The following is a 57,671-nucleotide window of genomic DNA, read 5'->3' on the forward strand; positions in this document are numbered from 1 at the left end:
CAGGGATCCTGTCGCTGATCAGATCGATGCCCGCAAAACGGCGCATGGTGGGCACCTCAATCAGGGCCTCTTCCATGGCTGGATCACTGAGGGAGTACCACTGCTGCAGCAGGTGGATCCGCAGCATGGTCGCCAGCGGGTAGGGAGGACGCCCTCCCTTCTTGCTGGTCTTTGGGTAGATGGGCTCGATCAGGGCGATCAGCGCATCCCAGGGAACAACCGCCTCCATCTCAGCCAGAAACTTCTCGCGCTTGGTCTGCTTCTTGGCGGTCGTCTGCTCGTAATCAGAGAAGCCGAGCTGCTTACCGCCCATCCGTTCAGTCCTGGCCTGCGTTCACACGGGCATTCTCGCGTAGATCGGCCTAGTTTCCCAGAGTCTCCCTAGCGCAAGAATTCCAGCTTGAAAGCTGTCAATGGAGGAGTATGCCTTGAGCAGCTGAGCGCTAGAAGGAAGAGATGCCTCCATGCGATACATAATGTGGGCTTGCATTGGGTATACGCCATCTCTCCCGCTAGCGCCAAGTGTAGACGCAACTTCTAGAATTATCTCCTCCTCTGCGAACAGCAGCTCTTCGAGGTGGTTCGGCTCCCTCCTCACATTACCAAGGAAGCGAGTCAGGCTTTGCATTCGGGCCCTATGGTCTGCAGCTTGTCGAGAATAGTTTCTAGATCCTCCTGATTTAAAGAGATCGCACTGCAAGGCCGCAGCAGCTGTGTGATGGCAGAAGTGTGCCTGAACAACAAAGCTGTGATTCTTGCTCATGCGCTCATGTAGTCTCTTGAGGAAAACAGGCTGCCTACACTCCGGGCATATCCAGCCATCTCTAACCTGAACTGAGCCCCAGTCCTCAAGCCTGTATACCTTTGAATAAGCCTCGTCGGCAGTGATTCTTATTTGTCCTGGCGCTCGTGAGCAGATGGCTTCAAACATGGCTAGGTGTGCTTTTCCACCAGGTTGTTCCTACCTGCAGCTGAGCGAGCCACTGCCGGGGGGTGTGACCGCCCAGGCCCATGTGGCACATGCTCCCGTTCTAGATCAGCAAGTAGGCCGGCAGCAGCTCTTCGCGAGCCACAGAGTTGCCATAGGGCATCACGTAGGCCCATTCCTCCAACAACGTCTTGATGAACCGCTCAGTCTTGCCGTTGGTCGGTGGGGAGTAAGGCCTGGTCTTTTTCACATTCAATCCCAGCGCCTGGATGGCTTTTCGCCAGCCATGGGACTTGTAGGCCGAGCCGTTGTCGCTGAGCACCCGTCGGCGTTCGATGCCATGGGAGGTGAACCAGGCAACCGCACGGCTCAGGAAGCTCACCGTTGTCGGCCCCTTCTCGTCGGCCAACACCTCGTCGTAGGACAGACGGGTGGCGTCATCCACGGCCAAATGAACCTTCTCGTAGCCAGCGCCGGGGGAGCTTCCTTTGCTTGGATCACCGATGATCCTGTGACCACGACGGTCGAACCGGGCCAGCAGCTTGATGTCGACATGGATCATGTCGCCATGGCGTTCCCGCTGGTACCGCTGCACCGGCGGTTTGGGGTCAAGGTTGCGCAGCCGGCTCAGCCCCAGGCGCCGCATCGCCCGGCCAAGGGTGCTGATCAGCACCAGCAGCAGCCTGGCGATCCTCCGGAGGGTGCAGCGCTGGTGCCTGAGGTCCACGGCCTGCTGCAGTTGCTGCGGATCTAGCGTCCGCCGCTGGCTGCGGCGCACGCTGCGTCGATCCGCCAGTGCCGCTGGCCCGCTTGAACGAAAGCGCGCCAGCCACTTTCGGGCGGTTTGCTCACTGATGCCGTGTTTAGCGGCCAGCTGAGCGAGGCTCATGCCTTCATCGAGAAGCTGGCGGATTAGCCGTTCCCGACCGATGGGTGTCAGGCGTGCATGGGGTGGGTATGCATGTGTTGTGAGGTCTTGGGCTGTTGGGTCGCACCACAAACCTGTCGACCTCACACCCACTAGTCAGCCGGAACAACCTGGTGGCACTACACACCTAAGGAGCCTATCCGTCGGCGGCAGAGCCTGTTCTCAGTGCTGCTTCAAACCAGCCGGGGCTTGCAGCTTCAGCATGTGGCTGACGCCACCGCTCAGACCGACCTGCGTAACCCACTACACGACGGACCCACCAAAAGGTTGGGGACTTGGATGCGGGCGATGGGAATCGATGCGATCGAGACCCTGAGCGCCCGCAATAGTGAGCCGCTGCTCCAGGTGGGGGTGTTCACGCCAGGGCACTGGTCTCCACGCCGTGTGATCAGGGGGAGATCACCGCTGAGGTCAACGGCGATCACGCGGCCTTCCTGGCAATGGCGACGGGAAGTTGCATCGATTCCCCAGGGCGCTGCTCCTGCTGTATGCAGAGCTGCCGCAGGCCGCAGCCTGAAGGGAGCAATTGTTTCCACCACTGATTGGATGTGCTGGGGCTTGAGCACCACAGCCACTTGAGCTTCCCCCCAGCTGTTCAGCCGCGAGGAGCCAGGCGCTGGCGGTGCAATCATCCTGTGCACCTGAACCAGCTACTGGACGGTGCCGGTCAGCTTTGGCGGGGATCACGCCTGCTAACAACCTGACATCGATCGGATCCAGCTGCACATTCGCGCCAGCTTCCAGACGGCTGCAGTGCTCTACGGCACGTGGGCGCATGAACAGATCCAGTCCAAAGGCCTTCAATCGCTGCTCAAGAGAGAGTTGGGCGGTGTCTTCGGAAAGCCGTGCTGTGTCCGCGAACAGATGGTCGCCGAGCAGGGGACGGTGCTGCATAGCGGTTAGCCGGAGATTGGCATCGAGATCGAGGGCCATGCCGCCTATTTGGCGCAGAGGGTCGAGCAGCTCAAGAAATCGCCAAGGGTGCTTTTTCAGCCGCTCGGCAAGGAGCTAGCATGTGTGGGATCTGCTCTGTCTAAAGGCACATAGTTAGGAGAAACACCAAAGGCAGGAATTTGAGGAAAGCGAACGAAGGCCTCCTTACCCCTAACCCATGGCTGGGAGCATACGAATTAACAAATCACAGAGCCATGACCAATCTATAGCTTGCCGGAAAGACTTTTATGCGACCGGAATTGATCATTGATTGAACTTTGCCTCCTGACAATTCTCCAACGGATCCATCCACCTCAGGAAGAAGAAGGGAATGGGTTCCTGGAAGTTTATCAAGCATTCCGAATGCAATTGAATCCAACTCTAGTGGAGAGGCTGCAATCGGCAATGTCCTGACCAGAAACCGTTTAATCTCATCCCCATGGAGTGAGATCAAGGCCCAGGGGAATACTTCTGACCTTTGCCTAACGAGCTTCACCCCAGTTTTGCTTTGGAACAGGCCCTCTTGCAACTCCTCCATGTCCATGGTCTTTGCGAAAGCCTTGACTACTGAATATTGAGATGAGCTTGTAGAATCATCAACTGCAGCGGATTTCAGGGTATCGCTTCGAGGCTCTGTCTGGTCTGCATTAGGGTCACTGCCATGACTTTGCTGAGCATTTTTGGCATCTGGAATGATGCCAGAGGCGTCCAGAGAAAAATCATCAGATGTCAACTCAGTCTGAGCTTCACCTGCCAGGATATCTCTACCTCCTTTGATAGACAGATCGGCGTCCTTAATCCATAAGACACTTGAAAGAGCGGAGTCTTTAGAATGGGGTTGTTCGGTCAATTCCGAATCCTTGAGTGAATTGATTCCAGCCGCCATATCATCTGCTGATCCTTGATTGCCTATCTCTACTTCTGCATTAGCAGGAGGAAGCATCTCGAAGTTTGATTGAAAGTAATCAACGATTAGGTGCTCAGATCTTTCATAGCAGTACGACGCTGCAGCTTGTAGCGTGGGGCTAGAAAGATGCTCGCCGATAAGTACGGGTATGAGATTGGCAAGTCTCGATGCGGGAAGTCTATTGACGAAAATAGTGGTATCAACAATTGTGCCAGGCTTCTGAAGCGGGCGGCCCACTGGCTTGCCATCAACCATTGGAATAAGCCTTAGTTCGTCCATGAAAGATATAGTTGTTGTTGCCAAGCGCTTGCCTAGTTCAGAGTAATCAGCTTGTTTGTTCTCTATCTGTCCGCACAGCCGGCTGAGGCAAGTGCCAAAAACTTCAAGCCACCTTGGGGTAGGATGAAGAAGCTGCCTCGATGAGCTGACAGAGTCGAGCTGATAGCATATCGCTGATTCCAGGTCGATAAGACCAGCAAGAGATAGAACGACATCTACGCCAAGATTTTCAAAAAATCTGAGGTCTGCAGTCGAGTTTCGAACAGAATCGAAAAGAATGTTTTCTCCTATCCGTTCTGATCGTAATCCATAAGTGAAATCTTTAAGTGGCTGCAGTTGCCCGTTCAATGTAAGCCAAGCCCCGCAGTCGCTGATCACCTTCTCTGCGAACCTTTTAAGGAAGATTTTAGCGAGAAGCAACGTTGAGTTATCAAGCTCAACACCCATTTCCAGTGATTCGATAAACTCGACTGCGTTCTCCGAGCTGGGACGTTCTTTGATGCCTATGTGTCTCCATAATGTGAGTGACTGCAATGAAGCGATAACAGTCTTAATCCCAGCAGCTTCTAGACCATCACTCGATACAAAGACCTCAGAAGGAAGACTCCACTCACCCTGCTCTGTGAGAATGAGCTTGCTTTCCTGAAACTCATTCACTATAACTGTCTGATCGTGGCTTGAGCTAACTTGATAAAGCTTGTCCAGTTGCTCAAATACCTTTTCGACCTCGCTATGGGGAGTTCTATCTAAAGTAGAAAAAGTTCTTAGAAGAGACAGTAACAGGTGAGGTCCTGGCAATGCTGCGGACACACCAAGAAGCTCAAGGATTTTCTCATTGGATGATTGATCTAGTCTCTTCTTGATGAACCGTTCAATGCCGATTAAAGGTTCTGTTTCCTCGCTTCTGCGGAGTAGTTCAGTTGGTTTGCACAGCGTATCCCGTGTATCAGGAATACAATTACATTCCTGAAATCGTCTCAACCAAGATGCTGAAATGCTGTGACCTGCGACGAGGATCTCTTTCGAGCCACCTGTATTTGTCTGGAAGATTCGAATAAATGGCTCAGAAAACCAATCAATAATTGATGACTCCAAAAACTCCAATGCCAACGCTCGAAGAGCAGCGTCATAGCTCTGCAGTTCGTTCCAAAAATCGATAATGTCATCATGAAAGTCATAGTCGATAAGCCTGTAGCGCTGATATGGATACAAGCGTTCCCATCGATGGGGAAAGAGGTTAGGGTCAAACTCCATTCCATACGTGTCATGAATATAAGTGAGTAGAGCCTGTCCGTGGCGAGTGGTAAATTCCTTCTTTTCTAGAGGAGGGAGGCGTTTCAATCCTGACTTATATGATGATAACCATTCAGCCCACTCTTCTGGAGAACAGGAGTGATTAGTGTTTCCGTATTGGGATGAAAGAACTAAGGTGCTGTAACGATGTTCTGGCAGCAATGACTTTAGCAGGCCATTCGCGTCATGACAAACCCCATTTGCTGAATTCTTCAGATTTCCGTCTTGGGTAATGTAGGAGAAGTTCTTTGGTATTTTACAGTCGAGTCGAGCACAGATATGAGCCAAGCGTATAACTACATCAGATTTCAATGGCGCACCGCCATGAACACTTGACATCACTTTCTCTATAATTTTACTCGTGTCTGAGCCGTCTGCTAATCCCATTTTCTGCAACAGTCCTGATGCAGCACTTTTTGCACTAGTTGAGCCAAAGCGGCCTAGATAGATTGAGTAGTCTCCGTCTTCGGATTCCAGATAATCGGTCCATTCTTTGTCAAGAACATGAATATGATTTGATATCAGGCGATTATCTTCGTCGCTAAGTGTTGCTTTTGTCGACCCAAGCCTTATGCTGAGACGTGGGGAAGAGAGTGTCCCCTTCCCAGCGATGGGCACTATGGAAATGTCTTCAAGATTGGCGGTGGAGTGAATACTTGCAAACTCCCCTGAGATATACGCCCAAAGCGCCAAGAGTTTTTCCGGGCTTGGACGCGGCGGATTAGTGCTACGCAGAATTGAACAGAATTGGGGCCTATTGATTCTGTCAATCTCACCCAGTCTGTATAAAGTGTCAACTGTTTCGCTGGATATGTGTTCGGATAGCAGCTTTCTTTGGTTGGGATCGATGTCGCGGCTAAAGACATCATGGGGCCAGATATCGCGAATCTGTTTGTCAATGGAAATACATTGCCCTTTCTTCTCGATGGTTCCTGTCCGCGCAAGAACTATAGGAAGGCCTGCCAATGAAGAGAAGAATGATTCTTCAACATCGTTGACGCATGAACCCTCTATACCTTGCTGTACGGATGCCCTGGAAAGAAGGAGTTGATAGGCTTCGGCACGATGAGCGAGATCAAGGTCCTGATTAGTGAGCCAGCCACGCATTACAGACGCTGCAAGCTGGCCCACTCTTGATAGCAGCCATCGATTCGTGGGGGAGGTCTCGGGATCTTTTATCTTGACTCGTGCAGGATCCTGCATAAATGGGCCATTGCATGCAAACGGCAGACTTGGCCTTACCGAGGTGGGTAGTACGACATAGATTCCAGAACTGGCGCCCAATACCAGTTCAACCCTGGATGGAGGCAAAGTAAAATCTACATCTGCGCCAAGAATTCTTTCTTGTTTGATCTCAGCGATGCAATCTTCGGGAAAATCTTCTGGCTCTGATCGAGCAAGTAGGTATCTGTATTTGTCTGATCCGTTTAAGCTGTACCATTGACTCTCTGGAACGGGACCGTCTTCCAATGGCAACCAAGCAAGCCGCTCGTCGTTTAAGGTCAGCTCCCTTAAAGTTCTGAAGAACAATAGCGAGACTGGGCTTTGCCTCCATTCCGAGAGATTTTTCCCGAGCTCGGCCTCTCGATGAGTATCTTGAATCTGGACAGAGATATGTGTTCCGTATCCGAGATTGCTGTTTAAGTCTGCCCAGCAGGGCAGGGTAAATCTGGCTTTGTTGAAGTGGACGCTAAGTGAAGGCGTCTGAATAGTTACGACTGGGCCAAGGCTGAACGTGCTTTTGAATCCAATGCCTCGAAATCCGATAGTATGCAGAGATCGTTTGTTGGAGTAGCCAAATCTGCAGAGTGATGCAAAATGCTCGGCATTGAAGTCTTCGCCATTGTGAGTGAACTCGAAGACGCCCTTGTTAACTCTTGCACTTGCTTTAGCTGCGCCTGCGTCATCGGCATTCTGCAGTAGCTCAGAGAGCACATGCCGAGGACTTTGAACCTGTTTGAATAGCTGGTGCCATGGCCCAGCCAAATCTTCATCACCTTCAAGTTGAATCCATCGACGTTCTGCCGCCTGTCTGATCGTCTCAAAGTAATCAGGTGGGTTGATGCTCATGATTGTAAAAAGTGCCCTAGTAAAGGCTCGGCTTCTCCACCTTTAGGGTTACCGAGTTCTCCAGAACGACACGGCTGGTTTTCTCATCGATACCCCCAGGAGCCCGCACCTGGACCTCCAGGGACATCTCGATCTCCACTCCAGGCAACGCCTGCAAGTGTGACATCACCTCATCGAGAAACTTGCCAACCTGCGGCCCGGCTGTGACGGAGTTCAGCTTTACCGATGCGGTGTAGGTGGTGGGCAACGTGGGTGCGACGGGCAACGGCGGCGCCGGTGAGGGCGGATGAACAGGCCCTGGCCCGACCGGAGCGCCCGGCTTGACGATTCCAGGGCCTGTTCCACCGGGCCCAGCCCCATCGGGCTTCTCCGATTGCCGCTTCCGCTCCTCCTCAGCCAACCGATCCGCCTCGATCTGGACGGAGGCCACTTCGTCCTTCACCACCAGGCTCGTCAATGACGCCGGACTGGTGCCGGAGACTTGCTGAGGCCTCAAGCCGCTGTAGCGGCCCGTCGCCTCATCGAAGCCATCAGCCAGGTGGAACGTAGCTTCACCGGTGAGGGCGGCCTGGAGGTTCACCAAGGCGTTGAGGATCACCTGGTCGTTGGCCACGCGGGGCAGGTAGAGGTACTTCCGGCTCCAGTCGACGAGGTCGCGGACCGCCACATGGGGCTTATCGGTCCAAAGGAAGCGATTGAGGTCGTCGCGGATGCGGCGGGCACCGAGTTGCAGGAAGAGCACGTCTTCCTGAACGCAGCGTTCGCTGGCCCGCTCGGCCAGGCTGCCCTTACCGCTGGTGAGTTTCTTCTCCTCCCAGAGCGCCCCACCGGGGCCGGGCTGGCTCTGGTAGGGGATCAGCAGGTGGCACCAGGTTTCGGGGATGCGGCTGGCCACGGCCTGGGTGGCCTCGGCGATCCTGCCGATGGCCAGGTTCTTCTGGGCCACCGTGAGGTTGAGCTCCAGTTCGTTGTCGACGATGTGCTGCCAGGCGCGGCGATCGGCCAAGGCTTGAAACAGGTTCTCGATGCTGGCTTCATCGGGGGCCAGGAAGATCAGGGTGTTGGCGAACTGGCGGGGGCTGTTGCCCCGGCTCTGGAGGCAGGCCGAGGCCCACTGCCGTGCAGCGCTGAACTCCACCCCCCGGCGATGGGTGAACTGAGCGGCCAGCAACACCAGCCGAGTGGCGGCCTCATCGGGAACGGCACTGTTCTCCATGGGTGCGGCGTGGAGGCCGGCGAAGTCGCCGCGTTTGTTGGCCTCCTGGGTCAGACGGGTGTTGAGTTCGGCCAGCAGCTCCTCGCGCTGACGGAGGTAGCTCTCGCGGTGCTCCTCGGCGGTGCGGTTGAGGTTGGGGCGGGTGTCGATCCAGTAGCGGTCGCCGTCCTGCTGGATGAAGCGGCCTCGATCGCCAAGGCGGCGCAGGGCATCGCCGAACACGCCGATCGGCTCCCCGGGCATCACGCAGGCCAGCTTCACCCGCTGATCGCCGATCCCCTTGCGCAGGGCATCGGCATCCGGAGCTGTGCCGATGTAGAGGGAGCGGGCCACCCGCTTGCAGGCACTGACGCGGCCGAAGTTGGGGTTCTCCGCATCCAGCCGGGTGGGGGTGGACTGGGGGCCATCCACGTCCTGGGAAATGATCGGCTCCCACTGGTTGTCGAGGAAACGCACCAGCTCGTTCTTGACGTCGTTGTCATCGATCGGCATCGAGCTGGGCATGATCAGCAGGTCCTTGCTGTTGCCGTTCCAGAGGCCCTCGATCGTGAGGGCCAGCAGGCGCAACACGCCCCGAGTCCGCTGAAAGCGATCGAGGGTGCTCCAGTCGTCGTAGAGGCGCTTGAACAGCTCCGGGTGGATCGGATAGGCGCTGATCAAAAGATCGCGGTATCCGGCTTCTCGTGTTTCAGCCGGGAACTCCGAAGGGTTCTGGGAGTAGAGATCGGTGAAGCTCCGCACCACCGCATCGCGGGCCGCGCCGGCCTCCCGGGTGGTGATTGGCTCGAAAAGCCTCCGACGCACGATCTCGAAGCCCTCGTTGCCGGTGGCGGGCCGCCACTGATAAGCGATGCGGGTGACTACGTTCTTGAGGGCCGAGACGGCCTTCTCGCCATCGCTGCCGCCGATCTCGTTGACGCTCTGAGGCACGGAGATCAGCAGCAGGGCATTGGGAACCTGCTTGACGGCCTCGGTGAGCGCCTGCGCGAAGGACACCTGGGAATCGAAGGTGCCGGCCGGTAGGGTGGCGTTGCTGACCAGGTTGCGGGCGTAGGCCACCCACTCATCCACCAGGATCAGGCAGGGGGCATGGGCCTGGAACAGGGCAGCCAGGTCCTGGGCGCCGGGGGCCACCCGCTGCTGGTCGCTGCTGGCGATCAGGGCATAGCCCTGGGGTCCACCGAGCTGGTAGGCGAGTTCCCCCCAGAGGGTGTTCACAACCGTGCCATCGGGATAGGTGGTGGCTTTCGATGGGCTGAAAGCGGTGCCCACCAGCACGGCGCGGGAGGCCCTGGGCACGGAGGCGATGCCCACCTCGCTGCACACTTCTTCGAGGCCCGGCAGGCTGGCCAGGCTCTGGCCGGAGCAGAGGTGATAGAGGGCCAGCATCGAGTGGGTCTTGCCGCCACCGAAGTTGGTCTGCAGCTCGATCACCGGTTCACCGCCCTGGCCGTTGAGCCGTTCAAGGGCGATGCGCAGCAGGGCGCGCATGCCGGAGGTGATGAAAGTGCGGCGGTAGAACTCACTGGGATCGGTGTACTCCTTGCTGCCGATGCCACGGCGCACCTGGTCAAGGTCGGCGGCGAACTCGGCCTGCTGGTACTTGCCGGTGATCACATCGGGGTGAGGTGTGATCACATCGCGCCAGGGCAGCAGACCGGCCTGCACTTTGTTCTCGATCGACACCTGGTAGCGCGTGCGGTTGCGTGCCCGTTCGCTGAACACCTGCTGCTGCAGCTCCTCGCGCAGAAGACGGATGGCCTCGGCGGCCTCGGGCGCGGCGATATTGCGGCAGAGGCGGGCGGCGGTGTCGAGGGCGCGGTCGGTGTCGTCGGAGGAGAAGGGTTCTTGGTGGGCCCAGCGGTTGCGGGCATCGAGCAGTTCGCTCACGTAGGAGCGATCCGGCGGGCTGAGCAGTCGCCTGAACACGCCCTGCCAGTGGTCCATGAACAACTTGAGCAGCACCGACACGTCCTGAAGGTTGGCGTTGGGCGCCAGACGTTCCTGCCAGTTGCTGCCGATCCCCTGGTAGAGCTCGCGGCTGATGTAGGGCAGCAGAGCGTCCCGGAGCTGATCGAGGGCCTTGCTGATGCGATCGCGGTTGGAGAGGGCCATGGGGCGGGGATCAGATCAGGGAGGTCTGAAGGGGAGCTGTGGAACCGCTGGAGGCGGCAGCGGCCCGCTTCTCCAGCTCGGACCAGGCGATCACCAGACCGTTGTAGGCACGGGCTTCTTCTGCCTGATTGGTTTTTTCGCAGTGGTTGTAGAGGCGGTAGGCCAGGGCACGGCAGTTGGCGGCCAGATCACCGTGGCCGGAGATGGACTTGAGCTGGAGGAGTAACTGGGCCGCAGTGTCTTCGCCCCCTGCTTCCAAGCGCTTAATCAGTTGCTGGGTGGCTTCCCAGACGCAGAGTCGTTTGTCGGTAGTAGGGTCCCAGTCATCGAGTAGTTCCGCGCGAGGTAACAGACGAACCTTGCCGGCCACGGAGCGAAGAATACCGGCCTGGGCAACACCAGCCACGGAGAGGTTGCGGGCCTTTGCTAGGAGCCTGCTGAAATACCCGCCAATCCGAGCTCTGCCAAATCGGCCTGGGCCCTCCGCGGAGTCAATCGGCAGGCCGGTTCGACAATGCGAGTGGATCCTGCTGGCGTCACCACCTCTGCCCAAAGGCCGAATCTGTTCAGATCGGCTGGCTTGGTCCGTTTCATGCCATCACCTCCCGAGGGCTGAGCAGATTGGCCAGGCGGATCAGGTTGTAGGCCACCACGTGCAACCGGAATACCGCTCCCACCCGGGATCGTCCCCTGGCCTTGAGTTGCCGCAGTCCGGCGGCCTGTTTGATCCAGCCAAACACCTGCTCGATCCGCTTCCTGGCGTTGATCGACTTGCCGTAGCCCCCATGGCGGGTGGTGCGGCCGTCGATGGCGGAGCGGCGGCGAGCCTGGATGTTCTGCGCCACATGCGGCGTGATGCCGGCAAAGCGGATGTCGGCCACAAAGTCCTTGGTGTCGTAGCCCTTGTCGGCGGCCAGCGTCTTCCGGTGAGAACCCGGGAGCGAACGCGCCATCCGCACCGCCGCTGACCGCTCGCCATAGCCGTCCGCCGGGGTCACCTCACTGGCGACCACCAGGCCGTGGCGGTTCTCCATGAGGCAGTGGCCCAGAAAACTGAGGTAGGCCCCGGTGCTGTTCGACTTGCGGAACAGGCGCGCCTCGCTGTCGCTGCTGGAACGGTGGGTCTGGTTGGAGAGCAGCAGACCTCTGAAATCGCCTTTGGCTCGCTTCTTCCCCTTGGCAGGAACAGCGCCAAAGCCTTTGCCGCTACTGGGGGGGAAAGGATCGTCGTCGATTCCGTCGATCCGCTCGAGCGAGCTGTGGGAGGCCCAGGCCCGCAGCAGGGTGCCATCCACCGAGAAGTGCTCCGAGCTCAGCAGCGGTTTGACCTCCGGCGCAGCCAGCAGCAGTTCCAGGAATCGGGCCATGAGCTCCTCGTTGAGCAGGCGATCACGGTTCTTGGTGAACGTGGTCGGGTGCCAGACGGGGTCGTCGGGATCGAGCCCTACAAACCAACGGAACAGCAGGTTGTAATCCAGCTGCTCGATGAGCATCCGCTCCGAGCGGATCCCGTAGATCGCCTGCAGCAACAAGGCCAGCAGCAACTGCTCGGGTGGGATCGAGGGCCGACCGCCCTCCGGGTAGAGCCGGCAGAAGGTGGGATTGAGCCGGTCGAGGGCCTGATCTGCCAGCCGCCGCACCTGCCGGAGCGGATGGGCCTTGGGGATCCGCTCCTCGGTGGAGACGTAGGAGAACAGGGGGCCGGTCCTCTCCTGCTGGCCGCGCATCCGCTCAATGCCGTTGGGACATTCTCCCGCGGCTGGCTGGATATTTCAGCAGCCTCCTAGACCCTCCGCGTCGTCGAAGTCGCGCTCCTTGTAGCCGAAGCTCTCGAAGAACGTCAGGGCAAACCGGCTGTCGGAATCCAGCTCGCCCTCATCCTGGGAAAGATACTCATCGAGAGCAGTATTGATTTCGGTCAGGGCTTCTCGCACACTCATTGGGGTGTCGTCTGGGTTGAGCACAGCCTTGGCACTGCTGAAGATCCCCATGCCTGGACCGATGGCTGCCTGGGCTAGATCTACGGGGGCGATGTTGGCGCGTTCCAGTTCTTTCAGTGCCAGGGGCATCTCCTGGCGCAGTTGGCGGCGGAAGTCATTCCTGGAGAGGGTGAGGGCCGTCTCCAGGCGTCGGTCGCAGACGAGCACGACGCTGGTGGCGAGGGCGTTGGATTCCATACCCCTCATGCGGTTGGCCAGCTCCGTTCGCATTGGCCAAGTGCCCCGAAGAGCAAAGCCAGCTTTAATCACCGCTGCCAGAAAGGTTTCCCAGCCCGTACTGGCTGTGCCCGTCGCAGACCTTGTTTCGGATTGCTTGAATGCGTAGTAGATGGTGACAGGGAATGCAGGATGCGATTGGATGGAGATTTGCTGCATTGCCAACGTCATGCCATTAAGGAAGAAGGCCTCGGCGTTCTCCTTGCCGCCGTGCCGATATGACGTGGCAACTAGTTCTTCTGCCTTCGGAGCTGCAACAGTGGCAAGCAGCTCTGGAAAAACGGCCCTGAGTGAGCGTCTGAGCCAGACGTAGAAGAAGTCAGAAAGATCGGCATATCCTATGTTGTCATAGTAAGGCGGATCTGTGGAGACAACCTTGCCTGTTGAAGTCTCTTGAGAGGATGCATCAGTCTGATCAGCATAGCCCTGGGGGCTTGCCGGAAGAATCTGAATAGCCTTGGCTCCCCATTCGATATTGTTCATCCAGTTCCCGCTTGATTCTGAAAGGGGATTTCCTTCGGCAAAATCCCACGTCATTGGTATTGCTTGGCGGCCAAAGGTATTGCGTAGGGCCTCCATCTTTGGGCTGCTATCCCAAGAGCAAATTGTGGAGCCGCGATCTGCCGATCTGCTAATCGAGAATGCTATGTCAGTTGCCACTGCGTCCCCATAAGCCTGCGACCAGGTTCCTCCCGTGCATGGCGGCACGTCCTCATCTCCTCGTCCCTTCTCAAGAGCATCGGTTTTCACCCGCTCTCTGGTTTCCTTGGCCAAGTCTGACAAGGTGTTAAGCAATACGAGCTGACGATCGGTGAACAGGTCACTCCATTTCTTGATGCCATAAATGCAGGGAGTGAAGGCTCGCGCGTCCTCAACGAATGACCCTTCCGGTCGCCAGCTAGGATGAGCATGTATCGCAGCAGCTTCCTGCTCTGGCGACGGTTCCAGGTAGACACGACCGCGAACGCCTTCTGCAACGATCGCCATCATGCGGGCACCCATACGCCCGGCAATGCCTTCAGCCTTGATGTACTCCGGATTCATGGGAGATCCAGACATCAGGCAAGCGAAGTTGCCACCTCGGGCGAGTTTGGTCCCTGCCTTGGCCGCCTCTAGGTCCTTCGGCCTTCCCACCTTCACCGTGAATTTATAGCCGCCATTTCCTACCACAGGCTCCACGTAGGCCTCCTTGCCAGCCTTCGTGGCGAGCATGAACGTGGAGGCCAGAGGTACCTTTATCTCCGAGAAGGCCGGGTTCGGGCTCTTCACCGTGCGGGCCCAGATCCAAGCGATCACGGTAAGCTTCTTTCCTACGTAGGGGTTCAGATCTGGCCGGTCCTTCGCCATCTCGGCCGTCACCTCCACCTTCGGGTAGAGGTGGCCGATGCGCTTCTCGACCTCCTCGCGCATCCATTGGCCGTAGTGGCGCACGTCTTCCGCTAGCCCCTGGGCGCCCTTCCAGGCGCTGATGTCTTGTTTCCGCCGGCTTTCGGGATTCACCGGCTGCATGCCGGCGAACTTGGGCGGAATCTCGATCATCGCCTTGTTGATCAGCACCGCCACCGGGTTCAGGTCGCTGGCGTAGGCCTCCAACCCCAGCCGCTGCGCCTCCAGCGGTAAGGCCCCCCCCCGGCGAAGGGATCATGGAAGCCGGGCAGCTTCTCGGGGTTGAACAGCTCCGCCGCCTCCGGGTGATCGGCGTTGTCGGCGCAGGCGCGCCGCCAGCTACGGCGTATCTCGGCACGCACTCGATTAAGCACCTGCTCGTTAGTGGTGCTCTCCCACATCACCAGTTCGCTGATCAGCGCGAACAGCCTTAGCCGCTCGTTCTCCTGGGCTTCATCGGTCGGGAACTCCTCCGGCACCGCCGAGGGGTCGTCCACCATCTGGCAGAAGATCACCGCCCGCGCCGCCGCCAGCGGCCGCCGCGCCCACCACAGGTGCAGGGTGCTGGGGTGGCCGTGGCGGATGCTCTTCTCCCGCGCCGAGGCCGCATTGATCGCCTCCAGTGGGATGGCCACCTCGATCAGCTTCTTGCGGCGGTGGATGGGGTTGGGGCTCATGGAGTCAGGCAGGACGTTCGAGGCGCTGCAGGCGCAGCTCACTCACCGAGGCGATGGCCTCGAAGTCGGCGTCGAAGCTCACCAGCACCGCGTTGTGGTGCAGGGCCACGGCGGCCACCAGCAGATCCATGCTGAGCACGGTGCGGCCGACCTGGCGGCAGGCCTGGCCCAGGTCGATTGCCCGTTGCCACAGATCCGCCGGGGTGGGGAGCGTGGGCAGCGTGGCGAACTGGGCCTCCAATTGACGGGTCTCGTCAGGCCGAGCTGAACGCAGCAGCTCGAAGCGCACTGGCTCGGCCAAGTGGGCCTCGGGATCCAGCACGAAGGGCGCGATGAACTGCTTCAGCGGGGCCGGGCTTCGGGCCCGGGTGAAGTCGATCCAGAGGCTGGTGTCGAGCAGCAGGGTCATGAGGCCACCTCATGGTCCCGCTGGCGCTCGCGCTCCTGGTCGGCCTCGTAGGTCTCCAGCTCCACGCCCCACTCGCCGCTGAGGAAGCGCTGGGCGATCTGGGCGCGGCGGCGCTGCTGCAGGGCCTCCTCCATCAGGCGGCGGATGGCGGGACCCTTCTTGCGCTCGCCCGTGAGATCCAGGATTTCGGCCATCTCCTTGTCAGAAAGCTCAACGGTCACTTTCATGGTCCTGGTCTCCGGAAGTCGGACTCTGGGGTCAGCATGGCACCGCTCGTCAATGGGGCTCCTTCCCGGCGGCCAGAAGCTGACTGATGTTCTTAGTGATCTGGGTATCGCCAAAGCCAGGCACGCCCCAGTCGATGCCACTCACGTACACCGGGGCGGCAGCTTGGTCACCCGTCACGGTCACCAGGGCCAAGCGGAAACGGTGGGGCGAGTTGCGGCCTGTGTTCACCTCGTTGATCGTGAGCGTCACCGAGTCGGCCCCATCCGCCCGGCCCTTCACCTCGATGAAGAACAGATCGCCCTGGTTGTCCATCGATTCAATGTCGTAGCCCAGCCCTCGCTGGCTGCTCACGTCCCGGGGCATGCGTCCCAGGGCCTTCTCCGCCTCGAACACGGCGTTCATCGCCAGCAGCTCCACCCGCTTGCGGGCGGCCGCATCGGCTCCAGCTGCTTCCCCTTCGCCACCTGCCGCCAGCAGCAAGCCGACGGGGATCACCAGGGTGCCGCCCTTGAGGATGGGCACCTTGGCGCTGATCTGCGCCTCCAAGGCCAGTTGGGCCTTGCGCTTCTCCAGCCGGGCCACCAGCAGCTCGTACCTCTCCTTCGCTACCTGGGCCGGCAGCCGCACCTGCTTGCCGGCCGCCTCCTGGAGCTTCAGCTCCTCGTAGCGGCGGTACCAGTGGTTAATCTCCCGCTGCATCCGCGCCTGGATCTCCTGCCCCGCCTTGGCGATCCGCTCCAGCCGTTCTCCCTTCATCTCCTCCAGGTGCTCGGGAACCAAGCTTGTTAGGGCGTGGGTGATCACAAGCTGGTCCCAGTCCTGGGCCAGCCAGCTTTCGTTCAGCATCCCTTCGATCTGTTGCCGTTCCCCTTCTTTCAAGGGCCGGTAGTCGAGATAGGGCGCGGAGCCGGCGATCGCCACCTCCCCCTGGCGGTTGATCTCTAGGAATTGCAATCGGTTGGAGATCAGCTGCTGCTGCCCGTGGCGGTTGCGGCGGCCGTCCTGCAGCCCATGTTCCATGGCAGAACAGCATCCGGGGCTCCGTGCCCAGATCCCGTTCATCCACCAGCACCGCCCCCTGGCCGAGCACGGCCCCATCGCGCTCCAGCACCAGGGAAAGGCAGGCCTCCAGCAGCGGATGGCCCGGACTCACCAGCTCCGCCCGGGGGCTTGCCGTCACATGCTCCTTCTCGAAGCAGATGCGCTCGTAGCGCGGCTGCACCGGCACCCCGAAGCCGATCTGCTGGTTGCGATCGAGCAGCAACGGTGGCACGTAGGTGATCTCGTAGCGGCCCTTCTCCCGCTCGAACACCTTGCCGCCGAGCCGCCGGAACGCCTCGATGAAGAAGTCGTGGACGTAGTGGGGGTGGATGCGGCGGGCCATCGCCCGCTCCATCTGCTGGCGCAACAGCTCCACCTTGTGCACGTCCATCCCCTGCTGCACCAGGGCCCGCTCGCTAAGCAACTGCTGCAGGTGCTCCTGATTCACGGCGCCCTCGATAGCCTCCTCCATCTGGAGCTGCCGCTCGGGCTGCTGGTTATAGCGAACGGCATCCATCAGCAGATCCCGCAGCGAGCGCCCGGAGAACAACTGCCCCAAAACGTCGAACACCTTGTCGCCCAGGGCTTCCCGAGCGATCTCCAGCTTGTGGAGTAACTGGATGTACACGTCGCCCTCACGGGTGTCCTTGGCCAGCAGGTTCCACAGATGGCACACCTCCTTTTGGCCGATCCGGTGGATGCGCCCGAAGCGCTGCTCCAGCCGGTTGGGGTTCCACGGCAGGTCGTAATTCACCATCAGGTGGGCCCGCTGCAGGTTCACCCCCTCCCCGGCAGCGTCGTTGGCCAGGAGCACAACCACCTCCGGATCGTTCATGAAGGCATGCACGATCTGGCGGCGCCGGTCGCGGGGCACCCCGCCATGGATCTCAACCACGGCCTCGGGCCTCCCCAGCCGATCGCGGATCTTGATCGCCAGATCGGTGAGGGTGTCTTTGAACTCGGTGAACAGGACCAGCTTGCGGCGGGCCCCATTGGGCTCTCGCATCTGCTCTTGATCCAGGATCCGATCGAGTTCACTCCATTTGGCGTCGCAGCGCTGATCCACCACCCTCTTGCTCAGCTTCTCCAGGCCCTTGAGGGTCTCGATCTCCAGCTCCAGCTCGGCAAGGGTCTGGGCGGTGGTGGCGTTGTCGGTGAAGGCCTCCTCTGCGGCTTCTACTTCGTCGGCGGTGTCTTCTTCGTAGAGCTCGGTGATGTCGTCGTCGCTGATGGCACCTGGTGCGTACTTGGCCTCGAGGAGCAGCTTGCTGCCCGCCTCACGGCCCTCAAGCAGCAGCCGTTCCTCCTTGAGCCGGCTCTCCAGCCGCTGCCGCCGACGTTCCAGCGAACGGTGGATGGCGAACGGGCTGCTGGCCAGCCGTCGCTGCAGGGTCATCAGCGCGAAGCCCACGTTCACCCGCTTTTTGCCGCTCCCCTCAGCCTGGGCGTTGCGGTCGGCGCGGTTCATTTCCTCGCGCACGTACTCGGTCACCTTCTCGTAGAGCACCTTCTCGGGCTCCGAGAGCTCGTACTCGGCGGTGTAGCTGCGCCGCTCGGGGAACAGCTTGGTGCCGGCGAACGTGTAGAGGTCTTCCTTGACCAGCCGGCGCATCAGGTCGGTGGGGTCGCTGCGGTGCACCGCGTCCTTCTGCTGCCCCGCGAAGCGGTCTTCATCGAGCAGGGCCATGAACAGCTGGAAGTCCTCGTCCTTGCCGTTGTGCGGCGTCGCCGTCATCAGCAGCAGGTTGCGGGCGTGGTTGCCCACCCGCTTGCCCATGTCGTAGCGCTTGGTGCGCTTCACCTCACTGCCGAAGTAGTGGGCGCTCATGCGGTGGGATTCGTCGAACACCACCAGGTCCCACTCCGGGGCCTGCTCCAGACGGGTCTGCAGCTCATCGTCGCGGGAAAGCTGATCCATGCGGGCGATCAAGAGCGGCCGTTGCTCAAAAGGGTTGCCCAGGCCGGTGGCATTGATGAGGTCGCGAGTGAGCAGCTCGAACTGGAGCTCGAACTTCTCCTTGAGCTCGTCCTGCCACTGCTCAGTGAGCGAACCCGGAGCCACGATCAGGCAGCGCTCCAGCTCGCCCCGGATCAGCAGCTCCTTGATTAAGAGCCCGGCCATGATCGTCTTGCCGGCGCCGGGGTCGTCAGCGAGCAGGAAGCGCATCGGCTGCCTGGGCAGCATGTGCTCGTAGACCGCGCTGATCTGGTGGGGCAGCGGGTCGATGGTGCTGCTGCTCACAGCCACGTAGGGATCGAACAGGTAGGCCAGCCGGATGCGCTCAGCCTCTGACACCAGCCGGAAGATCTCGCCGTCCCCCTCGAAGCTCCACTTCCGGCCACCGGAGACCAGCTCCAGGTCGGCTTCCTGGCTGCGAAAGACGATCGTGTCGCCGGTGCTCCCGTCCTGGCCCCGGTAGAACACCTGGCAGGCCATGTCGCCCATGCGCTGGACGCTGATCAGCCGCACGGCTTCCCTGCCCACCAGGCCCTTGACCAGGGCATCGGGTTTCAGCTCCTCAAGGCGGACGGTCATCGGGGCAGCTCCTGCCCTGGCTGCGTCGGCATGGAGGTGTTGCAGAAAAGCATGAAGGCAGTCTGCTGCGCCTGCACGCAACTGGGAACCATTCGCTCCCAGGATCGATCCCGGAGGTAGGCGGGACTACAGGTGGTGCCTGTCCTGGCTGCTGGCCGGTGCAGGCGGATCGACTCCGGCAGGTTGGTGGACATCCGTCCTGGCTCAGGGGTTCTGGCAGCCTCCCACCTCCGGTCACGAATCGGCCCCATTCTCCTGCGAAAAAGCGGAAGGGGCCGATGTCCTCCCGTGACCTGAAGACGCTCGCGCACCCTGCCGTCTGCTCATCCATCGGCTCAGCTCGTCGCGGTTTCCACCAACCAGTGGAATGGGACCCGGACCCAATCAGCAGTGGCATACGCCTCACGCTGCCTGGGATCCAGCAGCACCGTGCAGTCGGTGGTGCTGATCACCGATGGCACCCGCAGGCCGCAGATCTGACGTCCAGCCAGGGCGGCTCTGTCCACTTCCGCCAGAAACTCGCCGGCAAGGCTCTGGGCGTTGGGCCCGACGGGGCGCACGTTCCAGTTGGTGGGCAGCAGCAGGTTCAGATCCTCCAGGTCCACCACTGAGCCATCCGGAATCTCCAGAACCGCAATGGTGAGCTCCTGAATACCTGACCAGCCAGGACGGCTGACCACTTCGAGAATGGCCAGGGCCTGCACCTCGGCAGCATAGAGAATCGGTGTGGCTTTGTCATTGAAACGCCAGCCATCACGGGCCACGGAGGCACTCACATCCAGGGGATCGAAGCTCACACGTGGTCTTCGGCTGGCGCGGTAGACGAACATTCTTCGCTCAGAGCGGGCCGCACTCCGCCTGAGTGTGCAATTCGTTGAGCACGAGCCTCTCGCCCTCGCTGGTCTTGAGCAGCTCCACGGGCGTATGCCCACCAAGGGCATAGTTGGGTGTGTGCAGATAGGCACGCGCGGCCTCGAGGCCTCCGAGACTTTCGGCGGCTGTCAAGGTGGCACGGACCGCACGCATCGCCCTCTCGCTGGCTGCCGTGTCCAGCACCCCTCCCATTCGCGACTTGATGGTCTTGAAGCTCATGTCGAAGAATCCTTCGGCCTCGGAAAGGGTGTCGAACACCAGCGACGACGACACCAGCAATGCTTCGCCTGCCAGCCCGGCGACCAGACGTTGATGCACCCGGAGGGAATCAGCGAAATCGACGGCCATGGGTTGTCGCAGACGGAGGGTCTCCTGGGTCAATAGGCAGACGCTGGCCAGTTCCACCTTTTTCAGCTGGCGCACGCGTTGCTGGAGTTCGCTGTCTTCGAAGAGCTGGAGCGCGCAGGCATCGATCAGCAACGCTGAGGACTCCCTCTTCCAGGCACGATCAGCTGCTGGACGCTGGGCGGCTACGCGGAATTCGACGGGCACCGGCACTGGAAATCTCCATGACTGAACCGGGACTTTTCCATCCTAGCCACGCGCGTTAGCCCTACGTCGTGTAATCCGCGTTGATGCGCACGTACTGATCCGAGAGGTCGCAGCCCCAGGCGGTGCCGCTCCCAGGCCCCTCCCCCACCCGCAGCCGGATCGCCACCGTGTCGTCGGCCAGGTAGGCGCCGGCGGCGCGGGCCTTCAGGTAGGCGGAGGCAGCCGGGCGGTCGAAGGGCAGGGGCTGACCCGCCGCCATCAGCTGGTGCTCCCCCAGCCACAGGGCCACGGCCTGCGGGTCAAAGACCACCCCGGCCCGGCCAGCGGCGGCGACGATGCGGCCCCAGTTGGGGTCGCGGCCGTGGACGGCGCACTTCACCAGCGACGAACCGGCCACGGTGCGGGCGATGGAGCGGGCGCCGGCCTCGTCGGTGGCGCCCTCCACCCGCACCTCGATCAGGCAGGTGGCGCCCTCGCCGTCGCGGGCGATCGCCCGGGCCAGGTGCTGCGACACCGCCGTCAGGCCGGCCTCCAGTGCCTCGAAGTGCTCGGGGCCCAGGGGCTCACCGGCGGCAAAGGCCAGGGTCGTGTCGTTGGTGCTGGTGTCGCCGTCCACCGTGATCGCGTTGAAGGAGCGATCCACCGCCCGGCGCACCATGTCCTGCCAGACATCGGCCGGCACGCCGGCATCACACGTGAGGTAGCCCAGCATCGTGGCCATGTCGGGGTGGATCATCCCCGAGCCCTTGGCCATGCCGCCGATCCGCACCCGGCGGCCGCCGAGCTCGGCCTCCAGGGCGATCTCCTTGGCCACAAGATCCGTGGTGAGGATCGCCTGGGCGGCGGCGGCGCCGCCCTCGGGGCCCACGGCCGCCACCAGGGGATCGAGACCCGCCACGAGCGTCTCCATGGGGATCGGCACGCCGATCACGCCGGTGGAGCAGATCAGCACCGCTTCGGGCGCCAGGCCCAGCCGTGCGGCCAGCTCGGCGGTGGCCCGCAGGCTGTCGGCCAGGCCGCGCTCGCCGGTGCAGGCGTTGGCCTGGCCCGAGTTGGTGAGCACCGCCCGGGCGTGGCCGCCCGTGGCCGCCAGGCGCTCGGCGCAGAGGTCGACGCAGGCGGCCCGCACCAGCGAGGTGGTGAAGGTGCCGGCGCAGACGGCCCCTTCCGGGGCGAGCAGCAGGGAGAGATCCGGCTTGCCGGAGGCCTTCAGGCCGGCGGTGACGGCGGCGGCCAGGAAGCCCTGCGGGGCGGTGACGCCGCCGGGGATCGGGGTCCAGGGGTGGGTCAAGGCGGAGCGGCCACTGGCGCCATCCTGAAACGGCACGGCCCAGACTGGCCCGATGGCCCCTCCCCCCCAGCGCCGCATCGGCCTCACCGGCGGCATCGCCAGCGGCAAGAGCACGGTGGGGCGCGTGCTGGCGGCCCGCGGGCTGCCGGTGCTGGACGCGGATGTCTATGCCCGCGAGGCGCTGGCGCCGGGCAGCGCCGGGGCCCGGGCGGTGCTGGAGCGCTACGGGGAGCGGGTGGCGCTGGCGGGGGCGGAGGCGAGCGAGCCGCAACCGGGCCTGGACCGGGCGGCGCTCGGACGGATCGTCTTCGCCGACGCCGGTGAGCTGCGCTGGCTGGAGCAGCTGGTGCATCCCCTGGTGCGGCAGCGCTTCGCCGCCGAACTGGAGCGGCTGGGCGAGGCACCGGCGGTGGTGCTGATGATCCCGCTCCTGTTCGAGGCGGGGCTGGAGGGGCTGTGCAGCGAGATCTGGCTGGTGGACTGCGACGAGGCGCAGCAGCTCCAGCGTCTGATGGGGCGTGATCGGCTCGGCGAGGCCGACGCCCGCGCCCGGCTGGCGGCCCAGTGGCCCCTGGCGCGCAAGCGGGCCCTGGCCACGCGGGTGCTCGACAACCGCGGCGGGCCGGAGGCCCTGGCGTCGCAGGTGGAGGGGGCGCTCAGGGACGGGGCAGCTCCCGCAGCACCGTCTCCACCGCCCGTCTGAGCTCCGCCCGGAAGCCGGCCTCAAGGCCCGAGCTCAGCTCACGCACCACGTGCAACCGGGGCTCCTGCACATCGATCACCCAATAAAGGGGAATGCCGGCCGCGGCATAGAGGCGCGCCTTGGCCTCCAGGTCAAAGGCCAGGCTGCTGTCCGCCACCTCGATCACCAGGGCGGTGTCGGCGGCGGTGGGATGGGCGTTCCAGTAGTCATCGGCGCGAAGAGCCACCAGGGCCAGATCCGGCTCGGGCTCATCGGCCGGGCCCAGGTCGAGGGGCGCTTCCACCCGCAGCTGCAGGGGCACCGGGGGTGGAGCCGCCAGGCAGGCCTGGATGGCGGCGATCAGCCGATGAACCACCGCCGTGTGGCGTGTGCCCTTGGCGATCACCTGCAGCACCTCCCCATCGATCAGCTCCAGCCGCTGCTCGGGCACCGCGTCGCAGAGCCGGTGGAACTGCTCCACCGTGAAGCGCGCGTGGCGTCTGACAGCTGCGGGGGCCGAGGTCATGCCTCAACGCTAGTCAGCGCTGACGGATCCCTCACCCCTTGAGCTGCTCGGCCAGGATGCGGTTGGCCAGCTTGGGGTCGGCGCGGCCGCCGGTGCGCTTCATCAGCTGGCCGACGAAGAAGCCCTGCAGCTTGGTCTTGCCGCCACGGAAGGCCGCCACCTCCTCGGGGTGGGCGGCCAGCAGCTCATCCACGATGGCGGTGATCGCCGCCGGGTCGCTGATCATGCCCAGGCCGCGGGCCTCCACGATCGCCGCCACCGAGCCGCCCTTCTCGAGCAGTTCGGGCAGCAGGTCCTTGGCGATCTTGCCGCTGATGGTGCCGCCCTCGATCAGCTGCACCATCTCGGCCAGCTGGGCAGGCTTGAGCGGCAGCTCGGCGATCGACAGCCGGTTGGCGTTCACGTGGGCGGCGATGTCGCCCGTCACCCAGTTGGCCACGGCCTTGGGGTCGCCGCCGGCGGCGACGGCCGCCTCGAAGTACTCGGCCATCGGGCGCTCGTCGGTGAGCACCCGGGCGTCGTAGATCGAGAGCCCCAGCTGCTCGGCATAGCGGTGGCGCTTGGCCGCCGGCAGTTCCGGCAGCTCGGCGCGCCAGCTCTCCCGCTGCTCCGGGCTCACCTCGATCGGACCCAGATCGGGATCGGGAAAGTAGCGGTAGTCGCTGGCCCCCTCCTTGCTGCGCATGCTTTTGGTGAGCTGCTTGGCCTCATCCCAGAGGCGCGTCTCCTGCACCACCGGCTCACCGGCCTCGTAGGCCTTGATCTGGCGGGCGATCTCGTAATCGATGGCCTTCTGGATCGCCGAGAAGGAGTTCATGTTCTTGATCTCCACCTTCACGCCGAAGGGGGCATCGGGCCCGCGGCGCACCGAGATGTTGACGTCGCAGCGCAGGGAACCCTCCTGCATGTTGCCGTCGCTGACGCCCAGATAGCGCATGATGCGGCGGATCTCCGAGGCGTACTCGGCCGCCTCCCGGCCCGTGCGCAGGTCCGGCTTGGAGACGATCTCGGCCAGGGCGACGCCGGCCCGGTTGTAATCCACCAGGGAGTGGGTGGAGCCGGCCAGGCGGTCGCTGCCGGCGTGGACGAGCTTGCCGGCGTCCTCCTCCATGTGCAGCCGCTCGATGCCCACCTTCTTCAGATAGGTCTCCTTGCCCTTCTCGGCCACCTCCACCTCGATCCAGCCGTTCTCGGCGATCGGCTGGTCGTACTGGGAGATCTGGTAGTTCTTGGGCAGGTCGGGATAGAAGTACTGCTTGCGGTCGAACTTGCTGTGCTCGGCCACCTGCAGGTTGAGGGCCAGGGACGCCTTGACCGCGTACTCGAGCACCTTCTGGTTCAGCACCGGCAGGGTGCCCGGCAGGCCGCACACCACCGGGTCGATGTGGGTGTTGGGGTCGTCGCCGAAGCTGGTGGAGGCGGCGGTGAAGATCTTGCTGGCGGTGCCCAGCTGCACGTGGGTCTCCAGGCCGATGACGGCCTCCCAGGCAGCCTGTTCCTTTGCTTCAGCCATGGTCGCGAGTCCTGCCGGCGCTGTCGGCCCCCCGCGCTCGGCCGGAGGCACTGGGGGCGATCCTAGGCAGCGGCTGGCGGCCGCTTGAATGGGGGCGATCCGAGCTGGAGATGCGCCCCCTGGCTGGCCCCCCTCCCGACGCCGAACCCGTCCTGATCCTCGGTGGCGGCCTGATGGGCCTGGCCATCGCCCACCAGCTGGCCCGTCTCGGCCGCAGCGCCACCGTGCTCAGCCGCCGCCGCAGCGAGGCGGCCGGCTTCGTGGCCGCCGGGATGCTGGCCCCCCACGCCGAGGGCCTCAGCGGGCCGATGCTGGCCCTGGGCCAGGCCAGCCTGGAGCGCATTCCGGCCTGGGTGGCGCGGATCGAGGCCGACAGCGGCCTCCCCTGCGGCCTGCGCCCCTGCGGCATCGTCGTCCCCTTCACCAGTGCCGCCGAGCGGGACGCCTACCCCACCGCCCCCTTCGGCGAGCCCCTCGACCGGGCGGGGCTGGAGCGGGAGGTGCCGGGGATCGGACCCGCCTGGCGGGCGGGGCTGCTGTTTGCCCAGGACGGCCAGATCGACAACCGCCGCCGCCTGATGCGCGCCCTGGAGCGGGCCTGCGTCGCCCTGGGGGTGCGCTTCGAGGAGGGCACCGAAGTGCTGGAGCTGCTCACCGGCGACGGTGGACGCCTGCGGGGGGTGCGGCTGCGCCGGGCCGAGGGGGGCGAGCACACGATCGCCGCCACCACGGCCGTGCTCGCCTGCGGCGCCTGGAGCGGCCAGCTGCTGCCCGAGCTGCCGGTGCATCCGGTGAAGGGGCAGATGCTGTCGCTGCAGGGCCCCAGGGCCAGCCTCGAGCGGGTCCTGTTCGGGCCCGGCACCTACCTGGTACCGCGGCAGGACGGCCTGCTGGTGGTGGGCGCCACCAGCGAACCCCAGGCCGGCTTCGACGACGGCCTCACCCCCGAGGGCCAGAAGCAGCTGCAGGCCGGCATCGCCGCCCTGCTGCCGGAGGCGGCCCTGTGGCCGCCGATGGAGCGCTGGTGGGGCTTCCGGCCCGGCACCCCCGACGACGCGCCGCTGCTGGGCCCCGGCCCCATCGAGGGGCTCTGGCTGGCCACGGGCCACCACCGCAACGGCGTGCTGCTGGCGGCCATCACGGCGGAGCGGATCGCCGCGGCGATCACCGGGGCCGGCCAGGGCTCCGGAGCCGACGCGGCGGGCGACGCCCTGCTGGCGCCCTTCCGCTGGGACCGGCCGTTCCCGGCCGCGGCCTAGCCCGGGGCCGCCCCCGGCGGCCGCAGCCCCTGCAGGGCAAACACCTCCAGGGGCACGGGCCAGCCCTTGATCCGGTGGCTCCCCAGCGGCAGCACCGCCAGCTCCCCCGGCAGCAGGGCCAGCAGGTCGCCGCTGACCAGGATCGGGTGCTCGGGGAACAGGCGCGTCAGCCCCTCCAGGCGGCTGGTCACGTTGACGCTGGCCCCCACGACGGTGAACTCCAGGCGCTGGGAGGAGCCCAGGTTGCCGGCGATCACCTCGCCGAAGTGGAGCCCGATCCCGTGCCGCAACGGTGGGGTGCCCGCCGCGGCCAGCTCCAGGTTGAGAGCCTCCAGCCGCTCCTGCATCGCCAGGGCCGCCCGCACCGCGGCCCGGGCCTCCTCGGCATCCCCCCGGCTGCGCGGCACCCCGAACTCCGCCATCACCGCATCGCCGATGAACTTGTCGAGCAGGCCCTCCTGCTCCAGCACCGCCGCGGCCATGGCCTCGAAGTAGCGGTTCAGCAGGGCGAACAGCTCGGCCGGCTCCAGCACGGCACTCAGGGGCGTGAACCCCACCAGGTCGCTGAACAGCACGGCGCAGCGGGCCCGGCTGCCCACCGCCTGGTTCCACAGCGGCCCCGGGCTGCGCAGGATGTCGCGCAGCAGGGTGGGGGAGACGCGCCGGCTCAGCACCTGGTGCAGGTAGGCCCGCTCCCGGCTCTCCGCCAGCCCCTGGCCCACGGCCCGCACCCCGCCCCCGGCCAGCGGGGCCAGCAGCAGGGCCGCCAGGGGCAGCCGCAGCAGGGCGCCGGCCCACAGGGCCCCGCCGGCGAGCAGGGCCGCGCCCGCCAGGGCCAGGGCCAGCTGCAGGGTGCCGCCGGCGCTGGCCGGACGCCGCAGCAGCAGCCCCGCCAGGGCGCCCCAGCCCAGCAGCAGCAGCCCGTCCCCCGCCAGGGGCAGCCGCCCCAGCCCACCGCCCTGGAGCACGTTGGAAACGGCCACCGCCTGGATCTCGGTGCCGGCCATGGGGCCGAAGGGCGTCTCCTGCAGGTCCCCCAGGCCCGGGGCCGTGACGCCGATCAGCACCGTGCGTCCCCGCCAGGTGGACGGCGGCGCCTCCAGCAGCTTCCAGGCCGGCACCCGGGGCATGGTGCCGGCGGGGCCGGGATAGTCGAGCCCCATCGGCGCCGGCGGCGGCGGCGCCGGGCGCACCAGGAAGGCCATCGGCCGGGGCAGGGGCGGCGGGAAATCGCCCAGGCGGGCCTCGATCCAGTCCTGGCCCGGCACCGCCTCCACCACCCCCCGCGGCGACTGCAGCAGGGTGGTGAGGCCGGGGGCGCCCATGGCGTGGATGGGCAGCCGCAGGCGGCTCTGCACCAGCCCCCCCTCCTCCTGAATGCCGTAGACCGCCGCCAGGTGCACCCGGTCTCTCCAGGGGGCCAGGGTGGCGGCGAAGGCCCGGTCATCGGCGGGGCCGAAGCGGCTGGGCTGGTTGAATTCGATGTTGAACAGCACCCGGGCCGCCCCCTGCTCCAGCACATGGGCCGCCAGCCGGGCCTGCAGGGCCCGGGGCCAGGGCCAGGGGCCCATCTGCCGCCACAGGGGCGACGCCTGCCGTTCAGCGGGGGCCAGCAGTTCCCCCAGCTCCAGGGAGTCGGCATCGATGGCCACGATCACCGGATCGGCCGGGGCGGGGCGGGGCCCCCGCAGCTGGAAGAAGCTCTGAAGAAGCTGGTCGTCTACCAGCCGCGGCCCCTGGCCCAGGGGGGTGACGGGCGCCCGATCGAGGCCCGCCAGCAGGGGGGCGGCCAGGGCCAGCCACCAGAGCCGGCGCCCCAGCCCGGGCCAGGGGGGCATCAGGGGGTGAGTCCGAGTTCGCGCTCCAGCACCGGCAGCGTCTCCATCGGCGCCCCGAAACCGTTCAGCAGCTCGCTGTTGCGCCGCCGCAGCTTCGCCTCGGTGGCGTCGATGCGGCGCGGGCCCTTCCAGCCCCCGGGGGTGGCCTCCAGCCGCTGGCCACTGCTCAGCCGGTACACGGTGCCGTCATCGGCGCGCACCTCCACCTGCCCCTCCCAGCTCAGGAAGAGAACCGAGTCGGCGGTGGTCTCGATGAAGACCGTGGTGCCCTGGATCGAGGCCGTCCCCACCCGGGTCCTGATCCGCAGGGGGGTGGGACCCTTCGTCCCGGGAGCGATCCAGGCGATGATCCGGCCCCGCACCAGATCCAGCAGCGTCGGCTCGATCCGCAGCAGGGAATTGCCCCCCAGGCGGAAGCTGCGGCCATCGGCCAGCAGGATCTGCAGCCGGCCGGGATTCTCGGTGCGCAGCACGGTGGAGGGCTGCAGCACCTGGCCCACCAGGGCCGGCCGCTCCGGCGCCGCCGGCGGCTGCACGAAGGCCGGCCGGGACGGCACCTCCACCACCCGGGGCACCCGGGGGGCCGCCGTGGCCCCGGCGAGGGGGCCGGCGGCGGGCAGAGCCAACGCCAGGCCGGCGACCAGAACGGCCACGGGCGCCAGGGTCATCGGCCCGGGAGGCCGGAGGCTCCTGCGCAACTGCATGGCCAGGGGACCGGAAGGTCCCCAGGATGGCCGCTCAGGGCTCGACCCGCCACACCTGGTCGGCGGGCGTCCACGCACACAGCTCGGAGGGCTGGAACCAGAGGCCGATCTCGAACACGGCCGTTTCCGGTGCATCGGAGCCGTGGATGACGTTGCGGCCGATGTTCACCGCCAGGTCGCCGCGGATGGTGCCCGGTTCGGCCTCCAGGGGCTTGGTGGCGCCGATCAGCTTGCGGGCGCTGGCGATCACGCCATCGCCTTCCCACACCATCGCCACCACCGGGCCGCTGGTGATGAACTCCACCAGGCCGGCGAAGAAGGGGCGCTCGCGGTGCACGCCGTAGTGGCTCTCGGCCAGCTCCCGGCTGGGCACCAGCTGCTTGAGGCCCACCAGCTTGAAGCCCTTGCGCTCAAAGCGGCCGAGGATCTCGCCCACCAGGCCCCGCTGCACCCCGTCGGGCTTGATGGCGAGGAAGGTGCGTTCGGTGGCCATGGGGAAGGGAGAGGTGTTCGGGCCATCGTCCGCGCTGGGGCTGCCGCTTGGCAAGCAACCCCGTGACCGCCGGGGGCCATACGATCGGGGCCACCCCGGCCGCCACGGATGCCCGGAGCAGCAACAGGCCGGGCCACCTGGCTGGCGGCGCCGGGGGCCGGGCCCAATCTCCGCCTCGGCCTGCGCACCACCCTGGCCAGCGTGCCGCCGCTGCTGGCGGCCGCCCAGCTGCACGAACCCGCCCTGATCTGGATGGCCCTCGGGGGGCTGTACGTGAACATGGCGGATACGGGCGGGGCCTTTCGCACCAAGGCCACGGCCATGGCCCTCGCCTCCCTCCTCGGTGCCCTGGCCCTCGGCGGCGGCATCGGGCTGGCGGCCTGGCCCTGGCTGTGCGTGCCGGCGATGGCGGCCGTGGCCCTGGGCTGCGGGATGCTGGCCCTCTACGGCAACGCCGGGGCCCTGATCGGGCTCGTGACGGCCTGGTGCTTCCTGATCGGCATCAACGTCTCCGACCCCGATCCGGCCAAGGCCCTGGACTGGTCGCTGCTCTATCTGGCCGGCGGGGGCTGGGCCACCCTGCTGGCGGTCGTCCTCTGGCCGCTGCGGCCCTACCGGCCGGTGCGGATCGCCCTGGCCGCTGCCCATCGGGCCGTCGCCCGCTACCACCGCCTGGCCTGCCCCGCCGATGGCGGGCCGCCGGCCACGGAAGCGCAGCTCTACACCGAAAAGCTCAGGGTCCGCGACGCCCTCGGCAGCGCCCGGACCACCCTGGCGGACACCCGCAGCGGCCGCCTGGGGGCCAGCCCCGCCGACGGGGCCTTCACGCGCCTGATCGAGACCACCGACACCCTGTTCGTGACCAGTGCGGCCCTGGGGGACCTGCTGGCGGCGATCCCGGCAGCGGAGGCGCCCGCCGTGCACCGGCGCCTGCAGGCCCTCAACGGCCGCTGCGTCGACGCCCTGCTGCAGCTGGAGCAGGCGCTGCTGGGGCGGGGCCCCCTGCCCGCCCTGCAGGACCTGCGGCAGGAGCTGGAGGGGATCGCCGGGGCGATCGAAAGCCTCGAGCCGGCGCAGCGCGACGCCTACCGGCAGATTCAGGCGACCCTGGCCCACTGGATCGCCACCCTGGACGGGGCCGGCGAGGCCATCCCCATGACGGCGCTGACGCCGGCCCAGGCGCCGGCGGCCCTTGGCGGCGCCGGGGGCCGTGCCGCCCTGGTCCAGGGCTGGGCGACGCTGCGGGCGAACCTGACCCTGGAGTCGAGCGTGTTCCGCCACGGCCTGCGCTTCGGCGTGGCCTCAGCCGCCGCCGTGGCCGTCTACACCCTCTTCGCCCTGCCGATCGGCTACTGGATCACCCTGACGGTCTCGGTGATCCTGCGGCCCTCGGCGGGGGAGACGCTGGCACGCACCGGCCAGCGGGTGCTGGGGACCGTGCTGGGGGGGATCCTGGCCATCGTGCTGGCCACCTGCTTCCCCCACCCGCTGATGCTGGTGCTGCTGCTGGTGCCCCTCACCCTCGTGATGATGGCGGTGCTGCCGGTCAACTACGGCCTGTTCGTCTTCTTCCTCACCCCCTGGATCGTCCTCTACAAGGACATCGACCAGCCCGGCGACTGGAATCTGGCCCTGTGGCGGATCGCCAACACCCTGATCGGTGCCGCCCTGGCCCTGGCCGCCATCCATCTGGTGCTGCCGCGCTGGGAACGGTCCCAGCTGCCGGCCCGGCTGGCGGCCAGCCTGCGCTGCAACGCCCGCTTCGTGCAGCAGGTGCTCGACCGGCTGCTGGAGCCGCCGCTGGCCGCGCCGGGGCCGCTGGCCACCCCCGCCGAGGTGCGCCTGGAGATGGGCAACGCCCATGTCTCCATCCAGCGTTTCCTGAGCGAGAAGCCCGCCCACCGGGCGATGGCGGTGCCCCTGATGGCCTTCCTGCTCCACAGCCAGCGGCTGATCGACGCCGCGGTGGTGCTGGGCCGCGGCGATCCCCGGCGCGACGGGCGGCCCCTGCCGGCCGGCATCCGGGTGCAGCGGGAGCACCTGCCGGCGTCGCTGGCCGCCCTGGCCACGGCACTGGAGCAGCACGGGCGGCCGCCGGAACCGCCGGAGCGGCCGCGGCCGGACGGCGGCGGCGACCCCCTGGCCCGGCAGCTGGGCCGGCTCGTCGATCCGGTCATCGGGCTGCACGACGCCGTCACCGTCTGGAGCGACTGGCAGAACGGGGCGGCCCCGGCGCCCCGCCTAGATTGCCCCCCTCAGGCCTGAGCCAACCCAAGGCTGCGATGGTGTTCGCCGAACCGACCAGCCCGCCGGGCGCGCCCTCCGCTCCCGTCGGGCGATCCGACACCTGGAGCGCCGCCGACGGAGCGGCCCTGTACGGGCTCGACCGCTGGGGGGATCCCTACTTCGGGGTGGGCGCCCGGGGCCAGGTGATTGTGCAGCCCCGGGGCGACCGCGGCGGCTCCCTTGATCTGGTGGAACTGGTGCGGGAGCTGCAGGGGCGCGACCTGTCCCTGCCGCTGCTGATCCGCTTCGACGACATCCTCGAGGACCGGCTGGAGCGGCTCCACGCCGCCTTCGAGCGGGCCATCGCCCAGTACGGCTACGACGGCCGCTACCAGGGGGTGTTCCCGGTCAAGTGCAACCAGCAGCGCCACGTGGTGGAGCAGCTGGTGGAGAGTGGCCGCCGCTGGCACTTCGGTCTGGAGGCGGGCAGCAAGGCCGAGCTGCTGATCGCCCTGTCCCTGCTCGACGATCCCGACGCCCTGCTGATCTGCAACGGCTACAAGGACCGGCGCTACATCGAGACGGCGATCCTGGCCCGGCGCCTGGGGCGCCAGCCGGTGGTGGTGATCGAGCAGGCCGATGAGGTGGAGCGGATCATCGCCGCCAGCAGCGCCCTGGGCGGGGCCCCGTTCATCGGCATCCGCGCCAAGCTCTCGGCCCGCAGCACCGGCCGCTGGGGCAGCTCGGTGGGGGAGCGGGCCAAGTTCGGCCTCTCGATCCCCGACGTGCTCGCCACCGTGGAGCGCCTGCGGGAAGCGGGCCTGCTCGACGACCTGCGCCTGCTGCACTTCCACATCGGCAGCCAGATCAACGACATCGCCGTCCTCAAGGACGCCCTGCAGGAAGCGGGACAGATCTATGCCGAGCTCACCCGCCTGGGGGCGCCGATGGGCTACCTCGATGTGGGCGGTGGCCTGGGCATCGACTACGACGGCAGCCGCACCGCCACCGCCGCCTCCACCAACTACTCGCTGCAGAACTACGCCAACGACGTCGTCGCCACCGTGCGGGAGTGCTGTGAACCCCACGGCATCCGCCCCCCGACGCTGGTGAGCGAGAGCGGCCGGGCCCTGGCCAGCCACTTCAGCGTGCTGGTGTTCGACGTGCTCGGGGCCGGCGGCCACAGCGAGTCGGTGCCTCCGGCGGCCGACGACGAGGCCCTGATCCTGCGCAACCTGCGCGACACCCATGGGGCGATCACCGCGATCGCCGCGGCGGGGGGCGTCGATGCGAACGACGGCGAGGGACGGGCTGTGGTGGAACGGCTGCAGGAGGCCTGGAACGATGCCCTCAAGTTCAAGGAGGACGCCCTCACCGCCTTCCGGCTCGGTTACCTGGGCCTGCCGGAGCGGGCCACCGCCGAGCGACTCACCTGGGCCAGCTGCCAGGCGATCGCCCGCCAGCTCGAAGGCCTGCCCCCGGGCACCGTGATCCCCCAGGAGCTCCAGGCCCTGCCGGCGGCGCTGGCCGGCACCTACTACGCCAACCTCTCGGTGTTCCGCTCGGCGCCCGACACCTGGGCGATCGACCAGCTGTTCCCGGTGCTGCCGATCCACCGGCTCAACGAGCGCCCCACCCGGTTGGGCAGCTTCGCCGACCTCACCTGCGATTCCGACGGCAAGATCGCCCGCTTCATCGACCGGGGCCAGGTGAAGCCGCTGCTGGAACTGCACGGCCTGCGGCCCGGGGAGCCCTACTGGATCGGGCTGTTCCTCGGCGGCGCCTACCAGGAGGTGATGGGCAACCTGCACAACCTGTTCGGCAGCACCAACGCGGTGCACATCCGGCTGGCGGCCGGCGGCGGCTACCGGGTTGACCACGTGGTGCGGGGCAACACCAACGCCGAAGTGCTCGAGGCGATGGAGCACGACCCCGACCTGCTGCTGGAGCGGCTGCGGCTGGCCAGCGAGCAGGCGATCGGCCGGGGCGACCTGGCGATCAGCGATGCGCGGCGCCTGATGGCCCACCTGCGGGCCAGCCTGGAGCAAACGACTTATCTCGAAGCCTGATCCCCGGCCACGGCCTGATCCGCCAGGGCGACGGTGAAGATCTCCACCTCCCCGAGGCTCTTCACCGCCTGGGGGCCCAGGGAGCGGGCGGAGAGCCCGGGGTCGGCCGCGATCAGGCTGGCGGTCTGGGCGTCACACACCACCGCCGCGTCCACATTGCGGGTGGCCGATTCGAGCCGGGCCGAGAGGTTCACCGTGTCGCCGATCACGGTGAACTCCATCCGCTTCGGGCTGCCGATCTGGCCCACCATCACCTGGCCGCTGGCCAGGCCGATGCCGTTGTCGAGGGTGGCGATGCCCCGCCGTGCCCAGTCCTCGTTGAGGCGGGCCAGGGCCGCCCGCATGGCCAGGGCGCAGCGCACCGCCTGGCTGGCCTCCTCGGCCACCCCCCGGCTCACCGGTGAGCCGAAGACCGCCATCACCGCATCGCCGATGAACTTGTCGACGGTGCCGCCATGGGCCATGACCACCTCCACCATGGCGCCCAGATACTCGTTGAGCTGGAGCACGTGCAGCTCGCTCTGGCCTTCACCGCTGCGCTGCTTGGTGAGCACCGTGAAGCCCTTGATGTCGGTCATCAGCACGGTCACCTCCAGCAGGCGGCCGCGCAGGATCCCCTGGGCCGATTCCGGGTCGGAGAGGATCTCCGCCACCACCCCGGGCGCCACGTAGCGCTCGAAGGTGCGGCGCAGGCGCCGCCGCTCCTGGCCCTCCCGCAGGTAGGCATCCCCCCCGTAGAGCAGGCCCAGCAGCACCAGGCCCGAGGAGGGCGCCAGCAGCGGCAGCCAGCGGTTGGCCTGCTGCAGCGCCACGACGACAAGCGCCCCCTGGAGGACCAGCACCAGCACCACCAGGGCGAGGCGCCAGCGCAGGTCGCTCCAGCGGCGGGCCGCCGCCAGCACGAGCAGCAGCGGCAGCAGGGCCAGCAGGGCCCGTCCCGGGGCGCTGCGCGGCCAGGGTTGCAGCCCGTCCCCCTGCAGCGAGTTGGCGGTGGCGGTGGCCAGCACCTCCAGCCCCGACAGGCGGCCGAAGGGGGTGGGGTAGCCGTCGGTCCCCTGGGCGACCACCGGGCCGAGCAGCACCAGGGCCCCCTTCACGTCCTGGCGCAGCGGGTGGTTCTTCCAGCGCTCGGGGTCGAGCACCTCCCAGGCCGGCAGGCGCAGGAAGCTGCCCTCCGGGCCATAGAAATTGAGGGCGCTGGCCCGGTCGTCCTGGCGGCTGCGCTGGCCCCCCAGCCGCAGCAGGGTGGAGGAGAGGGCGCTGTGGCCCTCGGCGCCCCGGGCGGGGAGCACGCCGCTGGCATAGGCCTCGGGGTGGCGGCTGGGCTCGCTGGAGGTGCCGGCGAGGATGTTGGTGAGCCCGAGGGAACCGGTGCCGCCGATGGCCGCCAGGAAGCGCTCCGGCCGCACGAAGGTGAGGGCTCCCGCCCCCTGGGTGTCGTCGGATTCGAGCATCTCGGCCGCCAGGGCGACCCGGCCGGGGTAGCGCCGCAGCCGCAGCTCCAGGGCGTCGTCATCGGCCGGCCCCTTGCCGCTCGGCCCCTCGAAGACCACATTCACGGCCACGGCCCTGGCACCGGCCTGCAGCAGCTTCTCCGCCACCATCCCGTAGGTGGCCCGGGGCCAGGGCAGGCTGCCGACGCCCTTGGCCCAGTCCGGAATCCGGCCCTCCTCCTCGAACCAGTCCCCCTGCTGCAGGGTGGCGTCATCGACCGTGACCAGCACCACCTTCGGCGGCGGCCGGCGCGGGCCCCGCAGCAGCAGCAGCTGCTGCTCCACGCCCCGCTCCCACACCCGCATCCGGGGTCCCGGCCAGCCGGCGCTGACCCCCACCCAGGCCAGCACGGCCACCACCAGGACCCGGAAGCTGCGGCGTCGCGCCATCATCGCGGCACCGGACTCCAGAGCGTGCAGATGGCGGCGGCCCGGCCGGAGCGCTCCAGCCGCACGCAGTCGATGGCCCGGGCCCTGGGACGGTTGATCAGGATCTGGGTGTGCAGGGGCGAGCCCATCCAGCGGGACACGATCCGCTCCGGATTCCAGGCGGCCGCCGGCATCGGGCAGGCGATCACCTCACTGGTGGGCATGAGGCTGGCGGTCGCCGCCATCCGCTCCTGGAACGCCCCCCAGCGGGAACGGTCGTGGTCGCAGTCGCGGCTGGCCAGCAACCCCTCCAGCACCGGGGCCAGATAGGCGGCGTTGCGGGCCGCCAGGTCCGCCGACAGGGGTTCCAGGGCGGGGCGCCCGGCCTGGGCCCGGTAGCGGTTGACCGTCTCCACCAGGGGTTCACGGCTGACCGCCGGTGAGGTCGGGGCGGCACTCACCTCCGGGAAACGGCGCCGCACGAAGGCCTCCAGCGCCGCCATGCCGGGCAGGGGGACGGTGAATCCCTCGAAGAGAGGTCCCCGGAGGATGGCGGCGTAGTCGTCCGCCGTGAGGGGTCGCTGGAAGAGCAGGGCCCCCTGGCTGGAAAGCCGGACCCGGTTCCCTCCGGCCACCAGGAGCGGCGCCCCGGGCAGGGGCCGTCCATCGGCGAGGGGCTGGAGCTCCACCGAACCCTCCAGCACCGTCACGTCCTGCTCACCGCCGTCCAGCAGCGTGATCAGGTAGTTGGTGCCCCGGGTGCTCAGCCGCGAGGAGCGGGTGCAGCCGTTCTGCCGGCCGGACACCAGGATCTGGCCGCTGCTGAGCAGGAAGCAGGTGCTGCCGAGCCGCAGCTGGGTGAAGCGGTTGAGGCGGCCGGCGGCCCCACCGGCGAAGCCCAGCTGGCCGCGGCTGTTCTGGGTGCGGACCAGCTCGGGCGCGATCGCCCGCTCCCGCACGTGGGCCTGGCGGCGTTCGATGAACAGCTCCGGCCCATCGAGGATCTCCTGCACCACCGCCGACGGGCTGGTGCTGGCCACGCTGCCGCTGGGCCAGGCCAGGGCCACCGCCAAAGCCGTCATCCGGAGCGGGAGCGGGCGGATCACCGGCTCAGAAGAGGCGCGGCAGACCGAAGGGCAGCGACGGTGGACTGATCGGCACCGGCAGGTTCACCCCCGGCACCCGGGAGCGGATGTAGCTCTCCAGGGAGCCGTAGGCCGGCAGCGGCACCCGGAACCCCTGGAACAGGGGGCCGCCCAGGATGCTGTTGTAGTCGCTGACGCTCAGCCCCAGGATCGCCAGCACCACCCCGGCGGGGGAGAGGCGCAGCTTCTGGCCCGCTTCCACGGTGGTGGCGGGCTTGCCGGTGGGTTCGCCGTCGGCGAGCGGCTCCACCTCCACCGACCCCTCCAGCACGGAGATCTCCGCCTCCCCCGACTCGTTGACGTCCAGGAGGTAGTTGGTGCCCCGCACACTGAGGCGGGCGGAGCGGGTGCAGCCGCTCTGCTTGCCCGACACCAGGATCTGGCCCTTCTCGATCAGGAAGCAGCCCTGGCCCAGCTTGAGCAGGGCGAAGCGGTTGAGGCGGCCGGCGGCACCGCTGTCGAAGCGGATCTGGCCCCGGCTGTTCTGGGTGCTGACCTTCTGGGGGGCGACGGCCTTCTGCTTCACCTTGGCCGTCTTGCCGTCGATGAAGAGCTCGTTGCCATCGAGGATCTCCTGCACCACCGCGCTTTCGGAGGCCCGCACCGGCAGCGGCCCGAGGGCGGGACCGACCAGGAGCACCAGAATCGGCACCATCGAGAGGCTCGGCAGGTGGCGGCGGCGCATGGGCTCAGGGCTCCGGTGCGGATGGCCCATTCTGCTCAACCGTGCCGGAAACGCACCGAAGCCACGCATCGACGCCGCCGGAATCGCCTCAGCGGGCGCAGAAGCGCACCATCAGCCCTAGGCGGTTGACGGGCTGGGCCAGTTCGGCCGGATCGAAGGGGGGAGCGGCCTCGGCGGCGGCCGCGCGCATCATCACCGGCTGGAAATCGTTGCCCTCCAGCTGCACCTCCAGGGGGGCCAGGCGGCTGAGGCCCACCGCCGCGGCCACGTCGCGGGCCTGGGTGAGGGCATCCTGGTAGGCCGCCCGCAGCAGCTGGCGCCGCACCGCCGCGTCCTGGGCGCGATCGGCTTCGGTGCCCACCGGGGCCAGCCGCACCCCGCTCAGGGCCCCCACCTCCCGGATCAGGGGCTGCAGCCGCTCGGGAGCCAGCCGGCCACTCACCTGCAGGCTGGCCGTCACCGCCGCCGGCCGGCGGCGATCGGCCTCGCGCTGCCAGGTGCTCGGTGAGGTGACCCGCAGCTCCTCCACCTGCAGCCGCTGCAGGGCCTGACGCACCGCCGCCAGCCGCTCCTGCAGGCCCTGGAGGGCGGCGTCGGCGGTGGGGCCCTCCGCCTCCAGCGCCAGGGAGAAGGACAGCCGCCGGGTGGGCCGTTCCTGCTCGGCGCTGCCCCTGGCCTCCAGCAGGGTGCCGTCGCAGCGCAGCTGCACCTGGGCGACGGCGGCACCGGGCCCGGTGCCGAGCGCCGCCAGACCCAGCAGGACGGCGAGGGGACGCAGGACGATCGGTCGCATGGCGAAGGGACGGCTGGAGCCAGCCTGCTCGCCCGCGGAGCCGAACGCCAGGATCGGCGGCAGGATGGGGCGATCGAAGCGCGCGCCTTGGCCCTGCTGCAGATCTGGATCGGCGCCCTGGCCGCCACGGCCGGGCTGCTGGTGCTGGCCCGTCTCTGCCGCCACAGGGCCCTGCCGGCGGTGCCGCTGCGGCTGCCGCTGCTGGCCATCGGCGCCTGGGCCCTGCTGAGTTCGCTGCCGCTGCAGGGGCTGCCGCCGGCCTACCGGGTCTGGGTGCTGCTCACCGATGACCTGCTGCTCACCTATGCCGCCATCCTGGTGGCCCTGTGGGCGGTCCTGCAGGTGCCCGCCCATCTGGGGCTGTGGCGGCCGCCGCCGCAGTTGCTGCTGCAGCTGCTCACCGCCGGCGGCGGCGCCCTGGCCACGGTGGTGCTGGTGCGCCAGTCGGCGCGGCTGGATCTGGTGGGCCTGGTGACCACCTCCGCCGTGCTCACCGCCGTGATCGGCCTGGCCGCCCAGGAGTCCCTCAAGGACCTGTTCGCGGGCCTGGAGCTGCAGCTGGGGGACGAGTTCACCGAAGGCGACTTCCTCGAGCTGGATGAGGGCGTGCGCGGGGTGGTGGTGCAGGTGAACTGGCGGGACACCATGCTCCGCAACATGGACGGCCAGCTGGTGGTCGTGCCCAACAGCCTCGTCACCGAGCGGGTACTGCGCAACCTGGGCCGCTCCGGGGCCGTCAGCAACCGCTTCACGGTCGGCCTCGATTACGACCTGCCGCCCGCCCAGGCCAGGGCCCTGCTGGAGAAGGTGGTGCTGCAGCATCCCCGGGTGCTGCGGGAGCCCGCCCCCCGCATCCGCGTCAAGGAGTTCCAGGACAGCGCCATCGCCTACGAGCTGCAGGTGTGGCAGCGGGAGATGGGGGACGGCGCCATCGGCGACCTGCGCAGCGACCTGCTCGAGCAGATCTGGTACGCCCTGGCCCGGGAGGGCCAGAGCATCCCCTTCCCGGTGCGGGAGCTGCAGCCGCGCCGCTCCCGGGACCGGCCCCAGCTCCCGGCCCGGCCCTCCCCCCAGCTGTGCTGCCAGACCCTGGCCAGCGTGGGGCTCTTCACCGACCTGAGCGCCGAGCAGCTGGAGACCCTGGTGGAGGGCAGCCACCTGGTGGCCTACGGCCCCGGCGAGGCGGTGGTGCAGGAGGGGGCCGAAGGGCGCTCCATGTTCCACGTGCTGCGGGGAACCGTGGAGATCCTCAAGGAGCTGGAGCCTGGCCACACCGTGGCCGTGCGCCAGCTGGGGCCGGGCGAGGTGTTCGGCGAGATGACCCTGTTCCTCGACGCCCCCCGCAGCGCCACGGTGCGGGCCACCGAGGAGTGCCTGCTGCTGGAGGTGGACCGGGACAGCATCAAGGGTCTGCTGGACGAGAATCCGGACCTGCTGGAGCGCTTCGCCGCCATGGTCCAGGAGCGCCAGGCGGAGCTGCGGAACCTCGACCGCGAGCAGCACTCGGAACGCTCCAACGCCCTGCTGGACACCATGAAGCGGCTCTTCTTCGCCTTCAAGGGCAGCTGATGGACAGCGGTACCCCGCCCGGCCCCAAGGCGTCGTCCTGGTCGGCACGGCTGCGGGCGCTCCACCTCGCGGACGGCCTGCGCTCCCTCGTCCCCTACGCCGCCGCCGGGCTGCTGCTGCTGGCCCTGCAGCGCAGCCCCGTCAATGAAACCCTCAACCTGCTGCTCTACGACCTGATCACCAGCCTGCGTCCGGCGCCGCCGGGCACGGACAAGCCGATCACGATCATCGGCATCGACGAATCGGACCTGGCCACCTACGGCTTTCCCATCGACGACCGGGTGCTGTGCGAGGCGATCGACCGCCTGAGCGCCGGTGGGGCGGTGGCGATCGGCCTCGACATCTACCGCGACCAGGGGGTGGGCCCCGGCCAGGCCTGCCTGCGGGAACGGTTCCGCACCAACCCCCGCCTCGTCTCGATCTTCAACGTGGCCGAAGCCATCGGCCCGGTGCCGGGCACGCCGCCCGACCGGCAGGGGTTCAACGATCTGGTGCTCGACGCCGACGGGGTGATCCGCCGCGATCTGGTGCATGTGGCCGGGCAGGACGAGGCCACCGTCTCCCTGCCCCTGCGCCTGCTGGAGCTGGGCAGGGGCCAGCGCAGCCTGCGGCAGCGGCTGAACGCGGGGCGGGAACCGGGCCCGTGGCTGGAGCCGGCCTCGGGGGGATACGACCAGCTCGATGCCGCCGGCTTCCAGCAGATGCTGTCCTTCCACAGGATCGGCAGCTTCCACCTCTGGAACCTCCAGGATGTGCTGGGCCGCCGGCCGATCCCCGCCGACCAGATCCGCGGCCACATCGTGCTGATCGGCAGCACGGCGCCGAGCCTGCGGGACCTGTTCCCGGTGCCCCACACCCGTTCCGCCCTCGGGGCGAAACAGCTGCTGGTGCCGGGGGTGGAGATCCACGCCCACCGGCTGGCCGGCCTGATGGATCGCTACGTGGCCGGCGATCCGCGGCGGCTGCGGACGCTGCCCGGCTGGGTGGAGCGGCTCGCCGAAGTGGTGGCGGTGGTGCTGGGGATCGTGCTGGGGGAGGCCTTCGTGCTGCTGCGCCGCAGCGTGATCGTGGTGGGGCTGGTGGCGGTGGTGATGGTGGGTGGCGCCGTGCTGCTGCTCTATCACTACGTCTGGATCGGGCTGAGCCTGCCCCTCACCGGGCTGATCGCCATGGCCGGCGCGGCCTGGGTGCGCCGGGGCGCCTCCAGCCAGAAGCAGCGCCAGCAGATCGAGCGGCTGCTCGGCCAGACCACCTCCCCAGCCGTGGCGCGCCAGCTCTGGAACCAGCGCGATGGCCTGCTCAGCGACGGCCGCTTCGAGGGGCGCCAGCTGCCGGTCACGGTGCTGATGCTGGACACCTGCTCGTTCACCAGCGTCTCGGAACGGCTCAGTCCCGGAGAGCTGCTCGCCTGGCTGAACCGGGGCATGGCCCTGTTCGTCCCGGCCATCACGCGCCGGGGCGGCATGGTCAACAAGTTCACCGGTGATGGTCTGCTGGCGGTCTTCGGGGCCCCCCTGAGCAGCGGCGAGGAGGCGGATGCGAAAGCGGCCATCGATGCGGCCCTGGCCATCCAGCGGGCCGTGGCCAGCCTCAACGAGGAGCTCCAGAAGGAGGGATCGCCGGCGATGGGGCTGCGCATCGGCGTCCATTCCGGCCCGGTCCTGGCCGGATCGATGGGCAGCAGCGAACGGCTGGAGTACGCCGTGATCGGCGATGCGGTGAACTGCGCCGCCCGGCTGGAGAGCCTCGACAAGGAGCGTCAGACCAATCTCTGCCGCGTGCTGGTGTCGTCCACCACCGAGGAACTGCTGCCCAAGGGCCTGCCGCTGGATTGGCTCGACTGGGGGGCGATCAGCGTCAAGGGGCGCACCGAGCCCCTGCGCATCTGGGAGCTGCGGGGTGGCCTCAGGCGGGACAGCGCACTGGAATCCGCTCGGGCCACTGGGCCGTGATCAGGTCGGACAGGCCGAAGGCGGTGCCGACCTCCTCCCGGGGCACGCTGGCGCCGCAGGAGCGGTGCAGCTTCACCAGGGACGCCTGGACGGCCCCATCCTCCTTTGAGGCATCGGCCACCAGCAGGCTGAGGGCCGGCGGTGAGTCGGCGGCGACGAAGTTGAGGGGGTCGGCGGGGGTGGGGGTCGCCGCGGCCCCGGGGCAGAGGTAGCTGGACTCCCAGATCGTCGGCACCTTCACAGACGGCATGGTGATCAGGGTGATGCCCGGGGCGGAGGCCGGCAGCACCCGGCGCTGGCCGGAGGCCATCGCCGCATCGGCGGTGCCGCGGCCGCTCAGGGGGCGGAAGGTGATCTCCAGGGGGCTGGGGGAGGCGCTGGGACCTTCCAGCAGGCCGAGGTAGCGCTCCTTGCCGGGGGCGAAGACGCTGCTGGCCGGCACCAGGTGGGCCAGCAGACGGCTGGAGCAGTCACCGCGGGTGCCTCCGCCGACCCGGCGCCCCGGGAAGCTCTTGCGCAGATCGCTCTGGGCCTGCGCTGGCGGCGGTTCCAGCGCCGCCAGCGGGGCCAGGGCGAGGAGCGCTGCCGCCAGGGCCGTGACGGCGGCCCAGCGCCGGGTGGTCGATTGCTGAGAGAACACTGTCTTCATGGCCACGGCTGATGGCAAGGATTCAGAAGAGCGCCTGGCAACTCATGACAACCAAAAGCCCGGCGATGCCTGACGGATGGCCAGCCAGGCCCAGAGGAGCTTGGTGATGATGTGAAGCGCCTGATCAAACGCCAGACTCCAGAGACGTCGGCATTTGCCGAAGTCAATCAACAGATGCACCACCCATTCTGCCACACCCAAAAGGGGGGACTGGGTGATCGCTCCCACCAGACATCCATGGATGGCGGCATGGGAGGTGAGCCACCAACCCCAGCCGAGAGTCACATCGCAACCGGGGCATTTCTCCCGGGCCATGCGATCGCTCTGGAGCCCGAAATCCCCGACGAAATGGGCCATCGCCAGCATCAGAAAGACGTTGAAGACAGCTGACAGATCAGGCACAGAGTGAAGAACCGGGATGACCGGAGAAGCTCGTCAGGGGAGGCCTCACCAGGGAGTGCCGATCAACTGAACCCCGGCCCAGAAGTAGGGATGGGTCACACCCGCCGCAATTCGACGCCGCTGGGATGGGCTCAGCTCCGTGAGAAGGGGATGGCCATCGGACCCGATGACCTTATCGCCTTCCAGACGCACCTTGCCAGTGGACATGGCCTGGCGGGTGGCCCGCAGGGCTTCGGCTTTCTGCATTCCCTGGTCGAGGAAGCGATAAAGCTGCAGGAAATAGGCGGAGGTGGCGACATCATCCACGTACCAGAGCGTGCCGATGGCACTGCGGGATCCCGCCTGCAGCGCCAGGCCGGCGAATCCGAGCTCGCTGTCGCTGTCACCCAGGGCCGTGCGACAGGCGCTGAGCACGAACAGTTCCAGCGGGCTGCCGCTGCGCTGCTGGCGCAGGCGGGCGAACTCCTGCAGGCTCACCGAGCCGGTGCCGGTGTAGATGCGGGCCTGGGAGGGGCCACCGGGCATGAATTCGGCATGGGTGGCGACGTGCAGGCGCTCGTAACGCGGGTCGGCCGCCTTGCTCAGCAGCACCTCCGGGGAAAAGCTCCGGTTCAGGAAGCGGTCGACCCCGACCCCCTCCGGGATCCCGGCCAGTTCCTCCGGCACCAGGGGCAGGGGGCTGAGCCCCTCGAACTCCGAGGCGCCCGCCGCCAGCACCCGCCCCCGGGTCTGGCGCGGAGGGCCGAAGGAGGTGAGGTTGAGGGACGGGGTGATCGAGAAGCCGTAGCGATCACCGAAGTAACTGATGCCGTCGTGGAGGGCCGCGAAGGGGAGACCCTGGAGGCCCCGGTCGGCAACGATCACCAGGGTGGTGATGCCCTTGGCCCGGAGTTCCGCGGCGATGGGCTCGATCAGGGCCCGGTGGATCTGCCGGGACGGGGACTGGGGATTGTCCACCTGCAGGGGCTCGAGACGGGCCAGCTGCCGGTACAGCGCCCGTAGCTGGTCGCCGAAGCGCTCCCTGGAGAGCTCGACGCGCTTGCCGACGGGCTCCCCCCGGCGGCTGAGCAGGATCAGATCGAGGAACGAATTGGCCGGCTTCGGCCCGGTGGCGCCGGCGGCCCCGGGCCCCTGGTCCGCCCCAGGCTTCGGCTCCTGGCCCGCCACGGGCTTCTGTTCGGTGAAGGACACCATCAGCACCGCCGGATTGAAGCGCTCGTCCTCCCGGTCCCCCTTCCGGGAGGCCTTGCTGAGCAGCTGCTGCAGTTCCTCGAGGCGCAGGGTTCCGCCGGACTCCCCCGCCGTTCCCACATCCCCCAGGGTGCGGCGCACGTCCTCGGTGCGCTGCTGATCGCCGTCGGTGATCGCCGCGGCCACGAGGGCCGGGGACAGGCTGGTGGTGGTGACGCTGAGGGGACCGGGCACCGGCAGCGACCCGCCAGTGAGACTGAAATCGGCCTCCGAAAGGTTCACCGCCAGGGCATCGGAGCCCACCCCGCGCCGGCTGCTGGTGAGGGTGGAGCCGAAGGGGGTGGTCTGGGTGGACGGAAAGATGCGGTAGCCGAGATCGGGCAGGAGGAACGACGGGCTCGACGGGGAGAACGCTGAGGAGGCCACCGGAGCCGTTGCTCCCCGGACCGGGACTGTGACCGTCTGGGGCGGCGCCGGCGTGACGGGCGGGATGGGGCTGACGGGTGGGATGGGGGTGACGGGCGGGTCGGGCGGCGCCGGGGGAGGCGCCGGAGTCGCCGCCAGATCGCCGCCGAAGCTGAAGGGCAGCTGGGGATCGCCGGTCGTGACGATGCCTTGCAGCGTGAACCCAGGGGCCAGGGACACCCTGGCGGGCTCGAAGGCTCCGGTGATGCTGCGGGCCCTGATCAGCTCGAAGGGGGTGATGACCCCCACGACCGGCGGTGACACCACCTCCAGTCCTCCGCCGAGGAGGGTGTCGCCGAAGACGGAGAGCTGGTCAGCCGAGGAGAGATCGAACAGCAGCTCGCTTCTGGGCTCGAGAGTGAAGCTGGCGGCACGGATCCGGAGGGGTCCGACGGGATCGAGCGTGGCCACCGGCGTCCCTGGCAGCGGGGAGCCCCCATTGATGAACGCTCCCAGGGCGTTGTCCACCTGGATCAGGCCGGACCCCTGGATCGTTCCTTCGTTGCGGAAGGTGTTGTCGTCGATGCGCAGCCGCGCCGCGCCGTTGCCCTGCAGCACGATCGAGGAACCGGGCGAGACGACGGCGCGCTGCAGGTCCAGCGTCGCCGAAGGACCGATCACGATCGATCCGGCGTTGTCGAGGGTCGCCAGCCGGGTGGTTCCCGACAGCTGCAGCTGGGCCCCGCTGTCCACGGCCAGGTTGGGACCGGAGATCGTGGCCTGGTTGAGCGCCAGCGTCGCCCCCGTGGCGACATTGATCCGGGTGGTCTTGATGGGCGTCGGATCCGTGTAGGTGGCACGGTCGATGAGGCTGCTTTGGGCCGAAGGGCCGATCCGCAGCGACGATCGCGAGAAGGCGGTGACCGTGCGGCCGGGTCCCTGGACGTAACGCCTGGAGACATCCAGAGTGGCCGGCCGGCCAGAATTGAAGGTCGACAGTTGAATGGCCCCGAAACTCGAGGGGCTCCAGCTGAACTCTCCGGTCCGCAGGGTGCCGGACAGAAGCTTGAAGGGTTCGGTGGGGCCGGTGAGTTCGATGTTGCCGTCGATCCGCGAAGCCCCCTGGAGGATCCGCAGGGTGCCGGTGTTGATGTCCACCGCGCCCTTCTGCCAGCTGATCGATCCCACCGGCGTGGAGGGGTCGGCGGACTTCTGGTACCAGAGATCCACATCCAGCCGGCCCACCGTGGAGGTGTTGGAGAAGGCCGCGGGATCCACGCCGGGAGCGTTGATCACAAGGCCCCCGTCGGCCCGCAGCTCGAGGGCGGCATCCGGGCCGAACGTCTTCTCGACCGAGGCCAGCAGGGAGATGGTGCCCGACTGGGTCCCGGCGGGATCGGTGGTGTCCACGATCACCGTCTGGCCGCCGTTGAGGGCGGTGTTGATCAGCCCCACATCGATCAGTGACGCGGAGCCCGGCAGCCCCCCACCGGAACCGCCGGGGGGAGAGCCGCCGCCCGATCCGCTCGGAACGATGGCGATGTCACGGGGGTCGATCAGCCAGGTGCCGCCCCGCCCCAGCGCCGCCGACAGATCCGGTGCGGCGGAGAGCGCCAGGCGGCTGGCCGAGGTTTCGACGAAGCCGCCATCACCACCCTGGGGACCGCCCCGGGCGCTGATGACCCCTTGGATAGCGGCCCGTTCCCTGCCCAGGACCTCGATGCTGCCGCCCCGGCCGGCCCCGGTGGCATCCGCCCGCAGGCTGGAGCCGGCCATGGAGACCCGGTCACCGGAGACCCGGATGCTGCCGCCGGCCGGACCGGACACCTCCACGGTGCTGTCCTGGAGCGTCACCTCCTGACCCTGCAGGACCACGGTCCCCCCGGGCGCCTGCAGCCGGGCTCCCCCCAGCAGCACATGGCCGCCCTGGGCATCAAGCAGCAGGCCTCCATCGACGGTGAGCAGGCCGCCGTCGAGGGCCAGATCCCCCTGGGCGGTGAGGCCCAGCCGGGCCAGGGTGGCGGCATCGGTGCCCAGGCCGGCCGCACCCAGGGCCGGGGCGCCCGCCAGGGCGGCGGCCGCGGCGGCCGTGGTGCCGAGCACGTCGAAGCGCCCCTCTCCCACCCGCAGGCTGGTGGCGGTCGTCAGGTTGAGCTGCTGGACATTGCCGAATGTGCCGGCGCCGCTGAGCCGGATTCCCCCCGGCGAGAGCCAGACCAGGTTGGCCCGTTCGCTCAGGGTGACGGCCTTGTCGATGAAGCTGCCCAGGGGGTGGGTGACCCCCACCATCACGTTGCGATGCCCGCCCACATCGAGGGTGACCCCCGTGATCGCCCCGCGGGTGTCGAATGCGGAGAAGCGGTGAAAGAGATTGGCCCCGGCGGACGTGCCCCCCCGGATCGCACAGGCACCGCCGAAGCAACTGCCGCCCAGCTGGCCATTGACCACCGTGCCGAGGCCGAGACTGCCGCCGGTGGCGGTGATCTCACCGGCGGCGGCGGGGGAGACCACCAGCCCCAGCACCACGGTGAACCCCAGCGGCGCGAAGCGTGGGCGCCGATGCGTCAGCCCAACCGGACAAAGGAAGCGAATCCAGCCCAACTTGCCGGATAAAAAGTAGCAATGGTTACTCAAGATGGGCCCCGCTCCCTGCCGCAACAGGTAGCTTCCCGAGGCACTGAGGGTTGCATCACTGGCGGGCCCATGGGTCGCGTCACTGACGGGGTGATCATTCGCGTATCCGCACACATCAGGCGACACTCCGCCTGATCTCATCGGCTCTTCAGCAAGCTACCAGTCTGTCTTTCTGAGCGGGAACTCGGCCCACCCTGAATGCTCCTCCTTCTCGCCCAGTTGGTGGCACCCCCCCTCCAGGATGGTCCGATCCGCCTTCCGGCCGCCCCCCGCCCGTTCGAACGTCCGGCTCCCGCCGAACCTCAGCCGGCCCCTCCGATCGACGTCCGCCCCCTGGAGGCCCCCACCCCCCAGCCCGACGGCGGCGGAGCGCCGCCGGCCGGCCCCGCCGCCCCGGAATCAGGCCCCCAGCCCCCCAGCCCCCAGGTCCAGACCCCGCTGCCGGAGATCCGCGGGCTGACGCTCTACAGCCCCGATCAGGTGGGCACGATCCTGGCCGAATGCCGGCGCATCGCCGATGCCACCGAACGGCTCAAGGCCTGCGCCGTGGCCCTGAGCACCCGGCTCGTCTTCGACGGGTACGTCAGCAGCCGGGTCTATGTGGTGAGCGACCCGGCACCCGGCTATCTCGATGTGGTGGAAGGCCGGGTGGTCGGCATCCAGGTCACGGGCAGTGACCCCTGGCTGAACCGCCGCGTCGGCCGGCTGCTGCGGCCCCTGCGGGGCCAGATCCTGCGGCTGTCCACGGTGGAGCTGCAGCTGCAGCTGCTCAAGAGCCAGCCGGGCATCGGCAGTGTGCGGGGCACCCTGGCGCGGCTGGGCAGCGATCCCTCCGAAGGGGTGTTCCGTGTGGCCGTGGAGCCGTCCAGGGAGCCCTGGCAGGGGGATCTGGCCCTGCGCAACGACGGCAACAGCGGCTCGGGGGAGTTCCGCGCCGTGGCCACGCTGCTGAAACCGAGCCTGCTGCAGCGCGGAGACACCCTGCTGATCTACAGCGAGCTCAATGCCACCGACGCCCCGGAGCTGGGCGCCGCCATCGCCTCCCTCAGCTACACCTACCCCCTCAGCGACAGCGTCAGCCTCACCGGCGGCCTCGGCTTCAGCCGCCGCAACCTGGTGGAACTGCCCGCCCCGGCCGACGGGTTCTCCACCAGCCAGTACCAGGCCCTGGCCCAGTTCGAGTGGGTGTTCCGCGAATCCCTCAGCCAGCGCTGGAGCCTCTTCGCCGGCTACAGCAACAGCCGCAGCAACATCTACGAACAGGGCAGCGCCCTGCCGGCCTCGGTGCCCGCCAGCATCCGCGCCCCCGCCGGCGGCTACCTGCGGCTCGGCGTCAACGGCAGCGGCGCCGGCCGCCACAGCAGCTGGAGCGGCAGCGCCTACCTGCTGCAGGGCATCGCCGCGGCGACCCCGGCTGTCCAGCGCCAGGAACTGGCCGAAGCGGGCATCGTGGCGGGCCGGGCCACCGCCATCGGCGGCATCCTCTCCGCCTCCTGGACGGTCTCCCCCCGCTGGCAGATCAACCTGCGGACCGCCGCCCAGCTGGCCTTCGCTCCGCTGACCTCCTCGATGCAGTTCACCCTCGGCTCCGATGTGGGCCTGCGCGGGCTGCCCGGCCAGCTCATCAGCGGCGACAGCGGCTGGCTGGCCAGCACCGAGGCGGTCTGGACCTTCTGGGACAGCAGGACCAGCGCCCTCCAGCTCGTCCCCTTCATCGGTGCCGGCGGCGTCCGCACCAGCTTCAGCGGTGGCTCCTTCGGCGACACGGTGGGCTCCGGCGGGCTGCTGGTGCGCTGGCTGGCCAGCAACCACTGGTCGCTGGAGCTGGGCTGGGCCGTGCCCTTCTCCACCACCGACAACCTGGGCCCCTGGAACGACTGGCTGCTGGGCCAGGGTCTCTACACCCGGGTCAACTACCGCTTCTGAACCTCAGGCGCCGCCCAGCTGGGCCGCCAGCTGCCGGCGGGCCTCCGCCAGGGCCCCCTCCAGGGCGGCGCCGTCCCGGCCGCCCGCCTGGGCCAGCTGGGGCCGGCCGCCGCCGCCGCCGCCGCAAAGCTTGGCGATGCCACCGATGAAGGCTCCCGCCTTGACCCCGGCGGCCACCACCGCGCCGCCGAAGGCCGCCACCAGGATCACCTTGCCCAGGTCGGCCGGATCCGGCAGGCCGCCGAGCACCACCGCCGCCCCCTCGCCGAGCTGCTGCTGCAGGCGCTGGGCCGCCTCCTGGAGTCCGGCGCCATCGACGCCATCGAGGCGCTGCACCAGCAGCCGGTGGGGGCCGATCGCCTCGGCCCGTTCCGCCAGGGCACTGGCCTTGGCCGCCGCCAGGGCCCCCCGCGCCGCCGCCAGCTCCTTGAGGCTGGCCCGCAGCTCCTCGGCCTGCAGGGCCACCCGCTCGAGGATCTCGCCGGGCTGGGCCTTGAAGCGGGCGGCCAGCTCGCGCACCACCCGGTCGCGCTCCCGCAGGTAGGGGAGCAGGGCGGGGCCGGCCACGGCCTCGATGCGGCGGATGCCCGCCGCCACCCCCGTCTCGGCGACGATCCGGAACAGGCCGATCTCGGCGGTGTTGGCCACGTGGGTGCCGCCGCAGAGCTCCATGGAGACCCCGGGCACGTCCACCACCCGCACGACCTCGCCGTACTTCTCTCCGAACATGGCCACGGCCCCGGCGGCGCGGGCCCGTTCCAGGGCCATCTCCGCCACCTCCAGGGAGTGGGCCTCGGCGATCCAGCCGTTGACCAGGTCCTCGATCTGCTCCAGCTCATCCGGGGTCAGGGCCCGGGGGCAGTGGAAGTCGAAGCGCAGCCGGTCGAAGTCCACCAGGGAGCCCGCCTGGGAGATGCCGTCATCCACCACCTGCTTCAGGGCAGCCTGCAGCAGGTGGGTGGCGGTGTGGTGGGCCTGGGCGCGGCGGCGGCAGCTGCGATCCACCCGGGCCTGCACCACATCGCCCACCGCCAGACGGCCGCGCTCGATCCGGCCGCTGTGGACGAAGACGCTGCGGTTGCGGCTCACCGCCTCGATGGCCACGATCAGGCCTCCCCCGACCCCGGCGGCCCCCTCTCCGGCCAGCAGGACGCCCCGGTCACCCACCTGGCCACCCGATTCCCCGTAGAAGGGGGTGCTGTCGAGCACGATCTGCACCGCATCGCCGGCGGCGGCGGCGGTGGCCGGAGCGCCGTTCACCACCAGGGCCAGCACGCAGGCCGGCTGGTCGAGGGCCTCGTAGCCCCGGAAGTCGGTGGGCTCGAGGGCGCCGGCCACCTGCTCGATCGCCCCCTGCAGGGTGAGGTCGATGCTCACGGCCGCCGCCTTGGCCCGCTGCCGCTGGCGCTCCATGGCCGCCTCGAAACCGTCCAGATCCACCGTCAGGCCTTGTTCCTCGGCGATCTCCGCGGTGAGCTCCAGCGGGAAGCCGTAGGTGTCGTAGAGCTCGAAGGCCGCATCGCCGCTGATGCGCTCCGGCCGGGCGGCGAGCACCTCGGCCAGGAGTTTCTCGCCCCGCTCCAGGGTGTCCAGGAAACGGGCCTCCTCCCGCACCAGCTCCGCCAGGATCACCTCGCGGCGCTCGCTCAGCTGGGGATGGGCCGGGGCCATCAGGCCGATCGCCGCCTCCCCCATGACCGCCAGGAAGGGACGGTCGATGCCCAGCAGCCGGCCGTGGCGCACCACCCGGCGCAGCAGGCGGCGCAGCACGTAGCCCCGGCCCAGGTTGGAGGCGGTGACCCCATCGGCGATCAGCTGGGTGATGGCCCGGCTGTGGTCGCCGATCACCTTGAGGGAGGTCTGGGCGCGGCCGTCGAGGGCGCGGTAGTCGACCCCCGCCAGCACGGCGGCGGCTTCCACCAGCGGATAGATCAGGTCGGTCTCGTAGTTGTTCGGCACCCGCTGCAGGATCTGGGCCATGCGCTCCAGCCCCATGCCGGTGTCGATGCTGCGGCGCGCCAGGGGCGTGAGGGCCCCGGCCGCGTCGCGGTTGTACTGCATGAACACCAGGTTGTAGAACTCGATGAAGCGGCTGTCGTCCTCCAGGTCGATGCCGTCGTCGCCCCGTTCCGGGTGGAAGTCGTAGTAGATCTCCGAGCAGGGGCCGCAGGGGCCGGTGGGGCCGGAGGCCCAGAAGTTGTCGGCCTCGTCCATGCGGATGATCCGCTTCGGATCCACCCCCACGGCATCACGCCAGATGGCGGCGGCCTCGTCGTCCTCCTGGAAGACGCTCACCACCAGGTGGGCCGGATCGAGGCCGAAGACTTCGGTGGTCAGTTCCCAGGCCCAGGCGATCGCCTCCTCCTTGAAGTAGTCGCCGAAGGAGAAGTTGCCCAGCATCTCGAAGAAGGTGTGGTGCCGGGCGGTGCGGCCCACGTTCTCGATGTCATTGGTGCGGATGCACTTCTGGCTGCTGGTGGCCCGGGGCGCCGGCGGCGGGGCCTGGCCGAGGAACACCGGCTTGAAGGGCAGCATGCCGGCGATGGTGAGCAGCACTGTCGGGTCGTCGGGCACCAGGGAGGCGCTGGCCATCCGCCGGTGCCCCCGCTGCTCGTAGAACGCCAGGAAGGCCTCCCGGATCTCGGCTCCGCTGCGGGGCCTGGGGCGGGTGGAATCGGCAGCCATCACGACAACGCAGGGAGAGGTCCTGGGACAGGCATGATCGCCCAGCGCGGGGGCCCGGGGTCGCTCCGCCGGCTCAGTAGTGCTCCATCAGCGTCAGCTGGACGCTCGTCTGGCTGAGCTTGGCGCCGATGTCGCAGGTGAGCGCCTTGAGCAGGGCGATCACCACGTCGGGATGGCTGGCGCTGAGGTCATCGAAGGCGTTGCGGTGCAGCACCCAGCATTCGCCGGGGCGGGTGGCGATGATGTCGGCGGTGCGGGGCGTCTGGGCCACGAAGCCGATCTCGCCGAAACAGAGCCCCGGGCCGAAGGTGGCCAGTCGGGTGGAATGGCTGAGACCGTCGCCGGACCTGATGTCGAGGGCGATGTCGAAGGTGCCGGAGCGCACCAGGAACAGCTCGTCGCCGGGATCCCCCCGGCGGATGACGACATCCCCGGCGGCGAAGGACCGCCTGCTCATGCGATCCACCAGGATCCGCCGCTGCGCCTCGCTCAGGGGGGCCAGAACCCCCTGGTCGCCCAGGGCGTCGGGCGCCTCGGAGGCACCCGGCTCGGCCGCGGGGGCGTACCAGCTCAGCAGCAGTTCCTCGGCGGCCTCGAGGGCCGAATCCAGGTGCTCGTAGGCATCGATCCGATCGGTGATGCTCCAGTCGGCCCTGGACACCAGGGGCAGCCGGCCGGCCCGTGACAGGAGGATCTCCACCCCCTGATCCTCCAGGGCGCAGAGCTGGCGGTCCAGCAGCCCCGAGGACTCCATCGGGCACTCGGTCACGTGGGCCAGATCGAGGATCAGGATGCGCACGGCGCCGCTGAGCAGCACCAGCTCGGCGGCCAGCTGCTCGATGCCGCCGAAGTCGAGCACCCCCTGGGCGTGGATGATGCGCACCTCATCCCGATGGGGCGCCAGCACCGCCAGCTCCCGCTCGCTGCGCCAGCGGCGCGATTTCCGCTGGGAGCCCTGATACGACCGCCGGATGGTGGCATCGGCCTGGTAGTACTGGTTGAACAGGCTCAGTCCCACCCCCGCCGAGAGCTGGCGGCAGACCGCCACCCCCCGGACGCTGTTGCCGAAGCCGTCGAGGGGCGGTGAGTAGGTGGCGATGCCGAGCCGTCCCGGGATCACCGCCAGCACCCCGCCGGCGACGCCGCTCTTGGCCGGGATGCCGACGTCATGGAGCCACTGGCCGGCGAAGTCGTACATGCCGCAGGTGCCCATCAGGGCCAGCACCCGCCCGGTGATGTCGGGGGAGAGGGGTTGGCCGCCGGTGAAGGGATTACGGCCCTGGCAGGCCAGGGTGGCGGCCATCACGGCCAGGTCGCGGCAGGTGACGGAGATGGCGCACTGGCGGAAATAGAGATCGAGGGCGGGCTCCGGATCCGATTCGATGATGTTGAAGTTGCGCAGCAGGTGGCCGATGGCGCGGTTGCGGTGGCCCGTCTCCTTTTCGGAGCGGTAGACGGCCTCGTTGATCGTCAGGGGCCGGCCGGCCAGCTCGGCGAAGTACTCCAGCAGAAGATGGACGGCACCGGCAGGATCGGCGTCACAGATCTGGGCGGAGGCAGCGATCGCGCCGGCGTTGATCATCGGATTGCGCGGCTTGCCCGAGTCCGGATCCAGGCTGATGGCGTTGAAGGCTTCCCCGGAGGGCTCCACGTCGATCTTGCTGGCCATGACGTCGAAGGAGAGCATCTTCAGGGCCAGGGCATAGATGAAGGGCTTGGAGATCGACTGGATCGTGAACTCCTTGCGGGTGTCGCCGATCTCGTAGATGCGCCCGCCCGAGGTGGCGATGACGATGCCGAAGTCGTCGGGACAGGCCTTGGCCAGCTCAGGGATGTAGTCGGCCACCCGACCCTCCCGGAGCGCCGCGAAGGAGGCGTGCAGCTCGCCCAGCAGCTCCTGGATGACGTTGGGATGGGGCTGATCAGGCATGGGGCCCCAGCAGGGCGTCGAGGTCCACCGCATCGATCTGGGCGGCGGCCATGAAGCGCTCCGCATAGGTGAGGTACACCCCGGATCGCAGGAACAGATCGAACAGGTCCGCATCGATGCGGCCGCGATCCCGCAGACCGGCCAGGATCGCCAGGGACTGGGACAGGGGCATCCCCTGCTTATAGGGTCGATCGGCGGCGGTCAGGGCCTCGAAGATGTCGGCGATGGCCAGGATCCGGGCCGGGATCGACAGCTGGTCCGCCCCCAGCCCCCGGGGATAGCCGCGGCCGTCGAGGGTTTCGTGGTGCCCCCCCGCGATCTCCGCGACGCGGGACAGGGAGGGGGGAAAGGCCATGCTCTCCAGCATCACGATCGTGTGGATCATGTGCTCACGGATCTTGTAGATCTCCTCGGGGGTGAGGGTGCCCCTGGCCACCGAGAGGTTGTAGAGCTCGCCGCGGTTGTAGAGCAGCTCCGGCACCGCCAGGTTGAAGCCCCAGCGGGCCTCCGGCACCTCCTCGGCCGGCCGGGGGATGCGGTGGTGGGGGGCATCGCTGAGCAGGGTCTCCCGGGCGGGCAGGGGCGGCGGCGGCCCGCCATAGCGGGCCTGCTCCTCCCAGCCCAGGCCGATCCTGTCGTCGAAGTGGCGCCACCAGGGGCGTTCCGCCAGCCGCCGGAGCCGGGCGAGATCCTCCGGGTCGGTGCCCTCGCTGCCCAGGTTGCAGCGGGCCACGCAGGCGAAATCCGCCTGCAGCTCCTGCTCCAGCCGGGCGTAGTCCCGCTGAAGAGCCTCCGGGTCGCCGCCCGCCAGCAGACCCTCCAGCAGGGCGATGCGACCGTCCCGGAGCAGCACCTCGAAGCGGGTGCGGATCTCATGCAGCCGGTTCACGGGGGCGTCCAGCTTGGTGGCCTTCTCCACCACCGCCTCGGGGGTGACGATCTTGCCGCAGTCGTGCAGCCAGGCCGCCGTGCGGAACTCCCGGCGTTCGGCTTCCCCCTGGAAGCGGAAGGCGGCCAGGGGCCCCTCCTCGGTGGCCTCCGCCGCCTCCGCCAGCAACAGGGCGAGCTCCGGCACCCGGGAACAGTGGCGGCCGGTATGGGAACTGCGGGCATCGATCGCTCCCGCCAGCAGGGCGATCATCGAATCGATCTGCCGCTGCTGCCCCTCCAGCGCCTGGGTGCGCTCGACGCAGACAGCCGCCAGGGCCGCCAGGGCCTCGATCAGCTGCTGGTCGCCGGCGTCGTAGGGGCGCACGAGCGCGGCGGCCGTTTCGGGGGTGAGCACCGAGCCCGCCTCCCGCTTGCGATTGATCAGCTGCATCACCCCCACCACCTCCCCGGCCATGGTCCGCAGCGGCACCACCAGCATCGAAACCGCCCGGTAGCCCATGCGGCGATCCAGTTCGGCATCGAAGCGGTACGGGCGGTCGGCGGGAATCGCGTAGACGTCGCTCAGGTTGAGCACCTCGCCATGCAGGGCCGTCCAGCCCACCAGCCGCTCGGGGGTGATCGGGAAGCGCACGTCCAGCAGGCTGGCGTCGATGCCGGTGTCGCCGGCGGCCAGGGAGCTGTTCTGGAAGGCGGTGAACCAGAGCCGCTTCTCCCCCTTCTCCTCCTCCACCAGGTAGATGCTGCCGGCGTCGCTCAAGGTGAGATCCCTGGAGCTGGAGAGGATCTGCCGCAGCAGGGCCGGCAGGTTGAGCGCTCCGCTGATGGCGGTGGCGATCTGGAGCATCTCCGGCAGCGCGCGCCGGGCCTGGTGGGCGTCGGAGGCGTGCGGTGGCGGATGGGCGGCGCTCAAGAGGTTGCCAACCGTGGTGGGGTCGGTGTCCTGCCCGGCAGCAGGAACGCGGACTGGGCCAGGGAAACACCGGAACCCCGTGAGGGCAATGGCGGGCCGAGGCGTGGGGCCGCCCGTTTCGGGTCCTGCCGGGGGAGCCGGGCGGAAGGGGCTGGGTGGGAAGGCGGGGAAGGGGTTGTGCTGGTTGCCCTGCTGGATAGCGCAGCACCTGTGAATAATGTAAGCCTGCCGGTGGCCAGGCATGATCGGGCCATCGCCATGGCCTTGCCGTTGACCCAGGCGTCCGACGATTCCCGTGCCCGTCTGCGGCTGCAGTCCCTGTCGTGGGCGCTGCTGGGCGGACTCGCCGCCGCCCTGATCGGCCTGCCGGCCGGCCTGGAGAGCGGGCTGCGATCGGCGGGCTGCGGCTTCTTCTACGGCCTGCTGGCCTTCCACCTGCAGCGCGTCGATCCGGATGACGACCATCTGGCCGCCGGCCTGGTGGGGGCGGTCTGCGGCATCCGCAGCCTCGGGGGGCCCGTGGCGGTCACCCCCCTGGCCCTGCCGGTCCCGGCGATCCATTCCCTGCTGCACCAGCCCCTGGCCAGTGGGGCGATCGGCGGGATCCTCGAGCTGCTGCGCGGCTGGCTGCCGCTCTGGCTGCCCCTGATCGGCAGCGCCCTGCTGCTGCAGGCGGCCCAGCGGCTCCTGCCGGCCCTGCGGCCATGAGCCTGCTCCATGCCACCTGGCTGTTTCCGCCGGAAGGGCCCGGGGGCCGGCTGCTGCTCTGGGCCGACACCTGGAGGGTCGCGACGCCGGTGGCGCCGCTGCGGACCGTTCCCGACCATCCCCTCTCCCTCAGCGTCGACGATCTGGGCGCCTGGCTGGATGACCATGGCCTCTGGTCGGAGGCCTTCCGGCCGGCGGAGGCCCAGCTCACCCTGCCCAGCCGCAGCCAGGGGGCCCGGGGCCGCCGCAAGGCGGCCAGTGAGGGTCTGGCGGCCTGGAGCGGCCTGCCGCTGCAGGCGGGCGAACCGATCCCGAAGGAAGTGCAGTGGTGGCCCTGGCGGGTGGAGGGTCTGGCCCTCGATCCGGCGGGGGCGGGCGAATGGCTGGCCGGCCTGCCCCTCTCCGGCGACGATCCCGGCCTGGCCGACGATCTGCGCTGGTGGAGCCATCTCGAGCGCTGGGCCCTGAGCCTGATCGCCCGCGGCCGCTGGCTGCCCCAGGTGGAGGAGGAGCGGGCCCGCTGGCTGCCCCTGCTGAACCGGGAGGGGGACCGGCGCCGCCTGGAGGAACTGGCCATCCGGCTGCCCCAGGTGGCCACCTGCGCCATGGCCCCCGGAGCCCCGGGGGAGGGGGGCCTCGCCTGCCGCCGACCGGGCAGCGGCCGCCTGCGGGTGGCCAGCCTGCTGGAGGCCCTGCTCGACGGCCAGCTGCGCGCCGGCTTCCGCCCCCCCACCGACGGGCTCGATCCCCTGCTGCTGGCCTGGCAGAAGGCCCTCGGCCCCGGCCCCGGCCGGCTCGAGCTGGACGAGGAGGAGCGGGAGCGGCTGGCGGTGGCCACCCACCACTGGCGCGAGGCGGTGGCGGGACGCGTTGCCCCCGCCCGCGCCTGCCTGGAACTGTTCACCCCCGAAGAAGGCGAGGAGCTCTGGGAGCTGCGCTTCTCCCTGCAGGCGGAGGCCGATCCCAGCCTGCGGGTGCCGGCCCGCACGGTCTGGAATGCGGGCGACGGCCGGCTCCAGCTGGGGGAAGTGGAGGTGGCCGAGCCGGGCCAGCTGCTGCTGGAGGGGATGGGCCGGGCCCTGCAGGTGTTCGAGCCGATCGGGCGGGGCCTGGATGCGGCGGCGCCGGAAACGATGCAGCTCACCCCGGCCGAGGCCTTCGTGCTGGTGCGCACCGCCGCCACCCAGCTGCGCGACGTGGGGGTGGGGGTGGTGCTGCCGGCCAGCCTCAGCGGCGGACTGGCCAGCCGGCTGGGCCTCTCCATCGAGGCCGAGCTGCCCGAACGTTCCCGCGGCTTCTCCCTGGGGGAAAGCCTGGATTGGAAGTGGGAGCTGATGATCGGCGGGGTGACGCTCACCCTCAAGGACCTGCAGCGCCTCTCCGCCAAGCGCAGTCCGCTGGTGCAGCACAAGGGGGCCTGGATCGAGCTGCGGCCCAGCGATCTCAGGAACGCCGAGCGCTTCTGCGCCGCCGGACCCAACCTCAGCCTCGACGATGCCCTGCGGCTCACAGCGAGCGACGGCGACACCCTGATGCGGCTGCCGGTGCATCAGTTCACCGCCAAGCCCCGGCTGCACGCCGTCCTGGAGCAGTACCACCAGCAGAAGGCCCCCGATCCCCTGCCGGCGCCCGAGGGCTTCGCCGGCCAGCTGCGGCCCTATCAGGAGCGGGGCCTGGGCTGGCTGGCCTTCCTGCACCGCTTCGACCAGGGGGCCTGCCTGGCGGACGACATGGGCCTGGGCAAGACCGTCCAGCTGCTGGCCTTCCTGCAGCACCTCAAGGTGGAGCAGGAGCTGAAGCGGCCCGTCCTGCTGGTGGCCCCCACCTCGGTGCTCACCAACTGGAAGCGGGAGGCGGCGGCCTTCACGCCCGATCTGGAGGTGCGGGAGCACTACGGTCCCCGTCGGCCCTCCACCCCGGAGAAGCTGGCCAGGGCGCTGGAGGGGGTGGATCTGGTGCTCACCAGCTACGGGCTGCTGCAGCGCGACAGCGAACTGCTGGAGACCATCGACTGGCAGGGCGTGGTGATCGACGAGGCCCAGGCGATCAAGAACCCGGCGGCCAAGCAGAGCCAGGCGGCCCGCGACCTGGCGCGTCCCGGCAAGCAGGGCCGCTTCCGCATCGCCCTCACCGGCACCCCGGTCGA

At 68.0% G+C, this 57,671-nt stretch carries 41 protein-coding genes (1 of these 41 running past the window's edge); 10 read left to right on the top strand and 31 right to left on the bottom strand.

Annotated features, from left to right (window positions below; genetic code table 11):
* From L107_RS01320 to L107_RS01330, 3 genes are all read right to left on the bottom strand, one after another.
* A partial coding sequence (locus tag L107_RS01320) for a transposase (protein WP_201295767.1) occupies positions 1 to 313 on the bottom strand: 313 nt, incomplete at its 3' end.
* A gap of 21 nt (positions 314 to 334) precedes the next feature.
* A complete protein-coding gene (locus L107_RS01325) occupies positions 335 to 931 on the bottom strand; it encodes a hypothetical protein (protein ID WP_159816098.1) in 597 nt (198 codons plus the stop codon).
* Between the two features lie 100 nt (positions 932 to 1,031).
* Positions 1,032 to 1,817: a DDE-type integrase/transposase/recombinase gene (locus L107_RS01330; RefSeq protein ID WP_236550436.1), complete on the bottom strand. Its 786-nt coding sequence runs from the start codon at positions 1,815 to 1,817 to the stop codon at positions 1,032 to 1,034.
* Between the two features lie 744 nt (positions 1,818 to 2,561).
* Between L107_RS01330 and L107_RS16970 the strand changes: the two genes are divergently transcribed.
* Entirely contained in the window at positions 2,562 to 2,759 is a 198-nt protein-coding gene (locus tag L107_RS16970) for a zincin-like metallopeptidase domain-containing protein (protein WP_159816302.1), read from the top strand.
* Positions 2,760 to 2,994: 235 nt separating this feature from the next.
* Here the strand turns inward: L107_RS16970 and L107_RS01340 are convergent, their stop codons facing one another.
* From L107_RS01340 to argJ, 13 genes are all read right to left on the bottom strand, one after another.
* Positions 2,995 to 7,338 (bottom strand): sacsin N-terminal ATP-binding-like domain-containing protein, encoded by a 4,344-nt coding sequence (locus tag L107_RS01340; protein WP_159816099.1) that lies wholly within the window; start codon positions 7,336 to 7,338, stop codon positions 2,995 to 2,997.
* A gap of 16 nt (positions 7,339 to 7,354) precedes the next feature.
* Positions 7,355 to 10,669: a DUF499 domain-containing protein gene (locus tag L107_RS01345; protein ID WP_159816100.1), complete on the bottom strand. Its 3,315-nt coding sequence runs from the start codon at positions 10,667 to 10,669 to the stop codon at positions 7,355 to 7,357.
* A gap of 10 nt (positions 10,670 to 10,679) precedes the next feature.
* Positions 10,680 to 11,075, bottom strand: a complete 396-nt coding sequence (locus tag L107_RS01350; protein WP_159816101.1) for a hypothetical protein — start codon at positions 11,073 to 11,075, stop codon at positions 10,680 to 10,682.
* Positions 11,076 to 11,259: 184 nt separating this feature from the next.
* Positions 11,260 to 12,396 carry an IS5 family transposase gene (locus L107_RS01355; protein ID WP_159816102.1) on the bottom strand — a complete coding sequence of 379 codons (1,137 nt, stop codon included), beginning with the start codon at positions 12,394 to 12,396 and terminating at the stop codon, positions 11,260 to 11,262.
* Between the two features lie 45 nt (positions 12,397 to 12,441).
* Entirely contained in the window at positions 12,442 to 14,478 is a 2,037-nt protein-coding gene (locus L107_RS01360) for a DUF1156 domain-containing protein (RefSeq protein ID WP_201295768.1), read from the bottom strand.
* Entirely contained in the window at positions 14,454 to 14,948 is a 495-nt protein-coding gene (locus L107_RS16295; protein WP_201295769.1) for a DUF1156 domain-containing protein, read from the bottom strand. The genes L107_RS01360 and L107_RS16295 overlap by 25 nt, the downstream gene beginning before the upstream one ends.
* A 4-nt stretch (positions 14,949 to 14,952) precedes the next feature.
* Positions 14,953 to 15,357, bottom strand: coding sequence for a PIN domain nuclease (locus L107_RS01365; RefSeq protein WP_159816103.1), 405 nt, complete (start codon positions 15,355 to 15,357; stop codon positions 14,953 to 14,955).
* On the bottom strand, positions 15,354 to 15,584 hold the full coding sequence (locus tag L107_RS01370) for a hypothetical protein (RefSeq protein ID WP_159816104.1): 231 nt from the start codon (positions 15,582 to 15,584) through the stop codon (positions 15,354 to 15,356). The genes L107_RS01365 and L107_RS01370 overlap by 4 nt, the downstream gene beginning before the upstream one ends.
* 49 nt (positions 15,585 to 15,633) lie before the next feature.
* Positions 15,634 to 16,365 (bottom strand): DUF3883 domain-containing protein, encoded by a 732-nt coding sequence (locus L107_RS16855; protein WP_304523530.1) that lies wholly within the window; start codon positions 16,363 to 16,365, stop codon positions 15,634 to 15,636.
* Positions 16,268 to 19,162 carry a DEAD/DEAH box helicase gene (locus tag L107_RS01375; protein ID WP_201295771.1) on the bottom strand — a complete coding sequence of 965 codons (2,895 nt, stop codon included), beginning with the start codon at positions 19,160 to 19,162 and terminating at the stop codon, positions 16,268 to 16,270. The genes L107_RS16855 and L107_RS01375 overlap by 98 nt, the downstream gene beginning before the upstream one ends.
* Before the next feature lie 335 nt (positions 19,163 to 19,497).
* Positions 19,498 to 20,103, bottom strand: coding sequence for an RES family NAD+ phosphorylase (locus L107_RS01380; RefSeq protein WP_370515311.1), 606 nt, complete (start codon positions 20,101 to 20,103; stop codon positions 19,498 to 19,500).
* Positions 20,000 to 20,515, bottom strand: a complete 516-nt coding sequence (locus L107_RS01385) for an antitoxin Xre/MbcA/ParS toxin-binding domain-containing protein (RefSeq protein ID WP_159816106.1) — start codon at positions 20,513 to 20,515, stop codon at positions 20,000 to 20,002. The genes L107_RS01380 and L107_RS01385 overlap by 104 nt, the downstream gene beginning before the upstream one ends.
* Before the next feature lie 133 nt (positions 20,516 to 20,648).
* Positions 20,649 to 21,878, bottom strand: a complete 1,230-nt coding sequence (gene argJ, locus L107_RS01390) for a bifunctional glutamate N-acetyltransferase/amino-acid acetyltransferase ArgJ (RefSeq protein WP_159816107.1) — start codon at positions 21,876 to 21,878, stop codon at positions 20,649 to 20,651.
* Positions 21,879 to 21,930: 52 nt separating this feature from the next.
* On the opposite strand from argJ, the gene coaE reads away from it, so the two are divergent.
* Entirely contained in the window at positions 21,931 to 22,581 is a 651-nt protein-coding gene (coaE, locus tag L107_RS01395; RefSeq protein ID WP_159816108.1) for a dephospho-CoA kinase, read from the top strand.
* Here the strand turns inward: coaE and L107_RS01400 are convergent.
* Positions 22,535 to 23,086, bottom strand: coding sequence for a Uma2 family endonuclease (locus L107_RS01400; protein ID WP_159816109.1), 552 nt, complete (start codon positions 23,084 to 23,086; stop codon positions 22,535 to 22,537). The two genes, coaE and L107_RS01400, sit on opposite strands and share 47 nt — an antisense overlap.
* 31 nt (positions 23,087 to 23,117) lie before the next feature.
* Positions 23,118 to 24,599, bottom strand: coding sequence for an Asp-tRNA(Asn)/Glu-tRNA(Gln) amidotransferase subunit GatB (gene gatB, locus L107_RS01405; protein WP_159816110.1), 1,482 nt, complete (start codon positions 24,597 to 24,599; stop codon positions 23,118 to 23,120).
* 110 nt (positions 24,600 to 24,709) lie between these two features.
* On the opposite strand from gatB, the gene L107_RS01410 reads away from it, so the two are divergent.
* On the top strand, positions 24,710 to 25,858 hold the full coding sequence (locus L107_RS01410) for an FAD-dependent oxidoreductase (RefSeq protein WP_159816111.1): 1,149 nt from the start codon (positions 24,710 to 24,712) through the stop codon (positions 25,856 to 25,858).
* Here L107_RS01410 and L107_RS01415 read toward each other — a convergent pair.
* From L107_RS01415 to ndk, 3 genes are all read right to left on the bottom strand, one after another.
* Positions 25,855 to 27,696, bottom strand: coding sequence for an adenylate/guanylate cyclase domain-containing protein (locus tag L107_RS01415; protein WP_159816112.1), 1,842 nt, complete (start codon positions 27,694 to 27,696; stop codon positions 25,855 to 25,857). The two genes, L107_RS01410 and L107_RS01415, sit on opposite strands and share 4 nt — an antisense overlap.
* Complete coding sequence (locus L107_RS01420; RefSeq protein WP_236550438.1) at positions 27,696 to 28,364, bottom strand: FecR domain-containing protein; 669 nt, start codon at positions 28,362 to 28,364, stop codon at positions 27,696 to 27,698. Before L107_RS01420 ends, L107_RS01415 begins: the two co-directional genes overlap by 1 nt.
* Before the next feature lie 70 nt (positions 28,365 to 28,434).
* Entirely contained in the window at positions 28,435 to 28,893 is a 459-nt protein-coding gene (gene ndk / locus L107_RS01425) for a nucleoside-diphosphate kinase (protein ID WP_106219450.1), read from the bottom strand.
* A gap of 108 nt (positions 28,894 to 29,001) precedes the next feature.
* On the opposite strand from ndk, the gene L107_RS01430 reads away from it, so the two are divergent.
* Together L107_RS01430 and speA are read left to right on the top strand one after the other, a co-directional pair.
* Positions 29,002 to 31,158 carry an FUSC family protein gene (locus tag L107_RS01430; protein WP_159816114.1) on the top strand — a complete coding sequence of 719 codons (2,157 nt, stop codon included), beginning with the start codon at positions 29,002 to 29,004 and terminating at the stop codon, positions 31,156 to 31,158.
* A 17-nt stretch (positions 31,159 to 31,175) separates the two neighbouring features.
* Positions 31,176 to 33,188 (top strand): biosynthetic arginine decarboxylase, encoded by a 2,013-nt coding sequence (gene speA / locus L107_RS01435; protein ID WP_159816115.1) that lies wholly within the window; start codon positions 31,176 to 31,178, stop codon positions 33,186 to 33,188.
* On the opposite strand, the gene L107_RS01440 is transcribed toward speA, so the two are convergent.
* From L107_RS01440 to L107_RS01455, 4 genes are all read right to left on the bottom strand, one after another.
* Entirely contained in the window at positions 33,173 to 35,071 is a 1,899-nt protein-coding gene (locus L107_RS01440) for an adenylate/guanylate cyclase domain-containing protein (protein ID WP_236550439.1), read from the bottom strand. The two genes, speA and L107_RS01440, sit on opposite strands and share 16 nt — an antisense overlap.
* Complete coding sequence (locus L107_RS01445; protein WP_159816117.1) at positions 35,071 to 36,156, bottom strand: hypothetical protein; 1,086 nt, start codon at positions 36,154 to 36,156, stop codon at positions 35,071 to 35,073. The genes L107_RS01440 and L107_RS01445 overlap by 1 nt, the downstream gene beginning before the upstream one ends.
* A 4-nt stretch (positions 36,157 to 36,160) precedes the next feature.
* The gene (locus L107_RS01450) at positions 36,161 to 36,880 is read right to left on the bottom strand and encodes a FecR domain-containing protein (protein ID WP_159816118.1); all 720 of its coding nucleotides are present in this window, start codon (positions 36,878 to 36,880) and stop codon (positions 36,161 to 36,163) included.
* Between the two features lie 88 nt (positions 36,881 to 36,968).
* Positions 36,969 to 37,673 carry an SIMPL domain-containing protein gene (locus L107_RS01455; RefSeq protein WP_159816119.1) on the bottom strand — a complete coding sequence of 235 codons (705 nt, stop codon included), beginning with the start codon at positions 37,671 to 37,673 and terminating at the stop codon, positions 36,969 to 36,971.
* Between the two features lie 87 nt (positions 37,674 to 37,760).
* Between L107_RS01455 and L107_RS01460 the strand changes: the two genes are divergently transcribed.
* Together L107_RS01460 and L107_RS01465 are read left to right on the top strand one after the other, a co-directional pair.
* Entirely contained in the window at positions 37,761 to 39,242 is a 1,482-nt protein-coding gene (locus L107_RS01460; protein WP_159816120.1) for a mechanosensitive ion channel family protein, read from the top strand.
* A complete protein-coding gene (locus tag L107_RS01465; RefSeq protein WP_159816121.1) occupies positions 39,242 to 41,194 on the top strand; it encodes a CHASE2 domain-containing protein in 1,953 nt (650 codons plus the stop codon). The genes L107_RS01460 and L107_RS01465 overlap by 1 nt, the downstream gene beginning before the upstream one ends.
* On the opposite strand, the gene L107_RS01470 is transcribed toward L107_RS01465, so the two are convergent.
* The 3 genes from L107_RS01470 to L107_RS01480 are packed head-to-tail and all read right to left on the bottom strand — an operon-like array spanning position 41,148 to position 46,367.
* The gene (locus L107_RS01470; RefSeq protein WP_159816122.1) at positions 41,148 to 41,849 is read right to left on the bottom strand and encodes a hypothetical protein; all 702 of its coding nucleotides are present in this window, start codon (positions 41,847 to 41,849) and stop codon (positions 41,148 to 41,150) included. The genes L107_RS01465 and L107_RS01470 overlap by 47 nt on opposite strands.
* A gap of 36 nt (positions 41,850 to 41,885) precedes the next feature.
* Positions 41,886 to 42,245, bottom strand: coding sequence for a DUF3307 domain-containing protein (locus L107_RS01475; RefSeq protein ID WP_219903797.1), 360 nt, complete (start codon positions 42,243 to 42,245; stop codon positions 41,886 to 41,888).
* 45 nt (positions 42,246 to 42,290) lie between these two features.
* Positions 42,291 to 46,367 carry a CHAT domain-containing protein gene (locus tag L107_RS01480; RefSeq protein WP_159816123.1) on the bottom strand — a complete coding sequence of 1,359 codons (4,077 nt, stop codon included), beginning with the start codon at positions 46,365 to 46,367 and terminating at the stop codon, positions 42,291 to 42,293.
* A gap of 330 nt (positions 46,368 to 46,697) precedes the next feature.
* On the opposite strand from L107_RS01480, the gene L107_RS01485 reads away from it, so the two are divergent.
* A complete protein-coding gene (locus L107_RS01485; protein WP_236550440.1) occupies positions 46,698 to 48,401 on the top strand; it encodes a ShlB/FhaC/HecB family hemolysin secretion/activation protein in 1,704 nt (567 codons plus the stop codon).
* A 3-nt stretch (positions 48,402 to 48,404) separates the two neighbouring features.
* On the opposite strand, the gene alaS is transcribed toward L107_RS01485, so the two are convergent.
* From alaS to L107_RS01500, 3 genes are all read right to left on the bottom strand, one after another.
* A complete protein-coding gene (gene alaS / locus L107_RS01490) occupies positions 48,405 to 51,086 on the bottom strand; it encodes an alanine--tRNA ligase (protein WP_159816125.1) in 2,682 nt (893 codons plus the stop codon).
* Positions 51,087 to 51,159: 73 nt separating this feature from the next.
* Complete coding sequence (gene glsA / locus L107_RS01495) at positions 51,160 to 53,016, bottom strand: glutaminase A (protein ID WP_159816126.1); 1,857 nt, start codon at positions 53,014 to 53,016, stop codon at positions 51,160 to 51,162.
* A complete protein-coding gene (locus L107_RS01500; RefSeq protein ID WP_159816127.1) occupies positions 53,009 to 54,817 on the bottom strand; it encodes an HD family phosphohydrolase in 1,809 nt (602 codons plus the stop codon). The genes glsA and L107_RS01500 overlap by 8 nt, the downstream gene beginning before the upstream one ends.
* Positions 54,818 to 55,075: 258 nt before the next feature.
* Between L107_RS01500 and L107_RS01505 the strand changes: the two genes are divergently transcribed.
* Both L107_RS01505 and L107_RS01510 read left to right on the top strand, forming a co-directional pair.
* Entirely contained in the window at positions 55,076 to 55,525 is a 450-nt protein-coding gene (locus L107_RS01505) for a hypothetical protein (RefSeq protein WP_159816128.1), read from the top strand.
* Positions 55,522 to 57,671, top strand: the 5' portion of a protein-coding gene (locus tag L107_RS01510) for a DEAD/DEAH box helicase (protein ID WP_159816129.1). Its footprint extends 949 nt past the window's final position; only the first 2,150 of its 3,099 coding nucleotides appear in the window; it begins with the start codon at positions 55,522 to 55,524; its stop codon lies beyond the right edge, outside the window. The genes L107_RS01505 and L107_RS01510 overlap by 4 nt, the downstream gene beginning before the upstream one ends.

It is taken from the genome of Cyanobium sp. Copco_Reservoir_LC18, from assembly GCF_009834675.1.
GTDB lineage: Bacteria > Cyanobacteriota > Cyanobacteriia > PCC-6307 > Cyanobiaceae > Cyanobium > Cyanobium minutissimum.

What these genes read in the sequence shown, in the direction of transcription:
- L107_RS01325 (WP_159816098.1), bottom strand. Translation starts at nt 931, where the DNA reads ATGTTTGAAGCCATCTGCTCACGAGCGCCAGGACAAATAAGAATCACT.
- L107_RS01330 (WP_236550436.1), bottom strand. Translation starts at nt 1,817, where the DNA reads ATGAGCCTCGCTCAGCTGGCCGCTAAACACGGCATCAGTGAGCAAACC.
- L107_RS01340 (WP_159816099.1), bottom strand. Translation starts at nt 7,338, where the DNA reads ATGAGCATCAACCCACCTGATTACTTTGAGACGATCAGACAGGCGGCA.
- L107_RS01345 (WP_159816100.1), bottom strand. Translation starts at nt 10,669, where the DNA reads ATGGCCCTCTCCAACCGCGATCGCATCAGCAAGGCCCTCGATCAGCTC.
- L107_RS01355 (WP_159816102.1), bottom strand. Translation starts at nt 12,396, where the DNA reads ATGCGCGGCCAGCAGGAGAGGACCGGCCCCCTGTTCTCCTACGTCTCC.
- L107_RS16295 (WP_201295769.1), bottom strand. Translation starts at nt 14,948, where the DNA reads ATGAGCCCCAACCCCATCCACCGCCGCAAGAAGCTGATCGAGGTGGCC.
- L107_RS01365 (WP_159816103.1), bottom strand. Translation starts at nt 15,357, where the DNA reads ATGACCCTGCTGCTCGACACCAGCCTCTGGATCGACTTCACCCGGGCC.
- L107_RS01370 (WP_159816104.1), bottom strand. Translation starts at nt 15,584, where the DNA reads ATGAAAGTGACCGTTGAGCTTTCTGACAAGGAGATGGCCGAAATCCTG.
- L107_RS01375 (WP_201295771.1), bottom strand. Translation starts at nt 19,162, where the DNA reads ATGACCGTCCGCCTTGAGGAGCTGAAACCCGATGCCCTGGTCAAGGGC.
- L107_RS01380 (WP_370515311.1), bottom strand. Translation starts at nt 20,103, where the DNA reads ATGCCCTTGGTGGGCATACGCCCGTGGAGCTGCTCAAGACCAGCGAGG.
- coaE (WP_159816108.1), top strand. Translation starts at nt 21,931, where the DNA reads ATGGCCCCTCCCCCCCAGCGCCGCATCGGCCTCACCGGCGGCATCGCC.
- L107_RS01400 (WP_159816109.1), bottom strand. Translation starts at nt 23,086, where the DNA reads ATGACCTCGGCCCCCGCAGCTGTCAGACGCCACGCGCGCTTCACGGTG.
- gatB (WP_159816110.1), bottom strand. Translation starts at nt 24,599, where the DNA reads ATGGCTGAAGCAAAGGAACAGGCTGCCTGGGAGGCCGTCATCGGCCTG.
- L107_RS01410 (WP_159816111.1), top strand. Translation starts at nt 24,710, where the DNA reads ATGCGCCCCCTGGCTGGCCCCCCTCCCGACGCCGAACCCGTCCTGATC.
- L107_RS01415 (WP_159816112.1), bottom strand. Translation starts at nt 27,696, where the DNA reads ATGCCCCCCTGGCCCGGGCTGGGGCGCCGGCTCTGGTGGCTGGCCCTG.
- L107_RS01420 (WP_236550438.1), bottom strand. Translation starts at nt 28,364, where the DNA reads ATGACCCTGGCGCCCGTGGCCGTTCTGGTCGCCGGCCTGGCGTTGGCT.
- ndk (WP_106219450.1), bottom strand. Translation starts at nt 28,893, where the DNA reads ATGGCCACCGAACGCACCTTCCTCGCCATCAAGCCCGACGGGGTGCAG.
- L107_RS01430 (WP_159816114.1), top strand. Translation starts at nt 29,002, where the DNA reads ATGCCCGGAGCAGCAACAGGCCGGGCCACCTGGCTGGCGGCGCCGGGG.
- speA (WP_159816115.1), top strand. Translation starts at nt 31,176, where the DNA reads ATGGTGTTCGCCGAACCGACCAGCCCGCCGGGCGCGCCCTCCGCTCCC.
- L107_RS01440 (WP_236550439.1), bottom strand. Translation starts at nt 35,071, where the DNA reads ATGGCGCGACGCCGCAGCTTCCGGGTCCTGGTGGTGGCCGTGCTGGCC.
- L107_RS01450 (WP_159816118.1), bottom strand. Translation starts at nt 36,880, where the DNA reads ATGCGCCGCCGCCACCTGCCGAGCCTCTCGATGGTGCCGATTCTGGTG.
- L107_RS01455 (WP_159816119.1), bottom strand. Translation starts at nt 37,673, where the DNA reads ATGCGACCGATCGTCCTGCGTCCCCTCGCCGTCCTGCTGGGTCTGGCG.
- L107_RS01465 (WP_159816121.1), top strand. Translation starts at nt 39,242, where the DNA reads ATGGACAGCGGTACCCCGCCCGGCCCCAAGGCGTCGTCCTGGTCGGCA.
- alaS (WP_159816125.1), bottom strand. Translation starts at nt 51,086, where the DNA reads ATGGCTGCCGATTCCACCCGCCCCAGGCCCCGCAGCGGAGCCGAGATC.
- glsA (WP_159816126.1), bottom strand. Translation starts at nt 53,016, where the DNA reads ATGCCTGATCAGCCCCATCCCAACGTCATCCAGGAGCTGCTGGGCGAG.
- L107_RS01505 (WP_159816128.1), top strand. Translation starts at nt 55,076, where the DNA reads ATGGCCTTGCCGTTGACCCAGGCGTCCGACGATTCCCGTGCCCGTCTG.